Raw genomic sequence first — 57,161 nt, 5'->3', positions numbered from 1 at the left:
GGCGTCGAGCAGGTGGTCCCAGATCAGGCCGAGGGCGAAGGCGTGCCGGCCGAGTACGCCTTCGTGCCGCAGGGTGAAGCCGTCGGGGCCGGAGGTCAGTCGTACGGTGCTCGGCTCGTCGTCGGGCAGTGTGGTCAGCGGGCGAGGGAAGATCGGCTCGTCGGCGGTGGCCCACGACCAGGTAAGCGTCTCGCTGTCGACGCGCTCGAGCCGGATCTCCAGGTCGCCGGCGGGCAGTACTCCCTCGGGAACCTGGACCGGCGTGGGCCGGTGACGGATCACCGCCACCCGGGACGGGCCGCTGTCGTCCTGGTACGGGTCAGGTGCCATCAGCGCCAGGATGGCGGAACGGTTCGAGGGGCGCGGTACCAGGGACAGCATCGCCCACTCGGCGGCCTTCGCCGGTTTCTGATCCCGGTTCCGGCCTTCTGGGTCGACCTGCACGGTGCGCCACGGCGTCTCCTCGGCCACCGCCCAGACGTGCAACTCGTGCTGCTCGGGTGGGTCGTCGTCGGTGCGGACGGTCTCGTCCAGGCGGTCGCGTGCGTGCACCCGCACCCGGATCAGCCCACGCGGGACGGCGACGTCGGTGAGAGCCTCCGCGACTCCGCCCATCAGGCCGACGACTGACAGCCGGCCGCTGGGACTCCAGAGGGTCGCCTCACTGATCGCGTCCCAGCCGGTGTCGATCCCCGCCGAAGGCTCGGGCAGGACGCGGACGCGTGCCTCGACCCAGCCGGTGTGTAGGCCGCAGAAGCCGTTGGACTCGCTCGGCCCGCGGACGTGCAGCAGGTCGTCGCCGAGGGCGTAGATGCCCATGCCGGAGGCGCCCGGCCCGGCGGGCACGATGTACTGACAGTGACTGACGAACACTGGCGGCACGGTCCACTGCAGCGACTACTGCCGCCGGGTCGGCGCTGTCGGCCTGCACGGTGATCGCCCTCCGCCCCACCGCTAAGATCTGGTCCACCACGTCCTCGGCGCGTTGCTGATTCTGCTGGAACGTCAGTGCCACATCGGCGCCGTCCTTGGCCAGGCGCAGGGCCACCGCGGCGCCAATGCCACGACTACCACCTGTAACGAGAGCTACCTTGCCGTCAAGTGCGTTGTTCATAGAGGAAAGCCTGGTCGGCCAAAGGCCAGCCGTCTGGCGGTGATCAGACGACGCGTTCGCGTTTCCGGCACCCACGGCCCCATGCCCGGTGGCAACCGACCGCACCGCCGCATCCTCTTCTGGCTCCCCTCTGTGTCAGACACCGCCGGGAGGAGAGTTCTATCCTGGGTCTCGGTGGGTCCGGGAAGTGACTTCTCCGAAGAGCCGGCTGGGGGGATGGGAGTCGGTCACGCTGGAGTCAGTAGTCGTTCCCCGTTGTCCTCCCGGGCCCGCCGCCGTCGCCACCGCGTCGCTGATCATGCAGCTGGGACACCATCCGGGTGTGGTCCTCACCGAGCGAGCGGCGCCGGTCGACCAGAATCCGCAGCAGGGCCAACTGCTCATCGTTGACCACCGGGCGCAGCCCGGCCATGCGGGTGCCACCCAGCGCGATGGAGTGGGCGTCGGTGGCGTCGGTCTTGCGGCCCTGCCCGGTGGCGAACACCCGCGCCCTGGCGGACAGCTTCGGCGGGACGTCGACGGCCTGCTCGCCGTCGGCCAGTAGCCGGTTGGCGATGTGCCGACCGATGCCCTGGCAGCCCTCGATCGCCCAGACCCGGTTCGGCCATTGGGTGGCGTACTTCCTCATCGCCGTGTAGCCATCCCGGTCGGTGTCGAACCGGCCGCCGCCGACGACGGTCTCGTCGCCGGCCATGACCTCGATCGTTGCCGAACGCTTGTGCGGGTCCATCCCGATGACCACACGATCTGACGTGCCACTCACCGCGTCCTCCGATGCTCGATCCACCTGGGTTGTCGAGCCGGGAGGGCAACGCTACTTCGAGCCGAGCAAACCCCTCTTGAGCCTCTCCCCGCCCTGGGGCGACGCCCGGGTCGCGCAGGCCAAATGAGAGCCACACGACCAGCGTGGGCAGCCGCAATGAGAGCGACAACCCGGGCGCCTCGACCGAAGCCTGGCCGGGCAACGGTCGCAGGTCAATGAAACAAGTAGCCGCGATGAAGGTGCGCCGGCCGTTGATGTAGTCACGGCCGGGAAGGATTCTTTCTACCCTGGCCTCGGTGCTGTCCATGCCGTCGGCAGTCGGGAGAGCGGTGCCGACTATGGGAGCTGAGACAGGAATTCTTCGATCGCTGTACCGACCTCGCCGAGGGCTTGCGTGTAGGCCCGTAGCGGTCCGGGTGGCCGCAAGCCGTGATCGCCGCCGGTGATGGTGACGACCCTCTTGCTCGTTGCTGCGGCGATGTCAGGTAGCCAGCTGCGGTCGCGGGTCCCCCCGACAAGAAGTGCGGGCGCCGGGTTTCGGCCGATCGCCTCGGCGATGACCTCGATATGCAGAAGCGGCGTCAGCCAGATCGCTGGGAGTTGCTGTTCGGCCGCGAGCATGGCGGCGTGGGTGCCGAGCGACTTTGCGATGATCACGGGCTGCGCGGCGGGCGCCGCGCTGGCCAACCGGTGTAGTGCCGCAGAGACGTGCGCCCGAACGAATGGTTCCGGCCCGATGTCCAGCAGACCCTTCGGGACGGTCCAATTCACCGTCTCTACTGGTATGTCGCGGTCGGAGAGCGCCTCGCTGGCAAGGTCGAGCAGAGGGGCCTGCGGACCGTAACGGCCTCCGGGGACGATGACTCCAGCGATCACTCGATAACTGTAGCGACCGGAACGCAGCGCTTCACTGTCATGCCACGTCGGTGTCCTCATCGCCGGCCTGGTCGAACATCCGGCGTGCCTGGTCGATGGCCGACCGCGCCTGCTCGCTTGCCCCAACCCGGGCCAGAGCCCGCGCCCGGCCCGCCGCCGCCAGCGCACCCGACGGCGAGGCCGTCGGAGTTACCGCCAACGCCGCCAGGTCAGAGCCATTATTGCTGGTGCGCCGCCAGGGACTCGAACCCCGAACCCGCGGATTAAGAGATGAACATCTATCGACTCGATGGGTCCACCTCTGTCGCTTGAGTCCATCTACTCGCGGTCAATCCCCAGATTCGCCCGCACGACGTGCCGCTCAGTCCACCAACTGTTGGCTCGTCCATCGCGCTGGAGCACCCATGGAGCACCCGGTGACAGCGGGCGTCAGGCGCCGTGGACGTGTGTCCAGTCGCACGCCTTGGCGGACACGGTCGTCCGGTACGTGGCCGCAAACGAGCCGCTTTTTGGGGACAGGCAAGACTGGACCTCGTCACTGGACGGTTGTTTCGCGTTCGCGGCAGTAGCGACCGATTCAGGGTGAGGTCCTCGGTGGCGGAGTCCGCCTGGTGCGGGTACTATCCCGGTCGAGTCGACCGCATCCTGAGGGATGCCAGGGAACTCCGGTGAGATTCCGGGACTGGCGCGCAGCGGTACGGGCGACGGCGGCACGATTTCGCCACTGGAGAGTACTTCTCTGGGAAGGCCGTGCCGCCGGTTGACCCCAAGTCCGAAGACCTGTCGGCTCACATGCTCGTCGATGGACTCTCGCGATCAGGGTCTCCAGACTTGAGAGGCCGCATCATGCCCCGGCGTAGGCTGCCGTTCTGGCCGCTGTTATTCGTGCTGGCCGTCGCGTCGGTCCTGAGCGTGATCGCCTCGCTGGCCTTCGGTTCCGAGCGAATCCCGCTCACCGAGGTCGTCGCGGCGGTCACCGACCGCTTCTCCGGCGAGCCGGCCGGCCGCTGGGATGTCATCGTCTGGGAACTGCGCCTGCCCCGCGCGCTGCTGGCGCTGGTCGTGGGCGCGGGCCTGGCGATCGCCGGGGCCGGCATGCAGACCCTGGTACGCAACTCACTGGCCGACCCCTACCTGTTGGGTATCAGCTCGGGCGCCTCGGTGGGTGCCACCGCGGCCCTCACCACCGGCGCGCTTGCCGGGCTGGGCCTCTACGCAGTCTCGACCGGGGCGCTGCTGGGGGCGGTCGGATCCGCGCTGCTGATCTGGCTGATCGCCACCGCGCAGGGTGGACTGACCCCTATCCGGCTGGTGCTCTCCGGCGTCGTCCTGTCCTCCGGGTTCTCAGCGATCGCCTCGCTGCTGGTCTTCCTCAGCGACGATGCGCGCGCGGCGAACTCGGTGATGTTCTGGATGCTGGGTAGCGTCGGCGGAGCCACCTGGGAAAAGCTTGTGATACCCGCCGCGTTCGTCGTCGTTCTCGCGGCCGGCTTGCTGGTTGTGCATCGCTGGCTCGACGCGCTGGCCGCCGGGCCGGAGACGGCCGCGGCTCTCGGGATCAACGTGGCCGCGTTGCGTACGGCGCTGTTCGTGATCCTGTCCGTGGTCGTCGGTGTGCTGGTGGCGGTCAGCGGGGGAGTGGGGTTCGTCGGGCTGATCGTTCCGCACGCGGCCCGGCTGATGGTGGGCGCCCGGCACCGGGTCGTCCTGCCGGTCGCGGCGGTGGCGGGTGCGATGTTCCTCGTCTGGGTCGACGTGCTGGCCCGGGTGATGGTGCGACCGCAGGAGATTCCCCTGGGCGTGGTGACAGGCGTGCTCGGGGCGCCCCTGTTCCTGCTGCTCATGGGCCGAGGTTCGTACCGGTTCGGTGGTGACCGATGACCCCCGCCCTACGCCTGCACGACGTCTCCGCCCGGATGGGCGGCCGTACCGTGCTGCGTGGAGTCGACCTCGACGTCGCCGACGGCAGCCGGCTCGGCATCGTCGGGGTCAACGGCGCCGGGAAGACGACGCTGCTGCGGGTGCTGGCCGGAGTGCTGCGCCCCAGCTCCGGAACCGCGCTGATCGCCGACGGGCGGGGCGGACTGATCGATCTGCGGCGGCTCCCGAACCGGGAACGCGCCCGGCAGCTCGCCTACGTGCCTCAGGAGGACGTGACGACCTCCGAGCTGCGGGTCGGGGAGATGGTCACCCTCGGCCGGGTGCCGCAGACCCGTCCCTGGGCCCGCGGTGGCCGCGCCGAGCGCGATCTCGTGCTCGACGCCCTCGACGCCGTCGGACTGGCCGGCCGGATCGACACCGTCGCCGACCAGCTATCCGGCGGCGAGCGGCGCCGGGCCGTCCTGGCCCGCGGCCTGGCCCAGCAGTGCCCGACGGTGCTGCTCGACGAGCCGACCAACCACCTCGACGTCGCCTGGCAGCTCGACCTCCTGGAGGTCTTCGCCACACGCGCCCGAACCCTGGTGGCCACCGTGCACGACCTCGATCTCGCCCTGCGCTTCTTCGACCGGCTGGCCCTCGTCGGCTGGCGCGCGGGCAGCGACCGGACGTCGGAGCCAGCGGGCATCGTCGCCGTCGGCCCGCCCGCCGAGGTGCTCGGCGCCCACCACGTCGAGACGCACTTCGGCGTCGGCTCCGTTCAGGTGCCCCACCCCGACCTCCCGCAGCACCATCTGCTCATCCACCCCCGGAAGGACACCTCACCGGCATGACCGTCTTCCCACCCGGCCGTACCCGTGTCACCGCTCTTGTGCTCGGCTTGTTCACCCTCACCGCGTGCACCTCCGGCGAGGCCGGATCGAGCGCGGCCACCGGTGCCATCACCGTCCAGAACTGCGGGCAGGACGTGAGCGTCGACAAGCCCGTCACCCGGCTGTACGCGTACGACGGCGGCATCATCTCGATCGTGCTGTCCGTCGGCGCACGCGACCAACTGATCGCCGTCACCGGGATGGACCAGGACCGGGACGTGATCGAGCTCGCCTATCCCGAAGCCCGGATCGATCAGCTGAAGGAGGTCGGGGACGAGCACCCCACCCTGGAGAACGTCCTGGCGGTCAACCCGGAGATGATGTTCGCCGGCTACGGATACGGGTTCAGCGAGTCCCGCAACCTGATGCCTGAGGACCTGACGACCCACGGCATCAAGACCTACCTGCTCAGCGAGACCTGCAAGCAGGACAACGGCGCTCGCGGCACGATGGACGCGTGGACCGCGCTCACCACCGACCTGCGCAACGTCGGCACGCTGACCGGCCACCGCGAGACCGCGGACACCGTCGTCGCCGACATCGAGAAGCGGCGGACGGCGCTGGCCGCCGCACCCAGGGGCGGGAAGCCGACCGCGTTCCTCTTCGACTCCGGGACCGACGCCATCTTCACCTCCGGTTCGTACGGCGGCCCGCAGGCCATCTTCGACGCCGCAGGGGTCACCAACGCCACCGCCGACGTGAAGGACACCTGGACCGAGGTGGGCTGGGAGCGGCTCGCCGCATCGAATCCGGACGTCATCTTCTTCGTCGACTACCCGGGACAGTCGTACCAGCAGAAGGTCGACACCTTGAAGGCCAACCCAGCATCCCGCAACCTCAAGGCGGTCAAGGATGGGCGGTTCGTCAACCTGCCGTACGCCATGTGGGTCTCCGGCCCCCTCAACATCGACGCGGCCGAGTGGGTACGCGAAGCGATGGAGCATTTCGGCGTCGTCCCGAAGTCATCGGTCTCGCCGACGCTCGACATCCGGCAGCTCAGCAAACTGCCCGGCAACGACTGGCTCAAGTGACCGCCCGCAGCTTGAGTCCGGCGCGGGGAGCGCGCAACCTGCCGACAAGCACGCCAGGCCCGCGATGGTCCCCGTATACCCCCCGAAAACCCCTGCTGAGTGGTGACTAAAGGACGTCTCGTAACTCGGTGAACGCCTGGTCAGACAGCGAACCGGCGTTCAGCCAGCGAGGATGATGTTGTGGAGATGGGCGATGCCCGGACGCGGTGTCGGCGAGGGTGTGGGCGGCGCGGCGGTGGTCGCGCAGGACCTTGAAGCCCTTCATTCGGGCCAGGGCGTGTTCGACCTGCGCGCGGACGGTGCGGTGCTGCTTGTTCAGGTCCTTCTTCCAGTCGGGTAGCTCACTGCCGTCGGTGGGCTTGCGGTAAGGGATGATCACCTCGGGGTTGCCGCGCGGTAGGCGCCGTCGGCCATGACCGGCCGTCCGGCCAGCTTCTGGTCGATGCCGCTGGTGCGGCAGACGAGGGTGTCGTTGCGGTTGCCGGGCTGTGGGTCGCCGAGGGCCACAACCAGGCGGGTGTGGCGTCAATGGCGACCTGCAGCAGGTTCGTCGAGTAGCGGTAGTTCTTACTCGGGGCGGCCAGACGGCGGTCCCGGGTCGGGATCAGGGTGCCGTCGACGACGGTAATCTGGTCGACCCTGCGCCAGCGTCCCGGGGTCAGGGCGAGTAGCGGGCCGAGGGTGTCGATGACCCGGTGGGCGGCAGAGTGCGACACCCCGAACAGCGGGCCGATCGGGCTTGTCAAGTTTTCGGCCCTGTCTCACATTCGGTGGTGACGGAGAGTCGTGAGGGTCATTGACACTGGCGTGAGGGCTGTCGATGAGCTTGTGCGGCCGGTGTTTTCGGGTCTTCTTCCGCTGGTCGTAGAGGGTGTGACCGACGAGGGTGAGCGGATCGCGGGGGGCCCGGACGTCGCAGGACACCGCGGCCTGAACCACTCAACCCCGCGAGTCAACCAAACCCGGGGCAGTCCCACGTGTGGTGGTTCGGAGTGTCGAGGATCAGCAGGAATCGGGCCTTGGTGTCGGTGTCGGCGAGCGTGAGCGCTTCGTCGAGGGCCGCTTGTGTGGCCATCTTCGGTGGTGTGGGCGTGTGGTGGTGTTCCCAGCCGGAGACCGTCGCGGCGGCTACCCCGAGGTGCCGGGCGAAGTCGTGGACGGTCATCCGGAGCGCCTCGCGCAACGCGCGGGTTTCCCGTCCGGTCCACCGGCCGACGACCACCGTTCCACAAGAGCAGCCACCCGTCGCCGCGTGAGTGGCGAGAGTGGCGGGCCGGCCAGCGCGTCGCTGGCGTTCCTCGTCCCGTTCCCGCGCCTGCTGGGTGTGGAAGTCCCGGACCAGCGCGGCCACCTGGTCGAACGCGGCCAGCAACGCTCCTCGTGCGTCGACCGCCCGGTCGGCGTCCTGCCAGAACCGGCGGATACTGATGTCCCGGCCGATCTCAGCGTTCGCCAGCGTACTGCGGGAGTAGCAGATGGCCTTGGCGAGCTGCATCTGCGTCAATCCTGTGGCGGCGCGCCATGCGGCTAACTGCCGGCCGAGGTCCCTGCGCGCCTCAACCACCCGCTGCGAGGTGATCGGCCCCGGAAAGCATCGGGCCAACGGATACCGGGCACCTACAGCCGGGCCGGCGATCCGCACATTCGTCATCGGGACCGCCACCGATCAGCAAGCCAGTGCGCCTGGCGGTGCCCGACCACTGCGACGCCCTGTCGGGCAAGGCCGCGAGGCCCTCCAGCGCGACATCCGACGGTTCGATGAACACTTCGACGGGCTCCGCGAGGACAGCGACAGCGCCGGTCCTACTGTCGCGACGGACTACCGTGACGTCATCCGCGATGACGTTCGCGCGCACCGCCGCCACCCTGACCGAGATAACCGGACCGGCTGCCTTCGCTGCCGCTGCCGTGCGACCAAGGTCGTCGCCGGATGCGGTCGCGGGCACTTCGGCGACTGGTCCTGGCTCGTCCGGGCTTTCCTCAGGGTCTCTGGCGTGTCCCTGAATGATTAAGAACCCGAGGTCGGCGTTGGTCGCCTTGCCCAGGACCTCCCGCAACGCCGTACGGTACGGCTCAAACGGCCACCGATGCTCCCCACGTTCGAGCCTGCCGATGTAGCGGGCGTCCACCGCGCTACGGTGTCCCCCGTGAGCGTAAACATGGGCGCTGACCGCGTCGGCCAACTCCTGCCGAGACATCACCCGCCCCGACCCTGACGGAGACCTCAACGCCAACCGCGCCACGCGGAGCAGATCGTTCGGCCCCGGTTGGCCACGAAGCTTCCTCTCCTGGAGTATCTCGCCTGCTGCCACCATTGCACCCCGTGCAGAGGAACGGGCAGGTCTGCACAGGCGCAGGACAGGAACCTGCCCTGCGCATCAGACCTCGACCGGCGGGTCAGCGGGCTGTTTCTTGTTCCGGTTTGCCCAGCCGGCGGGTGCCGAGCACGACCGCCCCACCTTGCTGAAGCCGGCGACATTCCTGTACGGCCGAGACGGCTTGCTGCGTCCCTGGGGTTATCTTCGCTGCACCGTGAGGTTGAGCTCGGTGACGGCCAGGTGGGTGATGTCGGGTAGCTGGTCCTCGTTGAGGGTAATCCCGTGCAGGTTGCCGAGGCTGGTCTTCAGGTCGTGCAGCGAATTGCCCCGGAGGTCTGCGCCGTGGAGCTGGCAGGAGTCGAGTTCGAGTCGAGCGAGTTGGCAGGACCTGAAAACTATGTTGGGGAGTCGGCAGGAGGACCAGGTGGCGTCGGTGAGGATGCAGTCGACGAAGGCCACGGCTCCGGCGGCGGTGATCCGGGTGAGGGTGGCGTAGTCGAAGCGACATCCCTCAAACAGGACGTCCTTGACGCGGATGTCGGTGAGTCTGGTGCCCGTGAACCGCGAGCCGGTGACAGCGCAACGCTCGATGGTGACGCCGGACAGGGTGGCTCCGGAGAAGTCGGTGCGGGTGATCTCGCAACCGAAGAGGGTTCCCGGCTCCCAGGTGCTCTCGCTGAGGTCCGCTCCGGTGATCCGGCTGCTGCGGATCCTGACACCCTCGAGCTCAGCGCCGCGCCAGGAGGCGTTCTCCACGGTGGCGTCGCTGAGGTCGTCGGTCACTTCGCTGGTGCTGTCCAGGTCGTCGGGGTCGAGATCCGGGAGCAGGATCCGCAGGTCGCCGACTGTGGTGGTTCGCATATGTCCTCTACCTGTTTCTGGGGCGACGCGGGGCGGGCCAACCGCCCCGCGCACCGAGTGTCGGGTCCGCTGTCAGCGGATCACTTCTTCTTGTTCCAGTTGTCCCAGCCCAGGCGGCTGTCGAAGCTGCCCCGGTCGTCCCAGGTAGGCCGATTGTCGACTTCGCGGCGTCGACCGACGCTACCGCGCGGGACGGCTCGACACCGAGACGGTCGAGGCGTTGCGGCGCGGCGTTGATCAGAGCGGCGAGGGCGTTGGTCATGCTGCTCCTCCAGTCTGGGCGAGGTGGTCCGCGGTGGCGCGGACGAGGGCCTGCCGGGTGGTCCGGCAGAAGCTGGTCTCACGGGTGGTGAAGGTGCGGTGCTCGAATTAGCGGTTGCCGGCAGGGGCGGGCCGCCGGCGGACCGGGCGCGGCCGGTCTTCCTTCGGTAACGGGCTATGCGCCAAGGGCGAGCCCGTAGGGTCGGTCGCGTGGCCGAGACGCAGACCGAACCTGACATCTCCTACATCGCCAGCGTGACGCGGGTCCGCGCGGCGGCCGGCGTGATCTTCCGGGATCAGGCCGGCCGAGTGCTGGTGGTCCACCCGACGTACATGGACGTGTGGGAAGTTCCCGGCGGAACGGTGGAGCCGGACGAGTCTCCGGCGGACGCCTGCACGCGCGAGATCCGGGAAGAGCTGGGCCTGTCGGTGCCCGCAGGAGCGCTGCTGTGCGTCGACTGGGTGCCGGCGAGCCCGCCATGGGACGGCGGGCTCATGTTCGTGTTCGACGGCGGGGTGCTGACAGCGGACCAGATCGCGACGATGCGACTGTGCCCGGACGAGCTCGACCGATTCGAGTTCGTCGAGCCGGAGCGCTTGGGCGAGATGTTGATCCCTCGGTTGGCTCGGCGGGTTGTCGCGGCGCTCGCCGCAATCGGGCGTGGTGGTGTCTACCTTGAGGATGGAGTCGCTACCTCAAATAGATAGTCGGGCTGAGGGTGTGGACGCGGTGTGCGTAGCAGGTCAGGCGGCGGAGCTATCGGTTGCCGCCGAGGTCAGGACGGCCTCGCCGGCGGCGATGGTCGCGGCGGCCTGCCGCACGACCTCTCGGCCGAGGACGGCATCGCGGAGGACTTCGTGCTCGCTCAGCAAGCCTGTCGTCAGAACTCCTCGCGGGTAATGTCGGCACCGAGGGCGGTGAACCGGCTGGTCAGGTCCGCGTGGCCCCGGTCGACCATGGTGCCGTTGCCGATGACGGTTTCGCCGTCGGCGACAAGTCCGGCCAGCACGAGCCCGATGCCGGTCCGCAGGTCCCGGGCGATGACCTCGGCACCACGCAGCGGCTTGCCACCGTGCACCACGGCCTTCTCGCCGTCGACGATGAGGTCCGCGCCGAGCTTGGTCAGCTCACCAGCGAGGGCGTAGCGGGCGTCGTGAATGCGCTCACGGAAGTAGCTTGTTCCGGGCGCTTGGGTGGCGAGGGCCATCAGCGGGGGCTGCAGGTCGGTGGCGAACCCGGGGTGGGTGTCGGTGAGGACGTTGATCGGGTGCAGTTGACCGGGTCGGGTGACGTTGGTGACCGCCCCGACGGCGCCGAGGTCGATGCCCATCTGGTGGAGCTTGTGCGCGGCGACTCCGAAGTGATCCAGCACGTTGCCACCGACGAGGTTGATCGCACCACCGGTGATGGCAGCCGCGATGGCCAGCACGCCGGCATCCATGCGGTCCGGCATGATCGTGTATTCGACCGCGTTGAGCTCGTCGACCCCGTTCACGACGATGCGGCCGGTATCAGACGATCAGATTTGGACGTGCGATCTCGAAGGCACAGCCCCAGGAGAGAGTGAGGCCAGCCCCGCCATGGCCATAGTTGTGGACCACCTTCGCGTCACCAAGCTGCTCTTCTTCGACCCGGACGTACGGCCGGGTGGGGCGAAGTCCCACCCGGTGCTCGACGACCCGGGCGTTACGCAGGCGAGGCTCGACGTCGGCACAGCGGGCGACGATCGCTGCGGCGGTCTCCGGATCGGGTTCTCGGTTCCACTCACCGGGTTGGGCGGTGCCGCCGAGCACGAGAGTCTCGCCCTGAGGATAGAAGTGCAGCAGGTCCGGTGAGGGCCCGGTGTCTTCGGAGAAGAACTCGGTGATGCCGGGGTTCTCGACCACGACGAGCTGCCCGCGGATCGGGGTCAGTTCGGGGTCGGGTACGAGGTCACGGGCACCCATTCCGGAGCAGTTGACGATCACTGGGGCCACACCAACGGCCTCACCAAGCGAGTGAATCCGGCGGATCGCGATCTCGCCGCCGGCCGCCTCAAGCCGCCGGCGCAGGTAGCCGAGGTAGACCGGCATGTCGACCAACGGGGCGGTGTAGCGCCACCCGGTGGCGAAGCCGTCCGGCAGTTCACTCGGCTCGCACATCCGGAACCCGTCGAGCTGGCTGCCCCACTCGGGCGATTCGACAGGCGTGCGGGACGCCTCGATCCCGGAGACGAGCCGCACCCCGGTCGCCGGGTCGGTGGCGAGGTGCCGCAGCACGTCCAGCGTCTGAGCGCTCCACACCCGCACCCGGTCGACGGGCTCGACAAGGTACGGACCCCACATCGCCCCGGCGGCGTACGAGGTGGTCCGGTCGGGTGGCTCGGCTGCCCAGATCTTCACCCGCTGTCCGGCTTCGGCGAGGCAGACGGCGGTGGTGAGGCCGGATACGCCGGCCCCGATGACCAGGGCGTCGAGATCGGTACGGCTCATCGATTGACCGTAGTGTCAGGCCGGTTGGCGCGCGAGCGCGTTCTCAAGGTCGGGGAGCAGGTCGGCGACGCTCTGGTTCCGCTTCCGTCGCCGCAGTTCCTGGGCGAGCGTGCTCAGCAAGGCGGTACTGCGAGGCGATCGGACCTGTTCAAGCCGGGGCAGGGCCATCCGGGTCACGGCGCAGGCGTCGTCGAGTTTGCCGTGGGCGGTGTAGCCGAGGGCGAGCCAGGCGCCTTCGTAGAGGGCTCTCCGCTGGTAGGGGACGTCTGGTCGGCGGGCGTAGGCCCCGGTGCGTAGGAGTGCCTCGCCCTTGCGGAGCAGGGCCCGCCCGTCGGTGCCCCTGCCGTTGGCCACCACCTGGCGACCGGCGAGGATCATCGCGTAGCCGGCCTGGCAGTCGAGGTGGTTCGGGGTCAGGTAGTACATCCACTCCGGGTTGCGGTCGGGCTGCCGCTTCGCGAGCTGGTCGCGGGACTCTGCCCAGGTTTGTTCGCACTGCTCGACGTGTCCGGCGGCGGCGTGGGCGTACGCGAGGCGGGACAGCACGGAGGCTTGGACGCTCGCGGCGGACCGATCGGCGACCCTGCGGGCGGCGCTGCCGAGGCGTAGGCCGTCGTCGGCGTCGCCGAGTGAGGCGGCCTGGAAGGACAGGTCGGCGAGGATGTGGGCTTCCATGGCCCGGTATCCGGCGTCATGGGCGGCGCGCAGGCCGGTGAAGAAGTAGCGCTGGGCGAGACCTTGCTGTCCGGCGTCGAACGCCTTCCAGCCGGCGAGTTGGGCGAGGTCGGCGAGGGCGACCAGAAGTCGGCGGGTGGTGGCGTCGGTGTGGCCGCCGTCGCGGAGTACGAGCAGGACCGCACGGACCTGGGCGCCGACGTAGCCGAGGCCGGACGCGCCGCCGCGCTCGTCATCGAGCAGTTGCAGGCGCGGCACGCTGGCTTCGATCTGCTCGACGAGCGGGTCGTCGGATGTTGCGGTCGGGAGCGCTGCCCCGTCCGCCGGTAGGTGTATGCCGAGGTAGATGTTCACGGCCTGGGTGAGGGCGGCCCCGGAGACGGAGAGGAACATTCTCCGGTCCACCAGTCCTCCCAATAGCCAGTCCTCGGCGACCAGCATGGTGCTCGCGAGTGTCCACGGCCCGTCCATGCCGGTGCTGGCCGCCATGACCAGCGTGCCATCCGCGCTGTTGGGCTGCCCAGGCCAGAGGTCCCCTGCGCTCACGATGCGGCCGAGGCGGCGGGAGATGACGTACGCGGTCAGCGCCGGCAGCGGCGGGCGGGGGATGCCGCCCGCGTCGCGCCAGTGGTAGGGCGCGGTTTCGGCGAGCGTGCCAGCGCCGAAGAGGCGGTTGATCTCCCGCGCGAGGGTGCGCGGGGTGAGGCCCGCTTCGGTCATGTGCGCGGCGAGGGTCTGGTTGGTGCGGTCGGGTGGCAATCCCATCGGTTCCTCCGCAGGGGCAACCGACAGTACCGCGACAGTGCCGGATCGTGTTGACCGCTTCGGTCGACGGAATTGACGCTCTTGACGGTTCCATCCCCTGCCCGAGGGGTGCCGGTTCGCGGTCTGCTGAATGCGTCCCCGCCGGTGCACCGCCAGCAGGGCTGCGCCGGCGGGTGAATCCCCGACGGGCGAGCGGAGGACCTGATGCGTACTTCGGCGATGACCCAGACCAAACCTCCATGGGACTGGGAGTTTGACTGGCACCTCACGAACCGCTGCAACTTCTTCTGCGAGTACTGCCACCCGCAGATCCGCTACGTGCTCAACCGCAAGCACCTCGACGAGCCGACCCCTGAGCTGGTGGTCCGGCGCTTCGACGAGCTGGGCAAGGTCTGCCTGGTGCACATGTCCGGTGGCGAACCGTTCATGTTCCCCGGCTTCGTCGAGCTGTGCCGGGGCCTGGCCGCCAACCACTTCATCAGCATCAACACCAACCTCGCCTCGGACGACGTGGCGGAGTTCGCCGAGCGTGTCCCGGCCGACCGAGTGGCGAAGATCGTCGCCGCGATCCATCAGCCCGAACGCGAGCTACGCGGGCTGGAACTCGACGCCTACGCCCGCAACTACCTGATCCTGCGGCGCGGCGGGTTCGACGTGACCGCCCTGTACGTGCTCTACCCGCCGCTGCTCGGTCGGTTCGCCGCCGACCTGGACCGGCTGCGCGAACTGGGTGTGGACCACGTCCGGGCCAAGGTGTTCAAGGGCGTGTACGAGGGCGTCCGCTACCCGGAGAGCTACACCGACGAGCAGAAGGCCCTGGTGCTGGCGAACTCCGGCGAGTACGTCTTCAACCGGCCCTACCTCGACGGGATCCTCTCCTTCCGGGGACAGGCGTGCACCGCCGGTGTCACCTCGTTCAAGGTCACGGTCACCGGTGACGTACGCCGGTGCGCCTCCGTGCCCACCGGCTACGGAAACCTCTACGACGGCACCTTCCGGCCAGCAGACGTGAACGAGCCGTGCCCCGCCAAACGGGTGCTGGTCCTGTCGCAGTGCCTGTCCTACCTCGTCGATCCTCCGGTCCGCCCCGAACAGGGCGTCGACCCGGACGACCTCTGACCCGAAGGGCATCCCCGTGCAGATCTCGATCCGTCACGCCTGCGTCGACCCCGACGACCAGCCGTTCGACGTCGCCGAGCGTAAGGGAGTCGGCCATCCGGACAGTCTCGCCGACCTGGTCGCGGACGCCTTCTCCCAGCGCTACTCGTCCTGGTGCCTGCGCGAGTTCGGTGCCATCCCCAACCACTGGGTCGACAAGGTGAACCTCGTCGGTGCCGCCGCCGACGTGCGCTTCGGTGGCTTCGACATCCTCAAGCCCGCCGACTGCTACCTCTTCGGAAAGATCACCGACCAGGTCGGTGCCACGCAGGTGCCGATCGAGGAGATCTTCCGAGCGGTCGTTCTCGAGATCCTCCCGGCCGCGCTCAGCGATCGCCGCATCCTCGAACACCTCCGCCTGCACATCAACAACACGCGCGGCACCGCCGTCGACCACGACCGGAGGTTCTACTGCCCGGACGCAGCACCGGACATCAACACCGTGCTCGCGACCGAGTCCGTCGCCAACGACACCGTCGTCTGCGTCGGCACCAGCCGGCGCAGCCTCGCCGCCGATCTCGCGATACGACTGGAACGCCGGCTCACCGCCGAAGCGTTCCGGCAGGCCGTGCCGGCTGCCGGGACCGACGTGAAGGTCATGGTGGTCCGGATCGGCTCGGCGCTGGAGGTCACGGCCGCCGTACCGTTCCACCCCGAGCTGGTCGACTCCTGGCCGACATACCGGACCGCGCTCGCCGAGGCGCAGAGCGCCGTCTCCGCCGAGCTGAAGTCCCTGCTCGACCAGGAGCCCCGAGCCCGGCACGTCACCGGCCTGTCGCTGCATCTCAACACCAAGGACGTCCCCGGTCGCGGCTACCTGGCACCGTTCGGTACCTCTCTCGGCAAGGGTGACTGTGGCGCGGTCGGGCGCGGCAACCGGTACAGCGGCGTCATCGAGCCGCTCCGCCCGGCCAGCGGTGAAGCCCCGGCCGGCAAGAACCCGGTGCACCACGCCGGCAAGATCTACACCGCGCTCGCCGCCGAGACCGCCGAGCGGGTGCTGGCCGAAACCTCGGTGTACACCGAGGTCACGATCGCCGCCCGCAACGGCGGCCAGCTCGACGCTCCCGCCCACGTCCTGGTCTCGGTGGACCGCGATGTCGACGCGCTCACCGTGGCCGAGATCGAAGAGGTGGTGCGACGCGTCGTCGCCGGTGCCCCGACCTTCGCCGCCCGGTTCATCGCCACCGAGCCGCTGGCCCGGTTCCGGGACGGGGTGCCGCTGTGACGCGCAAGGTCCTGTCCACGGTGCACCAACGACACATCGACGCCCTCCTCGACCAGCCCGCGGTCATCGACGCGGAGGGTCTACGTATCGGCTCGCAGTACGTGATGTTCTTCGCCGAAGCCGACCTGATGGGCGAGCACGTAGCCCACCTCACCGAGGGTTTCAGCCGTCCCGACGTACTGGAGGTGGGACTCGGCCTGGGTGTGTTCGCCGCGCAGCTGTCAAAGCGTGAGATCGGCTCGTACACCGCGATCGAACCGCACCCGGCCGTGGCCCTGGCCGCTCGCACGCGGCTGGTCGAAGCCTTCGACACACCCATGCGGGTGCACGTCGACCCGTGGCAGCTCGTGAGGCTACCTACCAGTGCCTTCGACGCGATCATGTACGACACCTGGCCACCGGACGGACACGCCGACCTGGACTTCGCCGAATTCGTCGCCAACGTCGCGATTCCCTGCCTGCGCCCCGGTGGCCGGTTCAGCTTCTTCCACAGCGGCACCGCGATCAGCCCGGCCCGCCGCGCGGTCCTCGACCGGCACTTCGCGGAATGGACCGCCCACCCGCACACCATGCCGGTCGAGCAGACCCCACCGCACTGGACCAAACCCAGCCGCGACTTCCTGATCCCGATCGCCACGAAAGGCGGTGCCCGATGACTCCACCGATCGCGCCGGCGGTCACCGCGCAGCAGATCGACCGGTTCGCCTCGCACGGGTACCTCGTCCTGCCGGATCTGATTCCGCCCGCCACCATCCAGGACCTCCGCGTCGAGGCCGACGAGATTCTCGGTGGCCGGCTCGCCCGGATGGTGGCCTCCAGGACACTCGACCCGCGCGTCACCTGGTGGCGCCTCACCAGCGGCAAGCCGTACGTCCTCAAGGTCAAGCCCGTGGTCGACCTGTCCCCGACCGCCACGACGGTGGCCGACGACCACGCGCTGCGCGCAGTCGTCGCCGACCTGCTCGGTGCGCCCCCGGCGCTGATGGACAACAAGCTGATGTACAAGCAGACCGTCGACATCTCCGCAGGCTGGGCGACGCTGCCGGTGCTCGGTGAGGAGGTTCGCAAGCACACCGACGCCGCCTACTACGCGACACGCGGCTACCCACGGGTGCTCACCGTCGCCGTCTGCCTCGACCCCTGCACCGAGAAGGCCGGCGCGCTGCGGGTATGGCCCGGCAGCCACCGACGCACCATCGGGATGATCCCGACGGACAACCAGGGGCCCGTCGTACCGGACGCCGCCGCGCCCGACACGGCGGCCGTGACGCTGGTCGCCGCGCCCGGCACGGTACTGGTCTGGGACGCCGCCCTGGTTCACGCCAGCGGACCCAACACCTCCGGTCACCCACGCCGGCTGCTCGTGCTCGGGTACAGCCCCGCCCGGCCGGAACGCGGGGCACCGCGATGAAGATCCTCATGCTCGGTGGCACCCGGTTCGTGGGCCGGCACATCGTGGAGGAATGCCTCCGGCGCGGAGACGACGTCACCGTGCTCTACCGGGGCCGGTCACCGTCACCCTTCGCCGGGATCACCCGCCACGTCCTCACCGACCGACGCGCACCAACCGTCGAAGCAGCCGCCGTCCTCGCCGAACCCTGGGACGCGGTCATCGACACCAGCGCCCGCGACGTCGACGACCTGCGCCCGGTCCTGCCCCTGCTCGGTGGCGTCGGCCGGTACCTGTTCGTCTCCAGCTGCGGGGTCTACCGCAGGACACCCGGCCGGCACGGCCTGACCGAACGGGCACCCACCATCGCGGCTGACGTCTCCCACCCGGTACGTGCCTCCGCCACCCGCAAGCTCCGCTGCGAGCGGTACCTCCGGCGTCGTCTCGACCGGACCGACGTACCGCTGCTCACCGCCCGCCTCGGCCTGGTCATCGGCCGGTACGACGACAGCGAACGCCTCGCCTACTGGCTCGAACGCGCCCTGCGCGGCGGCGACGTTCTCGTCCCGATGGACGACCGCCAGGCCATCCAACTCGTCGATGCCGTCGATGTCGCCCGGTTTCTGCGCGACGCCATCGACCAGCGACGGACCGGCGTCCTCAACGTCGCCGGTGCCCGCACCACCGCCCGAACCCTGGTGGACACGGTCCTCACCAGCGCCGGCCGAGCCGTTGCCCCCTGTCGCGTCGGCGAGGAGTTCGCCCTCGCCCATCGCCTCCAACCGTGGACCGAGATCCCGCTGTGGCTGCCCGCCAGTAGCCCCGAACTGGCTCTCATGTCGGTCGACAACAGCCGTGCCACCGACGCCGGTCTCACCCTCCGCCCCCTTGCCGACAGCATCACCGACGCCCTCGGTTGGCAGGCGCTACGGCGCAGTTGGTCACAGCGATGGCTCGATCATGCCCGTGAGCAGGACCTGATCAAGCGGTGGAGGGGATGACGGCGATGCTGCCCTACACCCAACCCGCGCCGTACCACTCGCAGTGGGGCGAGGACCGCTGGCTCGCCGAGAACTACCACCTCCCGGTGCACGGAGTGTTCGTCGACGTCGGCGCTGGCGACGGCGTACGCGGCAGCAACAGCCTCTACTTCGAGAACCGGGGCTGGCGCGGACTCTGCGTGGACGCCGACCCCCGCAACCACCAACGCCTCCGGGACCGCTGCTGCGCCGTGGACACCTGCGCCGTGTCCGCCACCCCCGGACTCTGGCCGTTCGGCATGTACGCCCACAAGCCCTCGTGGTCCGGCCTGCAGCGGCGCGGCACCGACTACCAGGAGATCCTCGTCGCCTGCCGCCCCCTGGAAGACCTCCTCGGCCAGTGGTGCATCGAACAGATCGACCTGCTCAGCATCGACGTCGAAGGCACCGAACTCGACGTCTGGGACTCCTTCGACCACACCCGGCACCGGCCGACCATCGTCATCGTCGAGTTCGACGACGAGCACCCCGACCGGCACCGCCACACGATCCACCGCCACCTCGGCCCGGACACCTACGAACTCGTCCACGAGACACCAGCAAACCTGATCCTGCAGCGGACAGACCGACCCTGGCGGCGACGCCGATGACCCACCCCGGCATGTCGATCACCCAGCTGCTACCCGACGGCAAACTGATCGTCCTCTGCGGACGCGCCGACGACGCGTCAGCCTGGCAGGACCTGCTCGGCCCGGCCCGGTGCCTCGCCATCGCCCTGGACGACGCACCGTCCGAGGTCCGACCCCGGACACTGCGCGGCGCGTCCGACCACCTCGCGTGGCAGCACCACGCGATCGGCGGGCTCGACAGCTCCGGCTGGCTCGCCGAACCGGCGGACGCCTTCGACCCCGACCACACCGCGACACTCGTTCTGCCCGACCCGCTCGACCCGCCGAGGGCCGGGACCCGGCGACGGTTCGGCGTCAGGCAGCCCGCGTGGCGGCTGTTCGAGGACAAGACCGTGGTCGACACGCTGTGGGACGCCGCCGGGGTGCCACGCGCACCGTCGATCGTCGGTGACGGCACCGCTGACCTCGCCGTGCTGGGGACGATCGTGGACCAGGGCACCGGAGTCGTCTGCTCCTGCCAGCCCAGGGGTGCCGGTCCGTCCGCCGGCGGTGACGGCATCTGGTGGTGGCGCGACGGCCCACCACCGACGACCATCCCCACCGCCGGATCCGGAACCTGGCGGGTCCGGCTGATGCCGCTCCTCGAAGGCATCCCGGTACGCCTGCACGGGCTGGCCCTCACCACCAGGACCATCCCGTTCCCGCCCATGGAACTCGTGACGCTTCCCCGCCCCGGGCAGGGGACGTTCCTCTGTGCTGGTGCCGTTCCCCTGCTCGACGGTGCCGCCGATCTCGTCACCCACACCGCGCGGATCGGGGTTGGGCTACGCGAACGCCTCGGCTACCGCGGCGGCTTCTCCGTCGACGGCATCCTCACCTCCAACGGGTTCCAGCCCACCGACTTCAACGCTCGGCTCACGTCGGCCATGGAAGCGGCACCATCCGACCGTCGGGTCCTGCTGCACGCGGTCAACCTGCTCGCCCGGGAAGGAAACGAGCCCGACACCGGCGCGGTCGAGCAACTCGCGGAGGAGGTCTTTTCCATCGGCACCAGCTGCACGATCTTCGGCGCGGCCACGCACGCCGACGAGAGGGCCTCCCGGACGGCGTCGGTCCGCTGGGATGGTGACCAACTGGTCCCTGCCCCCAGCGGTGCGGCAGACGGAAGGCTCGTCATCACCCCGTCGCCGCGCGGCTGGCTGCTCACCGCGACCCTTGCCGCCGCCCGGCTCCCGGGCGGTGGCCGGGTCGGACCCCGGGCACCTGAGATCTTCCGGGTCAGCGACGAGGTCCTCGGCACCAACTTCGGCCACCTCGTAGCGCCGTTCGACACCAGGCCCAGCACCTGTCTGCCGGAAGCACAGCCCAGCCCCGAGCCAGCGGGTAGGTAGACGGGTCGTGAACGGGAGTGGTTGAGGGGACGATCGCTACATGCGGTCCGGGGTGGCGATGCCCAGCAGGTACAGACCTCGGTGCAGGACCCGGGCGGTGAGGTCGCACAGGGCCAGCCGGCTGTCGCGTACCTCGCCGGCGGCGCCAAGAACCGGGCAGCGCTCGTAGAACCCGCTGAAGGTGGCGGCGAGGGTGTGCAGGTATCCGGCGAGCCGGTGGAACTCCAGGGTGTGCTCGACGCCGGTGACGACGGTGCCGAAGTTGACCAGTTCGAGGGCGAGGGCGTGCTCTGCCGGGTGACCGATCGAGATCGGTCCTGCGGTGAACTGCTCGATGCCGGCGCGGCGGAAGATGGACCGGATCCGGGCGTGGGCGTACTGGAGGTACGGGGCGGTGTTGCCGTCGAGAGAGAGCATCCGCTGCCAGTCGAAGACGTAGTCCTTGATCCGGTCGGTGGACAGGTCGGCGTACTTGATGGCGCCGATGCCGACCGCGGGGGCGACGTCGGCGACGGCCGCCTCGGACAGGTCGGGGTTCTTCTGCCGGGCCAGTTCGGAGGCCCTGGTCACGGCCTCGTCGAGCAGTCCGACGAGCTTGATCGAGCCGCCGACCCGGCTGCGCAGCATCTTGCCGTTCGGGCCGAGGATCGAGCCGAAGCCGACGTGCTCGGCCCGCGCGGGCGGGCTCAGCCATCCGGCCTGCCGGGCGACCGCGTACACCATCTCGAAGTGCTGACGTTGCGGCAGGCCCACCACGTAGAGCAGCCGGGTCGCGCCGAGGTCCCGGGTCCGGTGCCGGATCGCCGCGAGGTCGGTGGCCGCGTAGCCGTACCCGCCGTCGCGCTTGCGCACGATGAGCGGCAGCGGCTGCCCGTCGCGGCCGGTGAAGCCCTCTGGGAAGACGCAGGCGGCGTCACCGCTGTCCCGCAGCAGCCCGAGCTGGTCCAGTTCCTCGGTGACCGGGGCGAGCATGTCGTTGTAGTAGCTCTCGCCGTGGAAGTCCTGCTCGGTGAGCAGGACGCCGAGCTGGTCGTAGACGGTCAGGAAGTACTTCTCCGACTCGGCGACCAGCAGCCGCCACAACCGCAGGGTCAGCTCGTCGCCGCCCTGCAGGGCGACCACCCGCTGCCGGGCCCGCTCCTTGAACGTGTCGTCGGCGTCGAACTTCGCCCTGGCGGCCTTGTAGAACGTGTCCAGGTCGCCGACGGACAGCTCGTGGGCGGCCTCCGCCTCGCCCAGGTCGAGCAGGTGCTCGATGAGCATCCCGAAGGGGGTGCCCCAGTCGCCCAGGTGGTTGGCCTTGATCACCCGGTGCCCGAGCCACTCCAGCAGCCGTACGGCGGCGTCGCCGATGACGGTGGACCGGAGGTGCCCGACGTGCATCTCCTTGGCCACGTTCGGCGCCGAGTAGTCGACGACCACCGTCTCGGAAGCGGCGCTCACCGCGACGCCGAGGCGGGCGTCGGCGGCCAACCTCGACAGTAGGGTGCCAAGAGCCGGGTCGGCGACCGTCAGGTTGATGAAACCCGGACCGGACACCTCCACAGCCGCACAGAGGTCCGCCAGCTCCACCCGGCCGAGGACCTCGGTGGCGATGTCCCGGGGCGGGCGGCCGAGCCGACGCGCCAGGGACAGGGCGGCGTCAGACTGGTAGTCGGCGTGCTGCGACCGCCGTACGACCGGGTCGACGGGCTCGCCGGCCACGGCCGAGAACGCCTGCGCCAGCCGGCCGGCCAACAGCTTTTCAAGATTCATGAAGTGCGCCAATCTCGCTCCGATCCGCCTCGCGCAGCGAGGCGGATCTGCCGGGGGAATGCTCGGGGAGCGGATCGATCGACGACCAGGTTGACCGGCGGATCGATCCGCCGGTGGCGAAGAGGTCAGCTCAGGCGGTCGAGTGCGGCTCGCAGGCGAGCCACGGTTCGCTCACGTCCGAGGATCTCGATCGACTCGAACAGCGGCAGCCCGACGGTACGGCCGGTCACCGCGACCCGTACCGGCGCCTGGGCCTTGCCGAGCTTGAGCCCGCGCTCCGCGCCGATCGCCTCCAGCGTCGACTTGAGGACCTCGGCCTGCCACTCGCACGTCTCATACGCCTCGACCACAGCGGCCAGCAGCACCGGGGCCTCGGCCTTCATGGCCTTCGTCCACGCTGCCTCATCGGTGACCGGCTCGTCGAGGAACAGGAAGTCGACCATCGGCACGATCTCGGAGAGCACCGCGATCCGGGTCTGCGCCAGTTCGGCCACCGCAGCGAACGCGTCGGCGTCGTACGCCTCCGGCCGCCAGGGCGCGGCCTCGGCACTCAGCCAGGGCTGACACGCCTCGATGAACGCCTCCACCGATAGCGCCCGGATGTAGTCCCCGTTGAAGGCCCGCAGCTTCTTCACGTCGAAGAACGCCGGAGAGGGGTTGACGTCCTCCAGGCGGAACTCCGCCACGATGTCGTCCCAGGGCAGGATCTCGCGGTCACCGGACGGTGCCCACCCGAGCAGCATCAGGTAGTTCCTCATCGCACCGGCGAGGTATCCCTCGGCGCGGAAGTCCTCCAGGGCCACCCGGTCCCGACGCTTGGACAGCTTCTGCCGCTTCTCGTTGACCAGGATCGGCGCGTGCACCCATACCGGGGGCTCAGCGCCCAGCGCCTCCCACAGCAGTTGCTGCTTGGGCGCGTTCGGCAGGTGCTCCTCAGCCCGGATCACGTGGGTGATGCCCATGACCATGTCGTCAACCACGTTGGCCAGCAGGAACACCGGCGACCCGTCGCCGCGGGCGATCACGAAATCCTCGATCAACTTGTTGTCGAAGGTCGGCTTTCCGCGTACCAGGTCGACGATCACCGTCGAGCCGTCGTCCGGCGTACGGAAGCGCAGCGCACGACCTTCCCCGTCGCTCTGGGCACGGTCCCGACAGAAACCGTCATAGCCCTTGTGCTCGCTGCCCGTACGCGCGATGACCTGGTCCCGGGTGCAGTCGCAGTAGTAGGCGCGACCGGCGGCGAGAAGCCGGTCGATGGCCTCGCGGTGCTGCGGGGCATAGTCGGACTGGAACAGCGGACCCTCGTACTCGCTCGGGCCGATGCCGAGCCACTCCATCGCATCGAGGATACCCTGCACCCACTCCGGGCGGTTCCGCGCCGCGTCCGTGTCCTCGATCCGCAGCACCATGGTTCCGCCCGACTGTCGGGCCAGCACCCAGTTGAACAGGACAGACCGGGCATTGCCCACGTGGAACATGCCTGTCGGGGAGGGCGCGAAGCGAACACGGAGATCGGAACTGGTCACGGATAGCAGGCTACCGAACATGCGGCGGTCAGCCTCACCGATATCCGGGCCGGAGCTTCCGAGGCGAGACGGGGCGCACCCGATCTGCGCAGACCTGCTGTGAACGGGGTGCTGGAAGCGACAGCCGCGTCTCTACGCGAAATGGCGCGCACCCGACTGCTTACTCGGCCTGAGCCCCGACGAGTACCCGAGCGAGTACCAAGCGTGGCGCAGCGAACGCCTTCGTGATCCGGATCGGGCTCTCCATGGTGGGGAGAGCCCGACCGCGCTACGACAACGCGCGATGGAAGCCGTATCGCGCGCCCACGAGGCCGCTCAGCAGGGCGTAGCCCTCATCGTGTCGCACCGCGTCTTCATCGGCGCCGTAGCCGCAAACCTGAACGGTGCCTGCAGCCCGCAAAACACTTTCCAGGCAGCCCGGGACTTCGGACTCGGACCGGCGATGGTCTGGCCAGCCTGCCCTTACACGGACAGTAGGGCCTCCTCGTTGGAGATGATGAACTCCTTCAGCGCATCCGGCTTAAGATCCACCGCAGGCAGCTTGTCGATCGTCACCCGGTCGAGGTGGTAGCCGCCACGCGACGGATCAACGAACTCCTCCCCGGTCCGGGCGTCCTCGTTCAGCTCACGTAGCCGACAGGCGAAGAAGTGCTGGACGGAAACGCCGTCACCAACGGGGGCGGTGAACAGGAACACCTGGGCGAACCGGTCCGCCTCGGCACCGAGTTCTTCGTGCAACTCGCGGCGAAGCGCCGCCTCCAGGGAGACATCCGTCGACTCCAGGCCACCACCCGGCGTTGTCCAGTACGGCGCTTGGCCGGGCTTGATCCGCTTGATCAGCACGAGGCGGTCGTCCTCATCCAGAAGAACGGCCCGCACCGACCTACGTACGATCTGACGCACGACTTGCCCCTATCCGCGCACGGGAATCGCTAACAGTAGGTACCTGTCGCATCTTTGGAGGAACAACGAGGTAGAGGTACCTGATCCAAGCCGCACCCGCCGACGCGGCGCGCCAGGCAGTCGACCCATCTCTCCACCATCACGCTACCCGTCCACCGGAAGCCTCAACAGTCCAACCGCTCCCGAGCACCCACCGAGCACCGGCCCACCGACGGGGCAACGAGAAAGACATCCCAGGAGCTTGAATGTCAAGCAGCAGCCTCGTTGAGGTGATGCGACCAGGCGGTTGCCTCGTCGTACGGGGTGCCGGTTTTGAGGCATCCGTGCAGGATGCCGACGAGTCGGTTGGCGAGCTGGCGCAGCGCGGCGTTGTAGCTGGCGCCGCGGGCGCGTTGCCGGTCGTAGTAGGCGCGGGCGCCCGGGGAGGCCTTCAACGCGGAGAACGCCTGGGTCATCAGCGCGTCGATGAGCCGGTCGTTGTGCACGAACCGGGCCGCGACGGTCCTCTTCTTCCCGGACGCGCGGGTGATCGGGCTGGTCGCGGCGTAGTTCTTGCGGGCCTTCGCCGAGACGTAGCGGGCGTGGTCGTCACCGAACTCAGCGAGCACCCGGGCACCGAGAACCGTGCCCAGTCCGGGCTGGGACAGGATGATCTCAGCGTCCGGGTGCCGGCCAAAATGGGCCTCCACCTGCCCCTGCAGGACCTTGACCTGCTCGTTGAGGGTGGACAGCAGCGCGATCAGCGCGCGGACCGAGGCCGCGTAGGCGGCGGTGACCACGGCGGGCTGGCCGAGGTGCTCGGCGCGCAGCGTGGTCTGGATCGCGGCCGCCTTGGCCGGAATGTCACGCCGGCGGGCCCGTTTGAGGGCCGCGCTGATCTGCGCCAGGCTCAACCGGGCGGCGCTGGCCGGGTCCGGCGCCTTCGCCAGGAGTTCCAGGGTGTCGGCGGCGTCGAGGTCCTCGAACGCGGCGAGGGCGGCCGGGAAGTACTCCCGCAGCGCATGCCGCAGCCGCTGGCCGGCGCGGGTACGTTCCCAGATCAGCGTCTTGTGCATCCGCGAGACGACCTTGACCGCCTCCGCATCAGCGCTGTCACCGGCCATCGGGCGCAGTTGGTGCGAGTCGGTACGCACCATGTCCGCCAGCATGTGCGCGTCCGCCGCGTCGCTCTTGGCCCCGGACACCGCCAGGCGCTCCCGGTAACGGGCCGCCTGCAACGGATTCACCGGATACACCGTGTATCCGGCGGCGACCAGCGCTTGTACCCACGGACCCCGATCGGTTTCGATACCGATCCTCACCCGCCCGGACACGTCCTCGGCATCGATGTCGTCACCGAGCGCCTGACCGATCATCGCGTGCAGCCTCGTCATGCCCGCCATGCCTTCCGGCAGTCGGGCCTTGGCCAGCCGGCGACCGGACGCGTCCATCACCTCGACGTCGTGGTGGTCCTCCGCCCAGTCATCTCCCACGAACAGCAACACGTCTCCCACCTTCCGAGCCGATCACCTTCGGTAGCCAGGAGGAGAACCATCAGCGACCTAATGAAGCAGTGCTCACGCCGCGACCGGGCGGGCACGACATCCCATCAGCGATCAACTCTCCACACCGACCGACAGCGGCACGCTCTTTCATCAGGACTCCACGTCCAGGCACCACGAGTGCTCGCCTGCCGGCGGCTACCTACCCACCAGGAGTTTGCCGGATGGCTCACTCCCAGAACTCATTAGGCTCCGACCCAGGGTGAAACCCCAGGTCAGCAACGCGGCGCCGTCTTCGAGGCGCACCATGGTGCGCGAAGATTCGGCGCCGGTTGCTGGTTGTGGTCCGGCTGTGTTCGGGCGGATGGTGGTGGGGTTCGTCGTGGTCGACCCCGAATGCTCTGTGGTGCTGATGAGCCTGTAGGTCAGCATGGTGGCGGAGGGCTTCCACGGGAACCGTGGATTGGTGCCAGTGAGCCCGTGCGTCAGACTTTCGAATCTCCCTGCCCTCCCCGCGACGGACGCTGTGGTCCGCGTGTGAGGAGGCTGGTCATGGAAGTCGTTCACGCCCGCTGTGCAGGGATGGACATCTCGAAGAAGGACGCCAAGGTGTGCGTCCGGATCGCTGGGGCTGGTCGTCGTAAGACGACCGAGACGGTCACGACCTGGGGGTCGATGACCAGCCAGATCCTCACGTTGCGTGAGCACCTGGTCGATCAGCAGGTGACGTGCGTGGTGATGGAGGCGACCAGCGACTACTGGAAGCCGTTCTACTACCTGCTCGAAGACGCCGGCTTCGAAGTCATGCTGGTCAACGCCCGGCATGTGAAGACGCTGCCAGGACGCAAGACCGATGTAGCGGACGCGACCTGGCTTGCCCAACTCGGTGCGCACGGCCTGGTGAGGGGCTCGTTCGTGCCGCCCGAGCCGATCCGCCAGTTGCGGGACCTGACCCGGACACGTGCGGCGATCACGAGGGAACGTGGCCGAGAGGTCCAGCGGCTGGAGAAACTGCTGGAGGACGCCGGGATCAAGCTGTCCGCGGTCGCGTCCGACATCCTCGGGGTGTCCGGGCGGGCGATGTTGGAGGCGTTGATCGGTGGTGACAGGGACCCGGCCGCGCTCGCGGATCTGGCCCGGCGTCGGCTCCGGTCAAAGATCCCGCAGCTGACCGAAGCGTTGAACGGCCGCTTCACCGAGCACCACGCGTTCCTCGCCCGTGTGCACCTGGACCTGATCGACCGGCATACGGCAGCGATCAACATGCTCACCGAGCGGATCGAGGTGATGATGGAGCCCTTTCACTCGTCGTCTCCTGGGTGCTCGACGTGGTGCCGCCAGCGGTGGCGGGTGTAGTCCGCTGGTGGCGGGGTCGTTGCATCCACGCTCGACACCCCGACGGGATCAAGTCGCCGGCCCTCGTGGTCGCGAGTCGGAGTGGGCTGGTCGAGGAGAAGAACTCGGAGGAGGCCGGCGACCGGGACAATGATGCGGGTGCCGGCCCGGATCAGCGGAGCGGGGAAGGTCTCGGTGGCGGCGAGGCGGTAGGCCTGGGATCGGCTGATACCAAGGACGGCCGCGGCGGTGGGCAGGGTGGTGGCGGCACCGAGCGCGCGGATCCGCTCAGCGGTCCACGGCACCTCGGTAGGCGGGTGTGGGCTGGTCGGTCGGGTGTCGCTGCTGGGAGTGGTGTCGGCGTTCATGGTTTGAGGTCTCCTGACTGCGATGCGAACGGTTGCGGGATAGACGAGCTGGTGGTCTTGGCTGTGGAGAGCTCCGGTGTTGCCGGTGACGTCCTGCCCTCGGCCAGATCAGGTGGTTGCCGGGCTGCGGTGGAGGACGTCGGATGCCGTTCGGCTTTGAGGATCTTCAGCAACTGGGAAGCTCTCTTGTTGGACACGGTGTGCCCGGCAGCGCGTAGTCCTGCGGCCAGGGCGGCCCGGGTCAACGGCTGCCCCTGCGCGGCGAGACGCTCCTGAGCGCGCCGCGCGGCGGGAAGCAACTCTTCGGCGTCGTTGGGGTGGGCGGACGGTCTGCGCCGCGACGACCGAGCTCGGCGGACCGGTCCACCGGAACGGGGACGCGGACCGTCCGGCCCGTTGTCGGGGTGGCGGTCTGTGGTGTCGGGGACGGTCCACGCGGGGAGAGACCGTTCTGCGGGTAGTGGCGTGGACGGGGCGTCGCTGTCCCCGCCGGACCGGACGGGGTCGATGGTGGTGGAGTGGTCCGCCGACTGGTCGGTGGGTACGGCGGTTCCGGAGTGGGTGGGAGTGGGTGTGGCATCGGTGTAGCCGAGGGCGATCTTGACCATGACCAGGAACCCGAGCGCCGGCACGGCCGCGGCGATCCAGCCGATCGGGGACTGCTCGGCCTCCACGACCTGCGCCGCTAGCGACAACGTCACCGCGCACGCCAACACCGCCGCCGGAAACACCACCGACACCCCAGCCCGCTTACGACGACGCAACTCCAGGCCGGAGGCGACCGACATCAACTCCAACACGATCGCGTCCGCCCACGCCAACCACCCCGGCTGACCATAAGCGGCAGCCACGTTGTGGACGTGGGTGAAGCTGGCCGCACCAGCCGCCCCACCGATAGCCAGCATGATCACGACCTGGAGGACACCCTCGGCCCGATTGCGTGCCGGACCCTCGTCCGGGTCAGCTGGTGGCGTCGTAGCGGACCACCTCCCCGGACCGGACCACACGCACACCCAGTCCACCAACATCTCGCCCGGACCTGACGAGCGGACGTGCGGTCCCGACATACCGGTCCGGGACCATGAGCGGACCGGTCCACACGAGGACCGGGGACCGACCGGACGGAGGACGGGACGATACCTCTGCCCGGTCCCGGTCAGGGCTGTCCGGGTCTGTCACCGATCTGTCAGCCGCCCACGGTGAGACGCTCACAGACCAGTGACAGGACCACCGAAGGTCGGTCTCGTACGCGGACCGCGCGGGGACGACGTCCGGCAATCTGTCGTCGATCACGCGGCCTCCCCGGTTAGGTCGCGATCGTCGATAACCCACGCCGCCAGGTCGACGAGCGTCTGCCGATGTCCGTTCCCGCCGACCACGGCCCACACCGCCTCAGCCGGGCACAGACCCGCCGTGGCGGCGTGGTCGCGGGCACCGGTGGCAACCGGAACCAACGGCGACGTCTCGGCCAACACCCGGCGCAGGTTGCGCTCCCGGGCCGCGGAGTGCAGCCAGAACAGCACCGGCCACACCCGCCCCACCGTGCCGAACCACTCCCGGTAGCCGACCAGCTTGCGGACCAGCACCGACAACGGCTCACCACCGGTGTCGAACTCCAGGAAGAACGGCACCACCGTGCTACCCGACGCCCACAGGCCGTAACCGTCGGGGCGTACCCGAGGCTGATACGCGCGCACCAGAGCCGGATCCCCCGGCCTGGTGAACAACCCCGACCGCTGACACGCCGTCTCCGACAACCAGTCCCCCAGCCGGGCATCAGGATGGGTGCGGGCGTAGCCGGCGAGAGCGGTGAAGAAGCCGTTCACCCCGAGCCGATGCTCCAACGTGCGGCTCGACGTCCACCGCCGCCGCTCCACCCGAGCGTGATCACGCCGAGGCGGCCTCTCGTCCCGGCCCGCGGCCACGACCTCCGCACCGAGCTGGTCGATAACGTAGTGATACGGGTACGAGCCGCCGTCGGCGCGCTGCGGCCGAAACCGCGCCACCAACCGCAACCGGTACAACGCCCGCAGCCGACGCTGACAGAAGTCGAGAGACGGGAACAGGGCGTGCGCGATCTGGAACGACGTCAACACCCCGTGGTCGTACAACCAGCCCAGCAGCACACGGTCACGGCCGGTCAGCTGGGACTGGACACGAAGGACCGGATCATCCACCGGCTACCACCTCCCTTTCCGGTACGGAATGCCAGCCCCAGGGGGAGAGACCCGAGACCAGGACGGGTCTGTCGCAGGACAAGCCGACCGCGTCGACAGCCGGACTGACCTGCGGGGTAAGACGGAACAGGGGGTCCGTTCCGGCGTCTGGTTGAAGACTGACCTCAACACGGACGCCAACCCGGACCCCGCAACGGGCACTGAGACGGGATCTGTCACCGCTATCGGCACCAAGCCGGAGCGCAGAGACGAGATGCACGAAGAACACAGCAACTCCTTGATCGAAGAAGATGAGAAAGCTCGAACGTCGGGACGCCGTAGGTGTAAGCCGCAGGCACCGAAAGACCGCGAACATGTGCACTGTGGAGTTAACAACGAACACGCCGACCGACGCACCAGCCGACCAGAGAACGGACGAGGACAGCAACGACCGACACGACCACCAGAAAGGCGGTCGCGGCAGCGGAAACAGCGGTAACAGGTGCGGCGAGCAGGGCGGCCTAGCGCCGTGCCGGCAGGGGATTGTCTCAGCCTGGGACAGATACTCCGGGAGCCGTCGACATCACGACCGTCCGTAGGGCGTCGACTCAACCCGCCGGAGAAGAATCCTTCATGGCGAACCCCCTGTCACCCAGAACCATCGACAGCCCGCCCACTCCCGAGCCTCGAACAACCGGCGACGCCCCCATAGGAGCATCACCACACCGATCGATCGGACCCAGCGGGCAGACCCGCCACTCGGCCGTCTGCCATACCAGTACGCCTCCGCCGGCAGCCCCTGTCAACCAGCATCACCAGCAGTCGATCATGACGTTTCCGGACCCAGCCGGACGCAGTAGCACCCGCTTACCTGTACTTGTCTCCAGTGGGACGGATTCCCGGCCGAAACAGGCAGAATAATCTTGGCCAGCCGGTCCAGATATCTCACATTACGAGACGACGCTCTCGCCGACAGGCCAGCCAAGGGCCACGTCGCCGTCTCCCAGCCGCCAGAATTGCATGTCGGGTTCGCCAGCGGCAGCAACGGCGGACCGCCGACGAGGCCAGCCTTGACGCCTTCCCACCTACCGCGCAAAGGCTTCTCAACCGATACGCCTTCGCCCTCGTCCTGGTCTGGACTACTTGCTCAACACGCCGCGACCCCACCCACGGACGGCGAGATCCACGATTAGGCGGTTCCACGCCCAAGCCCTCTCATGTCGATAAGCGGACGTCGATGACTTCGACTGGGAGCTTCTTGAGGCGCGGAACCGGATGAGGTTGCGTCGGGCTGACCACTTCTCAACGATCGCCCTGGCTCTCAGCCGAGCGGTCCTCCCGGCGGGCGTCTTCGCGGTAGGACCGGCTCAGCCCGTCGAGCAGCGTGCCCGATCGAGGCCACCGCCCGCGTACACGGTCCGCCGCCGCACTGTACTTCTCGGCGAGCGCGCGCTCCTGCGCTCCGCCGTCGTAGACACCGCGGCTTGTGACGCCGCGCTGGTTCATCCTCGCGACAGCGAGATGCTCATCGATGTCTGCGTCTCCGAGAATCTCGAGGACATCCCGGACTGGCTCGCTGGGCCACGTGCCGTCCTCGTCTGCAACGGCGCCGGACAGCGCATCGCCCAGAACGACGGGCAGCACCCGGGCGCGGCCGGACGCGGTGAGCATCTCGCGTACTGATTCCACCCATCGCAGCATGTCGTCGGTGGTCGGCAACTGCCCGTCAACGGAGCCCGGGAGCGGGGTGCGCCATTCCCGCAGGACCGTCCAGGCCGCGCTAAAGGCCTGTGACGACGCCGCGTCGTCCCTCGCCTCTTCGTCGGCTAAGTTCGCGCCGGTGTCCGGGTCCGGCCGGTGCATCAAGGACACGAGACCGACGAAGCGGGCGGGATTGCGGGCGAGTTCTCGGTGCAGGGCTCTCGGTATGCGGCTGTGGTCGAGAAGCGGCTGGTAGTACCACTCGAGGTCTGCGAGCAGCGTGTCGTCCGCGCCTGCTTCCTCGGCACGGTCGAGCAGACGTCCGACCGTGTACTGCGGCGATCGCACGCGCGAGATGTCTTCGGTCGCTGCGAGGGCCGGTGCCTTCAGTGCCTGAACGGCCAGGTCGAGGTCGGCGCCGAAGCCGGCGTGGCTGAGCAATTGGATCGCGGCCCAGGCCCGGCCGCGCTGGAGCAGGCGCCGCGCGACAGTTGGCGTCAGGTCGTCCGGAACTCCCAACGGTTGCATGTCGCGCCAGAACTCGTCTTGTGTGTCCGGCTGCAGGCCGTCCACGAGCGTCAGCAGAGCTTCGTCGATTGCCGCGGTCCTGCACAGCGCTGCGGCCTGCGCGGGCCTGGCGGCTGCCGTGGCAACGAGCCAGCCTGCGTCCTCCCGCTGCCGGTGCACCGCCAGGCCTGCGGCCATCGCGTGCAGGGGCTGCGACGAGCCCGCGAGATGCTTGAGGACCGCTGAATCGTGGTCGGTCGTTACCGAAGCCAGGGCGTCGCCCACGGCTGCCGGATGCTCGGACGCCTCGGCCAGGCGAAGGACCGCTGGAAGCCCTTCGCTGAGGCAACGTCGAACCGCTTCGGCCCTCGCGGACGCGAGCGCCTCCGGATCAGGGTCCTCGCGGTCGAGGTTGAGCCCGCGTCGAAAGGGCAGCCATGAGAACAGCTCGGCATCTTCGGGGTGGCTCCCCGGGAGGGCGTGGGTGTCTAGAAACGCCTCAAGGGGCTGGAGGGCTTGGTCGGGCAGCGCCCAGCCCACGTCCGGGTGCCGGCGGTGCATCGCGACCCTCTCCGCGAGGCTGGCGAGCACGGTGCGACGGCCCTCCTCCTGCAGATCGGGCCAGGCGGTCTCGGCCGCGTCGAGTAGCACGAGCCTGCCGGGCTCCCGAAAGCGGTCGACGAGAGCGAGGGCGGCGGCGAGCCGGTCCGGGTCGGCACCGGCATCATCGGCGATGCGTGGGGCCAGGGCGTCCAGTGCGTCGACGATGTCGTTGACGGTAGCGTGCGGCGGCCGCGACCAGTCCCGGAACTTCGGGCCGCTGACCAGGATCATCCCTCGGTTGGCGTGGCTGACGAGGTCGAGTTCGAGCCGCCAAGCCGCCATCGGCGCGACGGTCCGAACGGCGTCGACCGCAGCGATACGCGTCGCCGCATCGCCCGCGCCCTGCGGAATGCGCAGGTGCAGGGCGGTAGCGAGAGAGGCGCTGGGCCGGTTGGCGAGACGCCCGCCCGGGTCCCGGTCGGCGAGGCGGCCGAGCACGACAGCTACCCGAGACAGCAGTGCAGGGGACCAGGCGAGGCTCTCCAGCGCCCACAGCAGCGGGGAGTGGGCGCTGTGGCTGCCCAGCCCGAAGTCGTCGGCCGTCTCGGCGAACAGTGACATCACAGGCGGATCGGTTTCGTCGAGGGAATGCTCGACGCACGCGAGGAAGCCCTCGGGCGACGCCTCAGCCAGCAGCGGCAGCAGTTGAGCGACCGCATGCCACCGCGCGGCGTCGGCGCGATGGAGCAACTCGCGGACGACCCGAGACGCGCGCTGCTGACCGGTGAGACCACCGGGGAGTTCACGGTCGCCGACGACCGCGCCGAGGATCGCCGTAGTCGTGGCCATTCCGCGACGTAGCGTGTTGGAGTATCGCCGACGCGGCACGCCGGTCTCGCTGAGCGAGGCAGCGATGCGCTCTCGTGCGGTTAACCCTGAAGCGGGGTCGCTTTCGCCCAGCACACCCGGCGCCAGCGACTGGAACGCATCGAGATCCTCAGCCGTCAGCGCATGGTTCAGGGCGTCCCATGCATCCACCGGATCGGCGAACTCCCACCGGCGGTCTCTCAAGAGCAGCGGTGCGTCCTCGCCTGACGTCAGCGTACTCAGATCCCGAGCGGTCGCTCGCCAGCCGCGGTCGGTCAAGCTCTGCAGCGCTTCTAGGTCGCCCTGGACGTCGTCGACCCAGGCGCCGGCGAGCAGGAGCGGAGCGAGCAGGTTCGCCGTGGTGTCCGAGGCCCAAGGCGGCTGCCGGAGCCAGCCGGGCCGGCCGATGCGCCGACGCAGCGATGCCAGACTCCGTCTCGCCGCCCGTCCATACTCGCCGGCACGGTCATGGCCGAGCCCGGCGGCGATCCATGCCTCCCTAGCGAGGTGCCGGTGCAGCCGTGGAAGCAGGACATCAGAGCGCCGGCCGGCGCGCGGCAACACGACGTGGTGACCGGCGCGGAGGGCGTCGCCGATCTCAGGCTCGGCGAACACCGGCACAAGCACCATCCGGCGCTCATGAGCGACCACCCGCCGCCATGCCCGCACGTCCTCGACAACCAGAGCTCGTTCGAGAAGCGCTTCGAGCTCAGCCGGCGCGCCGCTGGCACGCGCGAGCCCCATCGCGGCGTCGCCCTCCTCCGCGGCGGACGATCCGACGGGCTCGCCCGGCTCCGCATCCGCAAAAGCACCGACGGATTCTTCTGTCCCGCCGGGCGCGGCCACCGGCGAACCTTCGGACGTCTGGCGCGGCGTCGTGGCCTCGTCCTGCGGCGGCTCTGCCATCAGACTGGCTGCAACGAACGCCACAGACTCGTCCCGGCTCGCCGAAGCCACCACCTGCTCGCCCGGCTCGGCGCGGAGCCGGTTCCGGAGGCGGCGAACTTGGTCGTCGCGGCCCGCCAGTAGCAGCGCTGCCGGGATGGCCGGCTGAGTGCGCTCGGCCCAGTTCCGATACCAGTCGCGAAGACCGATCACGCCGTGCGGTTCCCGCCCGAGCTGCTCGGACGCCAGCCACCGATGCACTCCAGGGCACAGCGCGAGCCACGCGGCAAGGTCTTCCGCGTCGAGCACCCGGATACCCGCCCAGCCATCGTCGTCCTTCGTGCGACGATCGACCCAGTCCTGCGAATCGGGCCACCGCCGGCTCGTCACGAATACGAAGACGACACCTGCACGCTCGTCCCGGGTGGACCCGTCGACCCGCTTCCGGTAGTCGCGCTGCGCCTTGTCCTGCGGGTCACGGCCCGTGCCCAGCTCCCAGACGGAACGGCCCGGCGGCACGAACGGTGGCGCGCCGGGGAGGCTCATGACCTCGCCATCGAGGCCAGGCAGCCCGACCGCTTCGGCGGCGGGCATGCGGAGTGCCTCCGGAGCGGTCACCGCGAAGATGAGGCGCCGAACCAGCGTCGGCAGGTGCTCGCGCGAGTCGTTACGCTCAGACCATTGTTCTAGATCGGTCGCGGTCAGCAACTCGGTCATCGGACCTCCCATGCCGCCTCAACATAGGACATCCGGACGACATGTGTCGCCGCCGCAGCCTGTGCCCGCGTCACAACTGCGGTCCCAGACCGTAACCCCGCTCGAGGCGACGCTGGCCGCGGCGTATCCGCTCATGCCGCTGACCGGGCGCGGCGGGGAAGCCTTGCCGTGGCACGCGGGGTCGCGCTCGTGCCAGGCAGGCCTCTCACCGCTTGTCCGGCAGACTTACGGGTGGGGGTTCGGGGTGTCGAGGATCAGCAGGAACCGGGCTTTGGCGTTGCTGTCGGTGAGCGTGAGCGTTTCGTCCAGGGCCGCTTGTGTGGCCATCGTCGGTGGCGGTGTGGACGTGTGGCAGTGTTCCCAGCCGGAAACCATCTCGGGCGCCACCCCGAGGTGCTGAGCGAAGTCGTGGACGGTCATCCGGAGGGCCTCCCGTAGCGCGCGAGTCTCCCGTCCGGTCCACCGGCCGACGACCACCGTCCCGCACGGGCAGTCACCCGTCGCCGCTTGAGAGGCCCAGGTGGCGGTCCGGCCAGCCCGGCGCTGGCGTTCCTCGTCCCGCGCCTGCGCCTGCTGGGTGTGGAAGTCCCGTACCAGCGCGGCCATCTGGTCGAACGCGGCCAGCAACGCCCCTCGCGCGTCGACCGCCCGGTCGGCGTCCTGCCAGAACCGGCGAACGCTGGCGTCCCGCCCGATCTCGGCGTTGGCAACCGAACTGCGGGAGTAACAGATGCTCTTGGCAAGCTGCATCTGCGTCAGCCCCCGCTCGGAACGCCACGCCGCCAACCGCCGCCCGAGGTCCCTACGCGCCTCGGCCACCTGCTGCTGACTGATCAGCCCCGGCAAGCGCAGACCGGACGGATACCGGCCGTCCACGGCCGGGCGCGTGACCCGAACATTCGTCATCGGGCCCACCGATCGGGAAGCCGGTACACCAGGCGAAGGCCGGCCCTGGTCGACGGCACACCGGGTCCAGCCGCGAGGCGGTCCCGCGCGACGTCCGACGGGGTGATGAGCACTTCGACGGGCCCAGCGAGGACCGCGACAGCGCCCGTCGTGTCATCGTGACGGACCAATGCCGTGACCGTTTCGACGTGAACGCTCACGGTCACCCGCACCGCCGCTCGGGCCGTGATGACCGGACCAGCCGCCGTCGCCACCGATACCGCCTGGCCCAGGTCGGGGCCGGGAGCCGGTGAGGTCCAGCCACTTGGTCCTGGTTCCTCCGGGCTCACCTCAGGGTCCTGGGCGTGTCCCTTGACGATGAAGAACCCGAGGTCGGCGTTGGTCGATTTACGCAAGATCTCCCGCAAGGCCGTGCGGTACGGCTCGAACGGCCACCGATGCTCCCCGCGTTCGAGCTTGCCGATGTAGCGGGCATCCACGGCACTGCGACATCCCGCGTGGGCGTGGGCATGGGCATTCACCGCGTCGGCCAGCTCCTGCCGGGACATCGGCCGACCCGACCCGGACGGAGACAGCAGCGCCAGCCGTGCCGCGCGAAGCAAGTTGTTAGGCCCCGGTTGATAGGCCACGAAGTTTCTCCCGGTTCAGTTCGCCTGCCGCCTCCATGGGCCTCCCGCAGAGCAAGAGAACAGCATGCTCAGGCACGGGACGACGGAAGCGGCCCCGCGACAGCCATGGATCGGTCGTGTCAGCGGACTGCTCCTGTTCCGCATGCTCAGCCGGCGGGTTCCGGACACGACGCCAACCGAAGCCACCGCCCGAGCAGGGACACCTTCGTCACGGCGCACCATCCGGCTGGCACGCTGCTCGAAGCTCCCGCCGCAGGACTGTGAGGCTTCAGACACGGACCTGTCGGTATGCCTTGATGGTTAAGGGACAGCAGAGCCCGCGAGTGCCCTCCTTCAGAGCACGTGATGATCGACGAAGGTTCAGTGGTCGCGGCCAAGAAGGATGTGCGGATACCCCTTGTTGACCTGCTGGCCGAGCGCGATGTCGAGGGAGGCGATGAACTCGTCCAGCCGTCGGGTGGCATCACCGACGTCGGCGGCCTCCCCCTTGAACTCGAACTCGACGAAGTCACCGGCGTCCACCACATGGTCGAGGACAACCTCGACGTCGGAGAGGGTCCACGCCTGGCGGGTCTTATCGACCGTCACCAGGGGTCGGAAGTCGAGGGCCGCCAGCAGCAGGCGAACGGCCTCGACGTCCCCGACGGAGGACTCGTACTCGTCGGCGTGGGTTTTGATGACGGCGTCCAGGGGGTGCCAACGCTTGAAGTTGATCGACGCTCCGTGGTCCTCGGTACGAACGCGGAGCCACTCCGAGATCGTGTCGGGGGCGAGGAAGTCGCGGTGCGGTGCGTTGTAGTAGGCGTCGACCTGCCGGGTGGGCTCAGCGGGCTTCGCGCCGAGCTCGGCGAGCCTGGCCTTGAGGGCCTCGGCGTCGGGCAGGCTGTACTTCTTCTCGACCTCGATGTAGCGCACGGTGTAGTTCCTATCAGTAGGTGTGCGGACTGGCGTGGAGCACAGCCCGGATCTGGGTGATGTCGTCGGCCTGGAGCGGGTGGTCGAGGCTGGCAATGATGGTGTCGATCTGACTCGCATTGCGAAAGCCGACGAGTACGGCGGCGTCCGGAGCGTGGTGCAGCGCGTACTGCACGCAGAGGCGCGCCATGGCGGTAGGGCTGGGTCCGTACCGGACGCGGAGGGGCGCGAGTCGGGCGTGTAGCTGCCGGCGGTTGTCCGGGGTGAAGGCCGGGTCGGTGCTGCGGTGGTCACCGGCGCTGTACTGCCGCTGGTTTGCACTTGTCTCGGCATGTAGCAGGAGGCCCTGTCCGAGGACCTGTTTGATCAGGACGCCGACACCGTGACGGTGGGCGAAGCGGAAGATGTCGGTTTCGTGGTCGGCGTACAGCGGGCTGAGCAGGTTGTAGCGGGCGGTGAGGACGTCGGGGCGTACCTGGTCGAACAGGTGCAGCCAGCGGCGCGTTTCGGCTGCCTGCGGTCCGTCGGTGACAGCCCACTCTTCGGCGAACCGGTGTGGTGCGCGCATGCCGACCGCACGGATGACCCCTTCGGTTCGCCAGGTCCGCATGAGGTCGACCGCGTCCGGCAGGTAACGGTCGTGCGGGCCGAAGTCGCTGCTGTGCAGGAAGTAGATGTCGAGGTGATCAGTGCCGAGGTTGTCGAGGGTGGTGGCGAGCTGGGCGCGCATCTGTAGGGGGTGGTAGGCGTGGCGGGCGGTGCCCGCGAAATAGCCGACCTTGCTGGAGATGGTCAGGTCGTGGCGTGCGGCAACGCGGAGAAGCTTGCCGAGCAGGCGTTCGGAGTGGCCGAGGCCGTAGACGTCTGCGGTGTCGTAGAGCGTGACGCCCCGTTCGATGGCACGTACGAGTCCGCCGAAGGCGGTGTCAGGATCGACGCCGTCCCAGCCGATCGGGGTGCCCCGGTTGGTGGCGGGGCCGCCGATGGTCCAGCAGCCGGCCCCGATCGCGGAGACCTGCGCTTTGAGGCCAGCGAGGTGGCGGTGTGGCATGGGGTTCATGGGCCGGGTCCGTTCAGGTGCCGCACGGGTCGGCTGCGTTGATCAGCTGCCAGCCGCGGGTGGCGGTCCATCGATGATGTTCGTGTCGAAGGATGTCCCGGCGGTCGGCTGGCAGGACTGCACCGACCGTGGCGACAACCGGCTCCAGGTCGCTGCGCAGTTGGGTCAGGAGCGCGTCGGCCGCCGCCTGGCATCGGGCGTCGAGGTCGCCGTGGTCCGCAACGGTCGGGTCGGTGCGGGCGAGTTCGTCGAGCATCGTGCCGAGGAGCTGGTAGGCGGCGTTCTTCAGCAGCCGGCGCAGGTCGCGGACCATGGCGTACGGCTGACCGGTGAGGATCTTCTCCAACGACTTGAGGGTGTAGTCGAGGGCGAAGTTCCGATCGATCCAGAGCTGGGAGCGGCGGGCGAGCACGCCGATGCGCCAGTCGGCGTAGCGGGCCTCGACTCGTCCCATTGACGGGTCCGCCGGGCCGGTGAGTCCGGCCGCCTCTGCGCGGCGGGTGTAGGCGGCACCGATCAGGCATTCCATGCCGACGAGCATGTAGCTGATGCCGGTGTAGAAGGGCCGGCCGGTGGTGTGGGCAGCGACCCACTGCTCGTCGCGCACCCCGTCGATGATCTCGGCGACGCTCAGGTCGGGCTGGGGCCGTAGTAGCAGGTCGGTGCGGCCCTGGAAGGCGTACGTCTGTCGTAGCTCGGCGGCGGTCATCAGCTGGTCGAAGGTGATGTAGGTGAACCGCGGTGGTACCCCCAGCGCGGTGAGGGTGCGGATGGCCAGGGCGTTCTGCTCGCTGGTGGTCTCCTTGTTGAAGCGGTCCAGGATCGAGGTCACCCCCGACTCGACGCCGAACAGGCAGCGGCGCAGGTTCTGGTCGACCAGGCCGCGCCACAGATGGCCGCGTTCGAGGTGCCAGCTGCGATCCCGGTCGGGACGGACGACCTGGTCGACCCGGCAGCTCGTCTCCCAGGTGAAGCCCGCCTGGGCGAGCGTGTCCGCGACCTGCAAGGCCCGGGTGGCCGCGTCGTCGCCACGTCCGATGAACTCCTCGTCGACCAGGTAGATCGTCCTGTTCAGGTTCGGGTGCCGGTCGAAGACCTCCCTCATCTCACGCAGGAGCCAGGGCAGCGCGTCGGGCTGCGCCCCGGACCATTGCCCCTTGTGCCCGCGTGGGCAGAACGAGCAGTAGTTGGTGCAGCCCCGCGACGACTCCAGCTGCGCGACGCCCCCGTGGGCGAAGGTGTGGTCGAGTAGATCGAGCTCCGGCCACATGTCGGTCTGCGACCGGTTCGCCACCGTCGCGGTCCGGCGGGAGCGGTTGATCGGCATCAAGGTGCGAGTCTGCGGGGTGCCCCGGAACCCGAGGCCCCGGATTTGCCCGACTTGCAGGTCACCGTGCCAGTGGGCCAGTACGTCGGCGATCGTCGGCTCTCCGGCGCCCCGGCAGATGAGCAGGTTCGGATACCGGTCCAGCAGGATCCGCTCGTTGCGCGCGGTCAGCGAACCTCCGGCGACCACCAGCGGCGGCCGGTCGAGAGCGGCGACGGCATCCAACAGCCGGGTGGCCAGGTCATGCTGACCGAAGGTCACCGACACACCGAGTACCTCCGCTCCCTCGCGGACCCGGTCGACGATGTCGTCCAATCCGGCGCCGAGCTGCATGTCCATCAGCTCGACCTGCCCGATCAGGGTGGACCGGGCTGCCCGGGCCAGGTCGGAGATCGCCAGCGGGAACCGAGGAAGCGGGAAGTGCTCCGGGTGGTACAGCGACGCGAGCAACAGCCGTGGCCGCAGCAACCGCCGCTGTCCTACGGCGGTGATCCGTGTGGTGGACAGCCAACTCTCCGGGTCGGCAATCTCCAGGTGACCGACGGTCCAGTCAGGCCACACTCGGCTGCGATGTGGCTGCCCGGAGAGGTCGGCCGCCGTCCACGATCCTGACGGTTGCTCGATGAGAACCAGCCGACGGTCGAGGGTTCCGGTCACCACCACCGTTCTTTCCTCGCCGACCGCCGAGGTCAGCGCGGCACGCACGGCGTTCGGATCCTCTAACGACACCGCCGTCAATAGCCCGCGACGTGCGGGGATTGAACCGGTGGCATGCGCGTATGCATACCGCAGCCGATCGTGAACGGACGGGGGCAGGTCACGCATCGAACACCTCCGTGACGAGCAGGAATTGCGGGCATGGGCGTGCGCCACCGCCCGCGCGACAGAGCAACGGGAAGAGAAGGGACGGCGAAAGGTGGAACTGGCCGGAAAAGGGGCTGCTCAGTGCGAGATGACGGGAACGAGTCCGGACGTCGCGCCGAGCGATCCCACCAGGTGCACTACCTCGACGTCGTTCAATTCGAGGGAAGGAGAAGCGCCCGGCGACCGGGACCGGTGGTCGTGCTACTGGTGCGCCCGCTCAACCGGCACCTCCGGACGTCGGATCCAGGCGATCATGCGGACGTACCAGGCGGCGAGGTCGACGCGAAGCCCGAGCCGGTACGCGTCCTGGACGGCCTCGTTGAGCATCACGACGAGGTAGAGCGCCAGGGACACCCGGCATCCTTCGTACTCCCGCAGCAGGCGGAGCCGGGCCGGCGAGCAGGGCCATTCGGCACCGCAGGCTCGGCACCGCCACAACGGGCGCATCGGCAGGTGCGGGCGGGGCGGTTCGGCAAGGGTCACCACCGACCGCCCCGCCCGCGCCACTCCTGCGCCAACGTTGGGCAGCCGGCCTGGCCCACCCTCGGCGAATCCGGAGTGGAGTCCTTCGTCCACCGATGGTTGCCCTCGGCCGCTGTGACAACCGGTCCCATCGCCTGGTCGTGAGGCGCGGATCCTGCCGCTGGCCGCTGAGCGGCCGGCACGCCGCCCTTGCCTCGGTTGGGGCGGGCAATCAGTCGGGTCGCGTCATGGGCGTAGTGGCGGCGATGCCGGCCGTTTGATCGTCCGACCTGCCTGGGTGCGGTTGCCTCGCGGCCGAGCAGAAGGCGCCAGGCCTTGCGCAGCCTCTGGGCGGCCGTCGACAGACCCTGCATTCGCCACGGCGAGTCGAGCGGAGCCGGGGCCGGCGTCGGAAACCGTCCGTCGGGCGGGGCGGTGTGGGAAGAGACGTACAGAGTCATGACCGGCTCTCCACAAACCCGGCCGGAGTCGTGATGGTCGAGGGCGGTGGCAGCGTGTGGATGGAGGGCACGCGCACCTGGGCGACGACACCGGTGCCGCCCAGAGCAGGGCCGATCTTGAACAAACTCGGATCGCCGCTTACGGGGCCTTCTCCGGACCCCGGGCCCTGTGTTCTTCGCGGAATCCTGCTGGAGGTTGCACTACGTGTAGGCATGCTCCTACCCCTGTTCCGACAGGCACCGAGAGGGTGAGCACGGTGTCGCGGATCTGGGAGCACATCCGCCCCGCGCCGCACCCGCCTCGGGCCGTTACGTCGACCGGTGTTGACTCCGGTCGGGACACGGGCGGCTCGTTCTGGCTACCCAGGTTTCAGGGGTTTGCCCGGACCGTTCCGCCTACGCGTTTCCTGGGGTCCACGATCGCTTCATAGCGGGAGGGGAGATAGACCCAGCGTGGCAGGTCACGGTGGACCTCATCGTGTCTGAGCTGGACCAATGCCCGCGAGCCGGCGAACGGCGGCTACTCGGCAGGCCGGGTTCAAAGAATCTGCCACCGACGGATCTCTGCGCCGTCGTCGACAAGACCCGCGATCCGATGACGCACCTCGTCGGCAGCGTCCGTTCCGGGACGGGACTTGCGGGCGTTGGTCGCGATCATCTGCAGCTCGCGGAGCTGGCACAGCTCGTCGAACCCTGGCCACAAGGTGGCATCCCAACCGTAGGCGGCGGTGAAGTCGGCGAAGGACGCCCAGCCGGGAGGGTCGAACCGGCGGCAGTGAACAGCGACCGTTGCGATGTCCCACTCCCGGGGCCCGAGCATGGCACCGTCCCAGTCAGCCAACACGGGCGTGCCATCGAAGCGCCGAAGCGCGTTGCGGATCTGCGGATCGGACTGGATCAGGCTCGGACCGTGGGGAAACTGCATCGCCTCCCAGCCGGCAGCCAGCACCTCGAGCCGGTCCATCAGCAGATCCTGCTCCTTGCCGTTTAGGATCTCCGAACGGGCGACGGACCGGGCGATGCCGTTGATCGGTTGCAGGACCGGCAGCGGCATCGGCGGGGCGGGCAGCGCATGCAGGGCACGGAGAAGTGCTCCGAGTTCGGCGACAGTGATCGGGTGGTGGTCGGCCGGGTCCAGTCGCTGCCAGACCGTGACGGCGTGGCCGCTCACCCGCAACGGCTGTGACAGGCCCGGATGCAACTCCACCGTGGGAAACCGCCGAGCAGCCAGCCAGTCCACCACGGCCACCACCGAACGCAGCCGGTCGACGCCAAGGTCACCAGGGGCAATCTTGATCACCACGTCACGGACGGCGTAGACGGCGTTGGTGTGGTGCCGGAGCAGGACCACATCCGAGTCCGAGTAACCCAGACGACGACACACCTCGGCGAGCACCGGTCGGGTGCGCGCCTCGACGAACATGGAGCTCCTAGGGACCGAGTGCAGCGGCTACGCTCCCCAGCCTACGGGCGCGCTCGCGGCACACCTGCACGTAGTCCGTCAACGCGGCCACCTCACCACACCGGCTGCTACCAGGGATCACCGACACCACATCGGCGGCCCTGGTCAGGACGATCTCCGTCCGCTGTATCTCGGGCAGGTCCCCGACGGCCTCGCGGGCGGTTATGGCCGCTTCGGCCGCCCGTCGGTCGCGGGCAAGGCACATCGACCGGTCCAGGGCAATGAGCGCCGCGTCGATCGGCACCGCTGGAGCCGCCCCGTACAGCCGCAACGCCTCCTCCTGGACCCGGTACGCCTCCGCCGTGTCACCGAGCCACGTGTACGTCCCGGAGAGGTACAGCAGCAGCCGCTTCGCCGGGAACCTGAACGCCACATCGGTGTCCTCGTCGCCCGCCTGATCGAACAGCCGGCGCGCCTGGTCGATGGCCGACCGCGCCTGCCCGGTGGCCCCAACCCGGGCCAGAGCCCGCGCCCGGCCCGCTGCCGCCAGGGCACCCGACGGCGAGGCGGTCGGCGTCACCGCCAGCGCCGCCTCAGCGACAGCGACGGTCTGGTGCGGATCTCCGAAGTAGTAGGGCAGCATCGCCGCCTGGGCCCGCACCAGCACCTTCAACCATGCCTGCCCACTGTCATCCGCCGCATGGATCGCCGTGCGATACCACCGCCGGGCCTCGGCCACGTCACCCAGCCGCATCAACGCATCGGCGCACATCGTCGCCAACAGCGCCGCAACCCCCGACAGCCGGGCCTGGACCGCCGCCGGCTGACGCCGACGTGACAGGACCTGAACCTCCTGGCAGTCAGCGGCCAGCCGCGACAACATCACCTGGGGCGAAGCAGACGGATACACCCGCATGTGCTCCCCGGCCGATTCCTCGATCAGCTCCAGATGCCGTGGAGCGACGCTTGCCGATGCCAAAGCCTCGTCCAGTTCCAGTCGGAGCCGAGCAAGACCGCTCACCTCCACGCTGGTTCCCGCACCGGCCAACGGCTGCTCCGCCCCGATGCCCGTACCGGACGCGCTGCTGGCATCCTGCGCCGCGCCCGCGTCCTCGGTTCGGCCGAGCCCCATCGCCGGACGCGGAATGCTCAGGCCGGCCGCGATCCGTTCCAGGACCTCGTAGGCCGTGACCTGCCGGACGCCCTTGGCGATCTCTGCGGCACGGTTGGGTGAGACGCCGACGAGAGCCGCGATCTTGCCATAGGACACACCGCGGGCATGGAGAAACCGGAAGACAGCGGTCACGTCCCGCCGCTGCAGGAACTCGCCGATCGGCCGACCGTTCCAGACTCCCGAACTCCACCACTCGGGATCCACCTGCACGCCCACGACCACCCCGTCCGGACGATCAATCCATCGATCAGCAGCTCAGCGCATCAGCCCCGTGACGGCAAGTCAACATGCAAGCCGGTGCCGACGAACATCCACCACAGGATCGAGGCGCGCCCCGCCACCCGGAACCCCCACGGTGAGCCCTCACGGTGGCCAGCCCACAGTGAGAGGACACCGCGATCCAGCTCAAGCGAGTTCGACGCGCACACCACCTCGACGTCGGGGCAGCTCAGCTTGCAGGCGAAGGCCCGACGCCGCTGACACGACCGACAGCCAGCCCGGCAGAATGACCCCGAGGTGCTGGAACATTGGGACTACCTGGAGTGCCCTGACCATGTTGGGGGATACACCCCTGAGATGGCGTCACCGGTGGCGAGATCCGATGAGCGCAAGCTCGGTGATCTTGGTTGCCATGGGGAAGCCCTCGTACAGAGGGCCCCGCCCATGGTCCTCGATGAGCTGGGACAGCTCCGCGACCAGCTCGGCCTGAAGCGCAGCGGGAGTGGCCTCCCAGCTGCCCTTGATCAGATTGAAGTACGCCTCGTAAGTACGAGAACCTCCGACAGCCGCGTTGTCGAAGACGGGGAAGATTCGGGGAAGCAGAAAGTGACAGAGCTTCGACGGGAACACCGGAGACTCCGACTTCGTCGGCTTGAGCTGGGCGATCACATCGGGAAACGCCCGCACCTGACCCCAGGTCACGCCAGTAATGTCCAGATCTCTCACCGGCGCGCACGACTGGTGCCAGGTTCGGACCAGGTCCTCCCGGTACACCGTGAACCAGCGGGTCACATCGGCTTGGGAGAACGGCCGCAAAGCCTTCCACCTGGTCAACCGGGGCAGCAGCCCCGCCCACCAGTCGTCCTGGAAATCTCCATCAGGATTCTGGGCGGCCAGCACCCTGTAGTCACTGTTGTGGAAGTCGTTCGGCCAATCCGTCTCCGTCTGCCACCACCGGACACCCGAAGCGAAATGCGCCCTGTCGATCGCCAACACGCGCGCATCCTACGACCGGACCGCAAGGCGTCGACCCCAGAAAATGACGCCGACTGCCGCTTCCACTCAACGCCCACCCTCGCCCACAGCCCTCCACGCCGACCCCTTTCACAGGTACACCGCGTGACAGCCGCCGTCCCCGGTGACCTCACCGCGTCCCAACGAGCGGCGACCCGTCCAACGGCTCCCGAGCACCCGCCGAGCACCGGACCATCGGCACGGAAACGAGAAAGGCTCCGACCCGGGTGAAACCCCAGGTCAGCAACGCGGCGCCGTCTTCGAGGCGCACCATGGTGCGCGAAGATTCGGCGCCGGTTGCTGGTTGTGGTCCGGCTGTGTTCGGGCGGATGGTGGTGGGGTTCGTCGTGGTCGACCCCGAATGCTCTGTGGTGCTGATGAGCCTGTAGGTCAGCATGGTGGCGGAGGGCTTCCACGGGAACCGTGGATTGGTGCCAGTGAGCCCGTGCGTCAGACTTTCGAATCTCCCTGCCCTCCCCGCGACGGACGCTGTGGTCCGCGTGTGAGGAGGCTGGTCATGGAAGTCGTTCACGCCCGCTGTGCAGGGATGGACATCTCGAAGAAGGACGCCAAGGTGTGCGTCCGGATCGCTGGGGCTGGTCGTCGTAAGACGACCGAGACGGTCACGACCTGGGGGTCGATGACCAGCCAGATCCTCACGTTGCGTGAGCATCTGGTCGATCAGCAGGTGACGTGCGTGGTGATGGAGGCGACCAGCGACTACTGGAAGCCGTTCTACTACCTGCTCGAAGACGCCGGCTTCGAAGTCATGCTGGTCAACGCCCGGCATGTGAAGACGCTGCCAGGACGCAAGACCGATGTAGCGGACGCGACCTGGCTTGCCCAACTCGGTGCGCACGGCCTGGTGAGGGGCTCGTTCGTGCCGCCCGAGCCGATCCGCCAGTTGCGGGACCTGACCCGGACACGTGCGGCGATCACGAGGGAACGTGGCCGAGAGGTCCAGCGGCTGGAGAAACTGCTGGAGGACGCCGGGATCAAGCTGTCCGCGGTCGCGTCCGACATCCTCGGGGTGTCCGGGCGGGCGATGTTGGAGGCGTTGATCGGTGGTGACAGGGACCCGGCCGCGCTCGCGGATCTGGCCCGGCGTCGGCTCCGGTCAAAGATCCCGCAGCTGACCGAAGCGTTGAACGGCCGCTTCACCGAGCACCACGCGTTCCTCGCCCGTGTGCACCTGGACCTGATCGACCGGCATACGGCAGCGATCAACATGCTCACCGAGCGGATCGAGGTGATGATGGAGCCCTAATGAGTTCTGGGAGTGAGCCATCCGGCAAACTCCTGGTGGGTAGGTAGCCGCCGGCAGGCGAGCACTCGTGGTGCCTGGACGTGGAGTCCTGATGAAAGAGCGTGCCGCTGTCGGTCGGTGTGGAGAGTTGATCGCTGATGGGATGTCGTGCCCGCCCGGTCGCGGCGTGAGCACTGCTTCATTAGGTCGCTGATGGTTCTCCTCCTGGCTACCGAAGGTGATCGGCTCGGAAGGTGGGAGACGTGTTGCTGTTCGTGGGAGATGACTGGGCGGAGGACCACCACGACGTCGAGGTGATGGACGCGTCCGGTCGCCGGCTGGCCAAGGCCCGACTGCCGGAAGGCATGGCGGGCATGACGAGGCTGCACGCGATGATCGGTCAGGCGCTCGGTGACGACATCGATGCCGAGGACGTGTCCGGGCGGGTGAGGATCGGTATCGAAACCGATCGGGGTCCGTGGGTACAAGCGCTGGTCGCCGCCGGATACACGGTGTATCCGGTGAATCCGTTGCAGGCGGCCCGTTACCGGGAGCGCCTGGCGGTGTCCGGGGCCAAGAGCGACGCGGCGGACGCGCACATGCTGGCGGACATGGTGCGTACCGACTCGCACCAACTGCGCCCGATGGCCGGTGACAGCGCTGATGCGGAGGCGGTCAAGGTCGTCTCGCGGATGCACAAGACGCTGATCTGGGAACGTACCCGCGCCGGCCAGCGGCTGCGGCATGCGCTGCGGGAGTACTTCCCGGCCGCCCTCGCCGCGTTCGAGGACCTCGACGCCGCCGACACCCTGGAACTCCTGGCGAAGGCGCCGGACCCGGCCAGCGCCGCCCGGTTGAGCCTGGCGCAGATCAGCGCGGCCCTCAAACGGGCCCGCCGGCGTGACATTCCGGCCAAGGCGGCCGCGATCCAGACCACGCTGCGCGCCGAGCACCTCGGCCAGCCCGCCGTGGTCACCGCCGCCTACGCGGCCTCGGTCCGCGCGCTGATCGCGCTGCTGTCCACCCTCAACGAGCAGGTCAAGGTCCTGCAGGGGCAGGTGGAGGCCCATTTTGGCCGGCACCCGGACGCTGAGATCATCCTGTCCCAGCCCGGACTGGGCACGGTTCTCGGTGCCCGGGTGCTCGCTGAGTTCGGTGACGACCACGCCCGCTACGTCTCGGCGAAGGCCCGCAAGAACTACGCCGCGACCAGCCCGATCACCCGCGCGTCCGGGAAGAAGAGGACCGTCGCGGCCCGGTTCGTGCACAACGACCGGCTCATCGACGCGCTGATGACCCAGGCGTTCTCCGCGTTGAAGGCCTCCCCGGGCGCCCGCGCCTACTACGACCGGCAACGCGCCCGCGGCGCCAGCTACAACGCCGCGCTGCGCCAGCTCGCCAACCGACTCGTCGGCATCCTGCACGGATGCCTCAAAACCGGCACCCCGTACGACGAGGCAACCGCCTGGTCGCATCACCTCAACGAGGCTGCTGCTTGACATTCAAGCTCCTGGGATGTCTTTCAGGGCTTCCGTGACCTGATCCGCTCCATCCCTGGCATCGGTGTCCTCACCGCCGACGTGATCATCGCCGAGACCGGCGCCGACATGACCCGCTTCCCGACCGCCAAGCACCTGGCCTCGTGGGCCGGCACGACACCAGGCAACAACGAATCGGCGGGCAAGGTGAAGTCCAGCCGAACCCGCCCCGGCAACCCCTACCTCCAGGGAGCGCTAGGAGCCGCGGCCATGGCGTGCTCCCAGAACCCCCGGACCTATCTCGGCGCCCGGTACCGGCGTATCGCCTCACGTCGCGGACCGCAGAAGGCCAACGTAGCCATCCAACACTCCATGCTCATCGCGATCTGGCACATGGGCACCACCGGCGCCTTCTACGACGACCCCGGCGCTGACTACTTCACCCGCCTGCACCCGGACCGATCCAAGAAGCGAGCCATCCATCAACTCGAAGCCATGGGGTACCACGTCACCCTGGAAAACGCATCATGAAACTACGCAACCACCTCTGACGCGAAGGGGAATCTTCGCGTCAGAGCCTTGCTGCTGGTGCGCCGCCAGGGACTCGAACCCCGAACCCGCGGATTAAGAGTCCGCTGCTCTGCCAGTTGAGCTAGCGGCGCTCGTTGGCAACGGAGAGAACCTTAGCACGCACCTTGATCCGGGTTCCAATCCGATCCCCTCCTCACCTCTTCGGACGAGATTAACGGCCAGAACCGGGCAAAAGCCCCGGGAATCCGGTCAGTGGGGATCAGTCCCGGGCGCCGATACGGCACGATGTGCGCCAGGCACGCGAGAAACCGAGGTGGGGATGGGCAGGTTCGCGCGGACCGGGGCGATGGTGTGCGCCCTGGCTGTGACAGCGTCGCTCGCACTGACGGGCTGCGGACCCGACCCGCAGAAGCCGGCATTCGTGGGCGGCGGTCCGTCGAGGTCCCCCGAGACGGGCGTGGCGGCCCCGGTGGGCGACCGGGAGGGGGCGCCGGGGTCGAGTGGACCGGCGCAGACGGTGACGATCAGTCCGGCGGACGGGGCGACGAACCGGCCGGTGAGCACGGAGATCGCCGCCGGCACCCCGGGCGTGAAGATCACCGACGTCGCGCTCACCACGGCCGACGGCAAGCGGGTCGCGGGCGCGCCCCGTACCGACGGCTCGTCCTGGGTGCCGGCCACCCCGCTGAAGTACGGCACGAAGTACACCGCCACGGTCACCGGCACCGGCGCCGCCGGCCAGGTGACCGGCACCAGCACCTTCACCACGATGAAGAAGCCGACGTCGACCATCGGCTCCGGGCTCTACCTCTTCGACGACAAGACCTACGGCGTGGCGATGCCGGTGGTCACCGAGTTCTCCCCGGGCATCCCGAAGAAGGACCGGGCGGCGGTGCAGAAGCGGATGTTCGTGCAGACCGACCCGCCGCAGCCGGGTGCCTGGCACTGGGTGTCCAACGGCACCCAGGCCTACTACCGGGGCGCCGAGTACTGGAAGCCGGGCACGAGGCTCACCGTCCGGATCGCCCTGGAGGGCATCCCGCTGAGCAACGGGAAGTACGGCAACGTCGACCGCCGGGCCAGCGCGAAGACCGGTCGGGCCTTCGAGATGAAGGTCGCGAACGCCACCAAGCAGATGACCGTGTACGAGAACGGCCAGGTGGTCAGGACCGTGCCGGTGAGCCTGGGCAAGAAGCAGACCCCCTCCTCCAGCGGCACCCTGGTGGTGATGGAGAAGAAGGAGGCGACGGTCTTCGACACCCGGGACGACCCGGACCCGGCGAACCGCTACGTCACCGAGATCGACCTCGCGCAGCGGCTCACCTGGGGCGGCGAGTACATCCACGCGGCCCCCTGGTCGGTGCAGCACCAGGGGCGGCGCAACGTCTCGCACGGCTGCGTGAACGTCTCCATGGACAACGCCCGCTGGCTGTTCCAGCGCACCCTGGTCGGCGACCCGATCACGATCACCGGCACGGAGCGCAAGCTCACCCCGGGTAACGGCTGGACGGCGTGGAGCCTGAGCTGGGCGGAGTTCGTCAAGGGCAGCGCGCTGCCGGTACCGCACGGCGGAGAGGGTGCCACGCTGGCACTCTGACGACCGGGTCGCGTGTTTTCCTTCACGCCCCGAAACGGGTACCGGGTTCTCTGCGTCTGGTGAGAGACGATGGTTTCCGGACCACGACTGTGAGGACGACATGCGAGCTGACCAGAACCAGCTGATCCGGAGCAGGGGCGCCCGGCGCGGCCGGCGACGCGGCGGGTTCGCGGCGGCGGGGGTGCTCGCCGTCGCGCTCGCGCTGACCTCGGGCTGCACCGGCGGCGACGACGGGCCGGCGGCTCCGCCGGGCGCCAGTGAGAAGGCACCCGAGGCGGCGGTGACGATCACCACTCCGCCGGCCGACGCGAAGGACGTGCCGGCCTCGACCGGGATCGCCTTCACCGCCGAGAAGGCCCAGGAGGCCGCCGTCGAGCTGAAGGACCCGGCCGGCGCGGTCGTCGAGGGCACGCTCGCCGCCGACGGGAGGAACTGGCTGCCGTCCAAGGCCCTGGAGTACGGCACGACGTACACGGCCACCGTGACGGCGACCGGCTCGGACGGGAAGACCGCGACCGCGTCGCACTCGTTCACCACGATGGCCAAGCCGGCCAACCAGGTGCGGGTGACCAGCTTCCTCGGCGACGGCCAGGTGGTCGGGGTCGGCATGCCGCTGATCGTCAAGTTCGGCCGGGCGATCCCGGAGGACCACCGCGACGACGTGCAGCGCCGGATGACCGTCCGCTCCGACCCGCCCCAGGAGGGCGTCTGGCACTGGGTCAGCCCCACCGAGGTCCGTTACCGGCCGAAGGAGTTCTGGCAGGCGGGCACCACGGTGTCGTACACGGTGCAGGCCGGCGGTCTGCCGCTGGGTGACGGCTGGTACGGGCGGTCCGACCTGACCGTGGACGTCAAGATCGGTGCGGCGACGGTGATGACCGTCGACAACAAGACCAAGCGGATGACGGTCACCCGCGACGGCAAGGTGATCAAGACCATTCCGGTCAGCCTCGGCAAGAAGAGCACCCCGTCGTCCAGCGGGACGATGGTGGTCATCGAGAAGCTGAAGGAGACGGTCTTCGACACCTTCGACGAGCTGGGGCCGGAGGACGGCTACCGCACCGACATCGACTTCGCGCAGCGGCTCACCTGGGGCGGGGAGTTCATCCACGCCGCGCCCTGGTCGGAGGGGCAGCAGGGCCGGGTGAACGTCTCGCACGGCTGCGTGAACGTCTCCATGGCCGACGGCGCGTGGCTGTTCAACCAGACCCGGATCGGTGACCCGGTCACCGTCAGGGGCACCGAGCGCAAGCTCCAGAACGGCAACGGCTGGACGGACTGGAACATGAGCTGGCAGGAGTACGTCAAGGGCAGCGCCCTGCCGTACGAGCCGGAGGCGACGCCGTCGACGACGCCGTGAGCTGACGGTCAGCGCGTGCCGGCCGGGGCGGCCCGCAGTGCGGGCGGGCCACTCCGGTCATGCCCGGTTGAACCACTGACGGGACTGCGGGAGCAGCAGGAGCACGAGCAGGACGATGCCGGTGGCGAAGGACAGCCAGTCCCCACTGAAGATGCTCAGTACGGCCAGCGCACCACCGATGACGACCAGGATCCAGGCGATCTTGTTGCCCTTCCAGAGCCCGTACGCGATGGCGAGGTAGATCACCGCCGCGATGAGGGCGACGATGATTCCGCCCGCGCCGCCGTCGAGCCCGTCGTACATGCGCAGGACAGCTTGGAGACCGGCGAGCAGGAACACCACGGCGGCCAGGATCACGGTTATCGGTGCCTGACGAGGCGCAACTGTAGTCATGCTACGTACGGTACCGGCAGGCACCGTGGAACGCGCCCCCTGACATCCATCAACTTCGACCCGTGATGGTGGAAGCCGCCACGGTCCGAACCGGAGCGGAAAAGCAGTGAGCCCCCTCCGTGGAGGGGGCTCACTGCTTACTGGGGTGACTGATGGGATTTGAACCCACGACACCCGGGACCACAACCCGGTGCTCTGCCAACTGAGCTACAGCCACCATGCCGTCGCGCCCGGATCACCGACCCGGGCGGGCGCGCCGACCAATGATAGCCACACCCCTCCCGTCCCCGTCGAGCGGGTTCCACCCCCGGGTTCGGAACGTCGCCCTACAGCTCCGCGGCGATCGCCTTGGCGGTCTCCACGTCCGGCCCGGGCAGCGGGACGAAGAGGGTACGCCGGTAGTACTCCAGCTCCCGGATGCTCTCCCGGATGTCGGCCAGCGCCCGGTGCGCCAACCCCTTGGCCGGCTGCCCGAAGTAGACCCGGGGATACCAGCGCCGGCAGAGTTCCTTGATCGAGGAGACGTCGATCATCCGGTAGTGCAGGTGACCGTCGAGGCGGGCCATGTCCCGGGCGAGGAAGCCCCGGTCGGTGGCGATGGAGTTGCCGCAGAGCGGGGCGGTACGCGGCTCCTTCACGAAACTGGCGACGTACTCCAGCACCATGTCCTCGGCCTCGGCGAGGGTTACCGTGGAGCGACGCACCTCCTCGGTGAGGCCGGACTTCTCGTGCATGGTCCGGACGATCTCCGGCATCCCGGCCAGCTTCTCCTCGTCGGCGTGGATCACCACGTCCACGCCGTCGCCGAGCACGTTGAGGTCGGGGTCGGTGACGAGCGCGGCGACCTCGATCAGCGCGTCCCGGCCGAGGTCCAACCCGGTCATCTCACAATCGATCCAGACGAGAAGATCAGCCACCGGACCAGACTACGCGCAGCACAGACGGCCCGCGCCTGCGCACCGTCGGCCGGACCGACCGTTAGGGTTTCCCCGTGCCAGCCGAACCTGCCGCTCCGTCCGCCCTGGTCGAGGAGGACCCGGGCGGTCGCAGGGTCCGTCGGCTCCTGACCGTCCTGGCCCTGGCCGCCGTGCTGCCCGCCCTCTACCTGCCGGGACTCGTGCACGACTTCTTCGACCTGAAGATCTACATGCGGGCGATGGAGTGGTGGGCGGCGGGCAACCCGCTCTACGACTACAGCCAGCCGGACCGGGTCCAGGGTGCGCTCTACTTCACGTACCCGCCGTTCAGCGCGCTGTTGCTGCGGCCGTTCGCGGCGCTCCCGCTCGGCGCGACCATCGCGGTCTTCACGGCGCTCACCGCGGTCGGCGTGGTGGTGACGACCCGGTGGCTGGTCGGCCCCGTCATCGCCCGGCACGACCTGCCCCGCCTGTTCACGCTGACCGTGGCGGTCCTGCTCGCCTTCGCGGTGGAGAGCACCCGGGAGACCATCACCTTCGGCCAGATCAACATGTTGCTGGTGGTGCTGATCCTGGCCGACCTGCTCTTCGCCGTACCCCGGGGAAGTCGCTGGGCCGGGGTGGCGGTGGGGCTGGCGACGGCGCTCAAGCTCTTCCCGGGCATCTTCATCGTCTACCTGCTGGTGACCCGGCGGTGGCGGGCGGCGGTCGTGGCGAGCGCGACCGCGGCGGCGGCGACACTGCTGGCGGCGGCGGTCGCACCACGCGACTCGTGGCGGTTCTGGACCCACGAGCTGTGGGCCACCGACCGGGTGGGACGGACCGACTACACCGGCAACCAGTCCCTGTTCGGGCTGCTGAGCCGCTTCACCGTGCCCGAGAAGCCGGACCGGCTGGTCTGGCTGCTGCTGGTGGCGGCGGTGACCGTCTACGGCCTGTGGCGGGCGTGGCGCGCGGCGCGCGCCGGTGACGCCCTCACCGGGCTGACCCTGACCGGCCTGGTCGGCGGGCTGGTCAGCCCGATCACCTGGACCCACCACATCTACTGGTTCATCCCGGCCGTGGTGATCATGCTCGACGCCGGACTCGGCCCGGACCGCACCCGCCCCGGGGCCGACGACACCGGCCCGGCCGCGGGTCGCTCCCGGATCTCGTGGTTGGTGGTGGCGAGCGTCACCACCTACCTGGTGGTCGCCTACGGCGTGGTCTCGTTCCAGGACTGGGGGGCCGGTCCGGCCCGCACCGACGACCCGCTCGACGTGCTGACCCGCAACACCTACGTCCTGCTCTCGCTCCTGCTGCTGGTGGTGCTGCCGGTTCGACCGGCCGCCGGGGACCGGGTGACCGAGGCGGGCCCGCACGTGCCCCGCGCGCGGCCGTCCCGGTGGACCCGCTGGCGCCCGAAGGCGAAACTTGCATCAAATGGACAGAACTGACGGGTAGCCTATTTTCTGGTTAATCTGGTACCACCTACCTCAGACGTTCTCTCAGGTAGCACCGATCCCCCGGTGAAGGTGGCCCTCCGCGTCGGCAGCGCGGAGGGCCACCCGCCGTGCGGGGCCCGGGTCAGTCCGGGTCCGCGCACTCCCGGGCCGCCCCGCCGTCGGGCGACAGCGGCGGCCAGAGCAGACCGGGCGGGACGACCGGGCGGGGTTCGCGCTCCGTCCCGCACGCACCGGCGGGCAGGTCCGCCAGGGTGGCCGGGCGACCGGCCGGCACCGGTCCGACCGCGGTACGGCCGCCCGACCCCACCGCAACCAGGGTCCGCTCGGCCGGTGACGCCGGAGGCGGGCCACCGGTCGACGAACCGAGCGCGCCGAGCGAGGTCACACCGAGCCGCTGGGCGAGGATCGGCACCTGGTCCGGTTCGACCACGAAGACCACCTCCCGGGGGCGGGGCGGGCGCAACAGGAGCAGCAGAGCCAGGGCGACCAGCAGCGCCCCGCCGACGGGCACCGCCCAGCGGGCCGGGGTGAGCCAGCCGGGCCGCAGTTCGGCCCGGACGTCGAGGGCCAGCCCCGCCCGGCCGTCCGGGTGCATCAACACCAGGCTCAGCGGCCGGTCGCCGAACTCGGCGGGGCTCCACTCCAGTACGCCGATGCCCTCCCGCAGCCAGAAGGGCCGGCCGACCGGCCCGGGGGCCGGGTCGACGGGTTCGGCACGGCTGGCCGGTTCCATCCGGGCCGGCAACGCGCCCCGGGCCACCACCACGCGGGTCAGGGTGGCCCGGGGCGCGTCGCCCAGCCAGCGGTCCACCTCGGCGGTCGGGGCCAGCCCCAGGAAGGCGGGCCCCTCGGCGGTACGGGCGGTCAGCCGGAGCCGGTTCGGTCCGGCGTGGACGAACGGCACGTCCCGGCGCAGCAGGCCGGACAGGTCGGTGACGACCACGGCGTGGCCGTCGACGGCCACCGGCTCGAACCGGGCGCGGAACCCGCCGTCGGGATCGGCGTGCCGGGCGACGACCCAGAGCGCGCCGCCGGCGACGAGCGCCGGGATCCCGATGACCAGCAACAGCATTCCGGCGAGCGCCCGCGCGAACCGCATCCGTGTCGTCCTCCTCCTGAGCCGGGTACCTGGACGACCTTACCCAGACAAGTGGCGCAATCCCCGGATATCGGAATCAAGCGGACAGTGGCTCCCACGCGCCGGCCCCGTCGGGCACCCGACGGGGCCGGTCAGGGACGTACGGGTCGCGGCTCAGGCGTCCCGCACCGGCCCCCGGCGGGTACGCGCGAACGCGGCGCCACCCAGCCCCAGGCCGGCGAGGCCGGCGACCAGACCGGCGACCCCGAGCCCGGTGGCCAGCCCGGTGTCGTCCGACACCTCGTCGGCGTCGTCGTCATCGGCGTCCCGGGCCGCCGGTGCGGCCGACGGTGCCGCCGCGGCGAGGGTCAGCACCGGAGCGGGGCTCTCCGGCTCCTCGCCGCCGGCGGTCGGCTCCTCGATCCAGCGCTGCACGTTGCCGTCGGAGTAGGTCTGGAGGGCCTTGAAGACCATCCGGTCGGTCTGCGGCAGCGGCCCCAGCGACACCGGGAACTCCTGGAACTCGCCCGGCCGCACCCCGCCACCCGCGGCGGCCGTCCAGGTGAGCTTCGATACCACCTCGGAGAGCTGGCTGCCGTGCACCTCCACCGGTGGGTCGACCTTGCGCTTCTCGACTGTCACCGTCCAACCGGGCACGGGCAGTGTGGAGACCGAGCCGACCGGCGCGTTCTCCGGCAGCACCACCTCCACCTTCACGGTCGAGGCGGTGTCGCTCTCGTTCGGCACCCGGAACGCGAACCGGCCGTAGCTGCCCTGGGTGGCCTCCTTCGGGTTGACCGTGACGTGCGCCGAGGCCGGCCCGGCGAAGCCGAGGACGGCGGTGGCGACGGCGCCGAGGACGACGGCGGCAGCGGCGGCTGCGGTACGCCGGTGACGGATCATGGGACGGAACCTTCCTAACGGACGGGCACGGTGGTACTCACCGTGGCCTGGTCGATCTCTGACGTGCGTACGGTGACCCGGAGCTGCCACTCGCCCGACGCCGGCAGGTTGATCTCCCCGGTGGCGTGGTTGTCGGTCAGCGGCAGCAGGGTGATCTCGATCGGCTCGATCCCGGCCGACGGCAGCGCGACGGTGGCCCGCCACTCCACCACCGGCTGCGGGCGGTTGTCCGGCGAGTACGCGTACAGGTGCATGGAGTTGTTGCCCGGCTCGGCCGGGTCCACCTCCACCTGGAGGGAGTAGAGCGAGCTGGCCAGGGTGGTGGTGAAGAGCGTGCTGCGAGTGCTGGCGACGTCGGCTCCGGCGGTGCG

General features: G+C 69.2%; 49 protein-coding genes, 2 tRNA genes, 7 pseudogenes and 1 riboswitch (2 of these 59 only partly in view). Of the genes and pseudogenes, 20 read left to right on the top strand and 38 right to left on the bottom strand.

Annotation, left to right across the window (positions count from 1 at the left end):
- The 4 genes and pseudogenes from GA0074694_RS13955 to GA0074694_RS13940 all read right to left on the bottom strand — a co-directional run.
- Nucleotides 1-873, bottom strand: partial view of a hypothetical protein gene (locus GA0074694_RS13955; protein ID WP_176737726.1) — the 5' portion only. The gene continues 612 nt to the left of window position 1, outside the view; 873 of the gene's 1,485 nt are visible here — the first part of the coding sequence; it begins with the start codon at nt 871-873; the stop codon falls past the left edge of the window.
- Nucleotides 872-1,114 (bottom strand): annotated as a pseudogene (locus GA0074694_RS13950) (SDR family NAD(P)-dependent oxidoreductase); the annotation flags it as partial. The gene GA0074694_RS13955 and the pseudogene GA0074694_RS13950, both read right to left, overlap by 2 nt.
- 238 nt (nt 1,115-1,352) lie before the next feature.
- The gene (locus tag GA0074694_RS13945; RefSeq protein ID WP_245714686.1) at nt 1,353-1,877 is read right to left on the bottom strand and encodes an IS110 family transposase; all 525 of its coding nucleotides are present in this window, start codon (nt 1,875-1,877) and stop codon (nt 1,353-1,355) included.
- Between the two features lie 336 nt (nt 1,878-2,213).
- The gene (locus GA0074694_RS13940) at nt 2,214-2,753 is read right to left on the bottom strand and encodes an alpha/beta hydrolase (protein ID WP_091458063.1); all 540 of its coding nucleotides are present in this window, start codon (nt 2,751-2,753) and stop codon (nt 2,214-2,216) included.
- 618 nt (nt 2,754-3,371) lie between these two features.
- Nucleotides 3,372-3,555: riboswitch (cobalamin riboswitch) on the top strand.
- 44 nt (nt 3,556-3,599) lie between these two features.
- On the opposite strand from GA0074694_RS13940, the gene GA0074694_RS13935 reads away from it, so the two are divergent.
- The 3 genes from GA0074694_RS13935 to GA0074694_RS13925 are packed head-to-tail and all read left to right on the top strand — an operon-like array spanning nt 3,600 to nt 6,534.
- The gene (locus tag GA0074694_RS13935; protein WP_091458061.1) at nt 3,600-4,634 is read left to right on the top strand and encodes a FecCD family ABC transporter permease; all 1,035 of its coding nucleotides are present in this window, start codon (nt 3,600-3,602) and stop codon (nt 4,632-4,634) included.
- Entirely contained in the window at nt 4,631-5,464 is an 834-nt protein-coding gene (locus tag GA0074694_RS13930) for an ABC transporter ATP-binding protein (RefSeq protein WP_091458058.1), read from the top strand. The genes GA0074694_RS13935 and GA0074694_RS13930 overlap by 4 nt, the downstream gene beginning before the upstream one ends.
- Nucleotides 5,461-6,534, top strand: a complete 1,074-nt coding sequence (locus GA0074694_RS13925; protein WP_091458056.1) for an ABC transporter substrate-binding protein — start codon at nt 5,461-5,463, stop codon at nt 6,532-6,534. The genes GA0074694_RS13930 and GA0074694_RS13925 overlap by 4 nt, the downstream gene beginning before the upstream one ends.
- Nucleotides 6,535-6,693: 159 nt before the next feature.
- Here the strand turns inward: GA0074694_RS13925 and GA0074694_RS13920 are convergent.
- The 6 genes and pseudogenes from GA0074694_RS13920 to GA0074694_RS32895 form a co-directional block, all read right to left on the bottom strand.
- A pseudogene (locus tag GA0074694_RS13920) lies at nt 6,694-7,283 on the bottom strand (transposase family protein); the annotation flags it as partial.
- A 203-nt stretch (nt 7,284-7,486) separates the two neighbouring features.
- The gene (locus GA0074694_RS13915) at nt 7,487-8,098 is read right to left on the bottom strand and encodes a helix-turn-helix domain-containing protein (RefSeq protein ID WP_281189946.1); all 612 of its coding nucleotides are present in this window, start codon (nt 8,096-8,098) and stop codon (nt 7,487-7,489) included.
- A complete protein-coding gene (locus tag GA0074694_RS30910) occupies nt 8,091-8,663 on the bottom strand; it encodes a hypothetical protein (protein ID WP_141714100.1) in 573 nt (190 codons plus the stop codon). Before GA0074694_RS30910 ends, GA0074694_RS13915 begins: the two co-directional genes overlap by 8 nt.
- A 387-nt stretch (nt 8,664-9,050) precedes the next feature.
- The gene (locus GA0074694_RS13910; RefSeq protein WP_091458054.1) at nt 9,051-9,713 is read right to left on the bottom strand and encodes a pentapeptide repeat-containing protein; all 663 of its coding nucleotides are present in this window, start codon (nt 9,711-9,713) and stop codon (nt 9,051-9,053) included.
- Nucleotides 9,714-9,793: 80 nt separating this feature from the next.
- Nucleotides 9,794-9,975, bottom strand: a pseudogene (gene amcA, locus GA0074694_RS34195) (multiple cyclophane-containing RiPP AmcA).
- Nucleotides 9,972-10,109: pseudogene (locus tag GA0074694_RS32895) on the bottom strand (cyclophane-forming radical SAM peptide maturase AmcB); the annotation flags it as partial. The pseudogenes amcA and GA0074694_RS32895, both read right to left, overlap by 4 nt.
- A gap of 75 nt (nt 10,110-10,184) precedes the next feature.
- On the opposite strand from GA0074694_RS32895, the gene GA0074694_RS13900 reads away from it, so the two are divergent.
- Entirely contained in the window at nt 10,185-10,682 is a 498-nt protein-coding gene (locus GA0074694_RS13900) for an NUDIX domain-containing protein (protein ID WP_245714684.1), read from the top strand.
- A gap of 36 nt (nt 10,683-10,718) precedes the next feature.
- On the opposite strand, the gene GA0074694_RS33650 is transcribed toward GA0074694_RS13900, so the two are convergent.
- The 4 genes from GA0074694_RS33650 to GA0074694_RS13885 are packed head-to-tail and all read right to left on the bottom strand — an operon-like array spanning nt 10,719 to nt 13,886.
- On the bottom strand, nt 10,719-10,847 hold the full coding sequence (locus tag GA0074694_RS33650; protein WP_281189945.1) for a hypothetical protein: 129 nt from the start codon (nt 10,845-10,847) through the stop codon (nt 10,719-10,721).
- An 8-nt stretch (nt 10,848-10,855) separates the two neighbouring features.
- Nucleotides 10,856-11,476 carry a hypothetical protein gene (locus GA0074694_RS13895; protein ID WP_342670936.1) on the bottom strand — a complete coding sequence of 207 codons (621 nt, stop codon included), beginning with the start codon at nt 11,474-11,476 and terminating at the stop codon, nt 10,856-10,858.
- Nucleotides 11,477-11,486: 10 nt separating this feature from the next.
- The gene (locus tag GA0074694_RS13890) at nt 11,487-12,446 is read right to left on the bottom strand and encodes an FAD-dependent oxidoreductase (protein ID WP_091458050.1); all 960 of its coding nucleotides are present in this window, start codon (nt 12,444-12,446) and stop codon (nt 11,487-11,489) included.
- Nucleotides 12,447-12,461: 15 nt separating this feature from the next.
- Complete coding sequence (locus GA0074694_RS13885) at nt 12,462-13,886, bottom strand: NsdA family TPR-like regulatory protein (RefSeq protein WP_091458047.1); 1,425 nt, start codon at nt 13,884-13,886, stop codon at nt 12,462-12,464.
- Nucleotides 13,887-14,105: 219 nt separating this feature from the next.
- Here GA0074694_RS13885 and GA0074694_RS13880 point away from each other — a divergent pair, with 219 nt between their 5' ends.
- The 7 genes from GA0074694_RS13880 to GA0074694_RS13850 are packed head-to-tail and all read left to right on the top strand — an operon-like array spanning nt 14,106 to nt 20,662.
- Nucleotides 14,106-15,005, top strand: coding sequence for a radical SAM protein (locus GA0074694_RS13880; RefSeq protein ID WP_091458045.1), 900 nt, complete (start codon nt 14,106-14,108; stop codon nt 15,003-15,005).
- A 16-nt stretch (nt 15,006-15,021) separates the two neighbouring features.
- Nucleotides 15,022-16,272: a methionine adenosyltransferase gene (locus tag GA0074694_RS13875; protein ID WP_091458043.1), complete on the top strand. Its 1,251-nt coding sequence runs from the start codon at nt 15,022-15,024 to the stop codon at nt 16,270-16,272.
- Complete coding sequence (locus GA0074694_RS13870) at nt 16,269-16,928, top strand: class I SAM-dependent methyltransferase (RefSeq protein WP_091458041.1); 660 nt, start codon at nt 16,269-16,271, stop codon at nt 16,926-16,928. The genes GA0074694_RS13875 and GA0074694_RS13870 overlap by 4 nt, the downstream gene beginning before the upstream one ends.
- Entirely contained in the window at nt 16,925-17,683 is a 759-nt protein-coding gene (locus tag GA0074694_RS13865) for a phytanoyl-CoA dioxygenase family protein (protein WP_091458039.1), read from the top strand. The genes GA0074694_RS13870 and GA0074694_RS13865 overlap by 4 nt, the downstream gene beginning before the upstream one ends.
- Before the next feature lie 8 nt (nt 17,684-17,691).
- The gene (locus GA0074694_RS13860) at nt 17,692-18,663 is read left to right on the top strand and encodes an NAD-dependent epimerase/dehydratase family protein (RefSeq protein ID WP_091459151.1); all 972 of its coding nucleotides are present in this window, start codon (nt 17,692-17,694) and stop codon (nt 18,661-18,663) included.
- Entirely contained in the window at nt 18,660-19,292 is a 633-nt protein-coding gene (locus GA0074694_RS13855; RefSeq protein ID WP_245714681.1) for an FkbM family methyltransferase, read from the top strand. Before GA0074694_RS13860 ends, GA0074694_RS13855 begins: the two co-directional genes overlap by 4 nt.
- 11 nt (nt 19,293-19,303) lie before the next feature.
- Nucleotides 19,304-20,662: a hypothetical protein gene (locus tag GA0074694_RS13850; protein ID WP_245714680.1), complete on the top strand. Its 1,359-nt coding sequence runs from the start codon at nt 19,304-19,306 to the stop codon at nt 20,660-20,662.
- Between the two features lie 36 nt (nt 20,663-20,698).
- Here GA0074694_RS13850 and argS read toward each other — a convergent pair whose 3' ends face one another.
- Nucleotides 20,699-22,417 (bottom strand): arginine--tRNA ligase, encoded by a 1,719-nt coding sequence (gene argS, locus GA0074694_RS13845; RefSeq protein ID WP_091458037.1) that lies wholly within the window; start codon nt 22,415-22,417, stop codon nt 20,699-20,701.
- 125 nt (nt 22,418-22,542) lie between these two features.
- On the bottom strand, nt 22,543-23,967 hold the full coding sequence (gene gltX / locus GA0074694_RS13840; RefSeq protein WP_218105682.1) for a glutamate--tRNA ligase: 1,425 nt from the start codon (nt 23,965-23,967) through the stop codon (nt 22,543-22,545).
- Between the two features lie 148 nt (nt 23,968-24,115).
- Here gltX and GA0074694_RS34190 point away from each other — a divergent pair, with 148 nt between their 5' ends.
- Complete coding sequence (locus tag GA0074694_RS34190; protein ID WP_141714135.1) at nt 24,116-24,517, top strand: histidine phosphatase family protein; 402 nt, start codon at nt 24,116-24,118, stop codon at nt 24,515-24,517.
- Here the strand turns inward: GA0074694_RS34190 and GA0074694_RS13830 are convergent.
- Both GA0074694_RS13830 and GA0074694_RS13825 read right to left on the bottom strand, forming a co-directional pair.
- Nucleotides 24,409-24,849, bottom strand: coding sequence for an NUDIX hydrolase (locus GA0074694_RS13830; protein WP_091458029.1), 441 nt, complete (start codon nt 24,847-24,849; stop codon nt 24,409-24,411). The two genes, GA0074694_RS34190 and GA0074694_RS13830, sit on opposite strands and share 109 nt — an antisense overlap.
- A gap of 248 nt (nt 24,850-25,097) precedes the next feature.
- Entirely contained in the window at nt 25,098-26,330 is a 1,233-nt protein-coding gene (locus tag GA0074694_RS13825) for an IS110 family RNA-guided transposase (protein WP_091458445.1), read from the bottom strand.
- A gap of 262 nt (nt 26,331-26,592) precedes the next feature.
- Here GA0074694_RS13825 and GA0074694_RS31620 point away from each other — a divergent pair, with 262 nt between their 5' ends.
- Nucleotides 26,593-26,754, top strand: coding sequence for a hypothetical protein (locus GA0074694_RS31620; protein WP_176737899.1), 162 nt, complete (start codon nt 26,593-26,595; stop codon nt 26,752-26,754).
- A 128-nt stretch (nt 26,755-26,882) separates the two neighbouring features.
- A pseudogene (locus tag GA0074694_RS13820) lies at nt 26,883-27,659 on the top strand (IS110 family RNA-guided transposase); the annotation flags it as partial.
- On the opposite strand, the gene GA0074694_RS13815 reads toward GA0074694_RS13820, so the two are convergent.
- From GA0074694_RS13815 to GA0074694_RS13755, 13 genes are all read right to left on the bottom strand, one after another.
- Nucleotides 27,632-28,033 carry a hypothetical protein gene (locus tag GA0074694_RS13815; RefSeq protein ID WP_091458026.1) on the bottom strand — a complete coding sequence of 134 codons (402 nt, stop codon included), beginning with the start codon at nt 28,031-28,033 and terminating at the stop codon, nt 27,632-27,634. The pseudogene GA0074694_RS13820 and the gene GA0074694_RS13815 sit on opposite strands and share 28 nt — an antisense overlap.
- Nucleotides 28,030-28,938 (bottom strand): DUF2637 domain-containing protein, encoded by a 909-nt coding sequence (locus GA0074694_RS13810; RefSeq protein ID WP_091459142.1) that lies wholly within the window; start codon nt 28,936-28,938, stop codon nt 28,030-28,032. The genes GA0074694_RS13815 and GA0074694_RS13810 overlap by 4 nt, the downstream gene beginning before the upstream one ends.
- 384 nt (nt 28,939-29,322) lie before the next feature.
- Complete coding sequence (locus tag GA0074694_RS13805; protein ID WP_091458024.1) at nt 29,323-30,210, bottom strand: replication-relaxation family protein; 888 nt, start codon at nt 30,208-30,210, stop codon at nt 29,323-29,325.
- A gap of 1,281 nt (nt 30,211-31,491) precedes the next feature.
- Complete coding sequence (locus GA0074694_RS13800) at nt 31,492-35,409, bottom strand: hypothetical protein (RefSeq protein ID WP_091458022.1); 3,918 nt, start codon at nt 35,407-35,409, stop codon at nt 31,492-31,494.
- A gap of 225 nt (nt 35,410-35,634) precedes the next feature.
- Nucleotides 35,635-36,315 carry a transcriptional regulator gene (locus tag GA0074694_RS13795; RefSeq protein ID WP_091459139.1) on the bottom strand — a complete coding sequence of 227 codons (681 nt, stop codon included), beginning with the start codon at nt 36,313-36,315 and terminating at the stop codon, nt 35,635-35,637.
- The gene (locus GA0074694_RS13790; RefSeq protein ID WP_141714098.1) at nt 36,312-36,863 is read right to left on the bottom strand and encodes a hypothetical protein; all 552 of its coding nucleotides are present in this window, start codon (nt 36,861-36,863) and stop codon (nt 36,312-36,314) included. The genes GA0074694_RS13795 and GA0074694_RS13790 overlap by 4 nt, the downstream gene beginning before the upstream one ends.
- A 441-nt stretch (nt 36,864-37,304) precedes the next feature.
- On the bottom strand, nt 37,305-37,859 hold the full coding sequence (gene cyaB, locus GA0074694_RS13785) for a class IV adenylate cyclase (protein ID WP_176737898.1): 555 nt from the start codon (nt 37,857-37,859) through the stop codon (nt 37,305-37,307).
- Between the two features lie 13 nt (nt 37,860-37,872).
- Complete coding sequence (locus GA0074694_RS13780) at nt 37,873-38,919, bottom strand: aldo/keto reductase (RefSeq protein WP_091458014.1); 1,047 nt, start codon at nt 38,917-38,919, stop codon at nt 37,873-37,875.
- 13 nt (nt 38,920-38,932) lie between these two features.
- Nucleotides 38,933-40,579, bottom strand: coding sequence for a B12-binding domain-containing radical SAM protein (locus GA0074694_RS13775; RefSeq protein ID WP_245714751.1), 1,647 nt, complete (start codon nt 40,577-40,579; stop codon nt 38,933-38,935).
- Between the two features lie 732 nt (nt 40,580-41,311).
- Nucleotides 41,312-41,593 (bottom strand): hypothetical protein, encoded by a 282-nt coding sequence (locus GA0074694_RS13770; RefSeq protein ID WP_245714679.1) that lies wholly within the window; start codon nt 41,591-41,593, stop codon nt 41,312-41,314.
- Between the two features lie 978 nt (nt 41,594-42,571).
- Entirely contained in the window at nt 42,572-43,456 is an 885-nt protein-coding gene (locus GA0074694_RS13765) for a phosphotransferase (RefSeq protein WP_091458011.1), read from the bottom strand.
- A 7-nt stretch (nt 43,457-43,463) separates the two neighbouring features.
- Nucleotides 43,464-44,831 carry an NsdA family TPR-like regulatory protein gene (locus tag GA0074694_RS13760; protein ID WP_091458007.1) on the bottom strand — a complete coding sequence of 456 codons (1,368 nt, stop codon included), beginning with the start codon at nt 44,829-44,831 and terminating at the stop codon, nt 43,464-43,466.
- A 360-nt stretch (nt 44,832-45,191) separates the two neighbouring features.
- Nucleotides 45,192-45,824 (bottom strand): hypothetical protein, encoded by a 633-nt coding sequence (locus GA0074694_RS13755; protein WP_091458004.1) that lies wholly within the window; start codon nt 45,822-45,824, stop codon nt 45,192-45,194.
- Between the two features lie 535 nt (nt 45,825-46,359).
- On the opposite strand from GA0074694_RS13755, the pseudogene GA0074694_RS13750 reads away from it, so the two are divergent.
- The 3 genes and pseudogenes from GA0074694_RS13750 to GA0074694_RS32885 form a co-directional block, all read left to right on the top strand.
- Nucleotides 46,360-47,106, top strand: a pseudogene (locus GA0074694_RS13750) (IS110 family RNA-guided transposase); the annotation flags it as partial.
- Nucleotides 47,107-47,354: 248 nt separating this feature from the next.
- On the top strand, nt 47,355-48,587 hold the full coding sequence (locus tag GA0074694_RS13745; RefSeq protein WP_091458445.1) for an IS110 family RNA-guided transposase: 1,233 nt from the start codon (nt 47,355-47,357) through the stop codon (nt 48,585-48,587).
- A gap of 6 nt (nt 48,588-48,593) precedes the next feature.
- Nucleotides 48,594-49,097: pseudogene (locus tag GA0074694_RS32885) on the top strand (transposase); the annotation flags it as partial.
- Between the two features lie 55 nt (nt 49,098-49,152).
- Here the strand turns inward: GA0074694_RS32885 and GA0074694_RS13735 are convergent.
- Nucleotides 49,153-49,228 (bottom strand) — tRNA-Lys (locus GA0074694_RS13735).
- 188 nt (nt 49,229-49,416) lie between these two features.
- On the opposite strand from GA0074694_RS13735, the gene GA0074694_RS13730 reads away from it, so the two are divergent.
- Together GA0074694_RS13730 and GA0074694_RS13725 are read left to right on the top strand one after the other, a co-directional pair.
- Nucleotides 49,417-50,694, top strand: a complete 1,278-nt coding sequence (locus GA0074694_RS13730) for a L,D-transpeptidase (protein WP_091458001.1) — start codon at nt 49,417-49,419, stop codon at nt 50,692-50,694.
- A 100-nt stretch (nt 50,695-50,794) separates the two neighbouring features.
- A complete protein-coding gene (locus tag GA0074694_RS13725; RefSeq protein WP_091457998.1) occupies nt 50,795-52,054 on the top strand; it encodes a L,D-transpeptidase in 1,260 nt (419 codons plus the stop codon).
- Between the two features lie 57 nt (nt 52,055-52,111).
- Here GA0074694_RS13725 and GA0074694_RS13720 read toward each other — a convergent pair whose 3' ends face one another.
- The 3 genes from GA0074694_RS13720 to orn form a co-directional block, all read right to left on the bottom strand.
- On the bottom strand, nt 52,112-52,447 hold the full coding sequence (locus GA0074694_RS13720; RefSeq protein WP_141714097.1) for a hypothetical protein: 336 nt from the start codon (nt 52,445-52,447) through the stop codon (nt 52,112-52,114).
- A gap of 141 nt (nt 52,448-52,588) precedes the next feature.
- A tRNA-His gene (locus GA0074694_RS13715) sits at nt 52,589-52,664 on the bottom strand.
- A 109-nt stretch (nt 52,665-52,773) separates the two neighbouring features.
- The gene (gene orn, locus GA0074694_RS13710) at nt 52,774-53,364 is read right to left on the bottom strand and encodes an oligoribonuclease (RefSeq protein ID WP_091457990.1); all 591 of its coding nucleotides are present in this window, start codon (nt 53,362-53,364) and stop codon (nt 52,774-52,776) included.
- Between the two features lie 74 nt (nt 53,365-53,438).
- Between orn and GA0074694_RS13705 the strand changes: the two genes are divergently transcribed.
- The gene (locus GA0074694_RS13705; protein ID WP_091457987.1) at nt 53,439-54,800 is read left to right on the top strand and encodes a glycosyltransferase family 87 protein; all 1,362 of its coding nucleotides are present in this window, start codon (nt 53,439-53,441) and stop codon (nt 54,798-54,800) included.
- Between the two features lie 130 nt (nt 54,801-54,930).
- Here the strand turns inward: GA0074694_RS13705 and GA0074694_RS34185 are convergent, their stop codons facing one another.
- From GA0074694_RS34185 to GA0074694_RS13690, 3 genes are all read right to left on the bottom strand, one after another.
- A complete protein-coding gene (locus GA0074694_RS34185; RefSeq protein ID WP_425413596.1) occupies nt 54,931-55,908 on the bottom strand; it encodes a hypothetical protein in 978 nt (325 codons plus the stop codon).
- A gap of 153 nt (nt 55,909-56,061) precedes the next feature.
- Nucleotides 56,062-56,790, bottom strand: coding sequence for a YcnI family copper-binding membrane protein (locus GA0074694_RS13695; protein ID WP_091457984.1), 729 nt, complete (start codon nt 56,788-56,790; stop codon nt 56,062-56,064).
- 14 nt (nt 56,791-56,804) lie between these two features.
- Nucleotides 56,805-57,161: the 3' end of a copper resistance CopC/CopD family protein gene (locus GA0074694_RS13690; protein ID WP_091457980.1), read on the bottom strand. Its footprint extends 1,320 nt past the window's final position; 357 of the gene's 1,677 nt are visible here — the last part of the coding sequence; its start codon lies beyond the right edge, outside the window; it ends in the stop codon at nt 56,805-56,807.

It is taken from the genome of Micromonospora inyonensis (assembly GCF_900091415.1).
Classification (GTDB): domain Bacteria; phylum Actinomycetota; class Actinomycetes; order Mycobacteriales; family Micromonosporaceae; genus Micromonospora; species Micromonospora inyonensis.
This window is presented reverse-complemented; position numbering and strand designations above follow the sequence as displayed.

What these genes read in the sequence shown, in the direction of transcription:
- GA0074694_RS13935 (WP_091458061.1), top strand. Translation starts at nt 3,600, where the DNA reads ATGCCCCGGCGTAGGCTGCCGTTCTGGCCGCTGTTATTCGTGCTGGCC.
- GA0074694_RS13930 (WP_091458058.1), top strand. Translation starts at nt 4,631, where the DNA reads ATGACCCCCGCCCTACGCCTGCACGACGTCTCCGCCCGGATGGGCGGC.
- GA0074694_RS13925 (WP_091458056.1), top strand. Translation starts at nt 5,461, where the DNA reads ATGACCGTCTTCCCACCCGGCCGTACCCGTGTCACCGCTCTTGTGCTC.
- GA0074694_RS13910 (WP_091458054.1), bottom strand. Translation starts at nt 9,713, where the DNA reads ATGCGAACCACCACAGTCGGCGACCTGCGGATCCTGCTCCCGGATCTC.
- GA0074694_RS13890 (WP_091458050.1), bottom strand. Translation starts at nt 12,446, where the DNA reads ATGAGCCGTACCGATCTCGACGCCCTGGTCATCGGGGCCGGCGTATCC.
- GA0074694_RS13885 (WP_091458047.1), bottom strand. Translation starts at nt 13,886, where the DNA reads ATGGGATTGCCACCCGACCGCACCAACCAGACCCTCGCCGCGCACATG.
- GA0074694_RS13880 (WP_091458045.1), top strand. Translation starts at nt 14,106, where the DNA reads ATGACCCAGACCAAACCTCCATGGGACTGGGAGTTTGACTGGCACCTC.
- GA0074694_RS13865 (WP_091458039.1), top strand. Translation starts at nt 16,925, where the DNA reads ATGACTCCACCGATCGCGCCGGCGGTCACCGCGCAGCAGATCGACCGG.
- GA0074694_RS13860 (WP_091459151.1), top strand. Translation starts at nt 17,692, where the DNA reads ATGCTCGGTGGCACCCGGTTCGTGGGCCGGCACATCGTGGAGGAATGC.
- GA0074694_RS13855 (WP_245714681.1), top strand. Translation starts at nt 18,660, where the DNA reads ATGACGGCGATGCTGCCCTACACCCAACCCGCGCCGTACCACTCGCAG.
- GA0074694_RS13850 (WP_245714680.1), top strand. Translation starts at nt 19,304, where the DNA reads ATGTCGATCACCCAGCTGCTACCCGACGGCAAACTGATCGTCCTCTGC.
- argS (WP_091458037.1), bottom strand. Translation starts at nt 22,417, where the DNA reads ATGAATCTTGAAAAGCTGTTGGCCGGCCGGCTGGCGCAGGCGTTCTCG.
- gltX (WP_218105682.1), bottom strand. Translation starts at nt 23,967, where the DNA reads ATGTTCGGTAGCCTGCTATCCGTGACCAGTTCCGATCTCCGTGTTCGC.
- GA0074694_RS13815 (WP_091458026.1), bottom strand. Translation starts at nt 28,033, where the DNA reads ATGAACGCCGACACCACTCCCAGCAGCGACACCCGACCGACCAGCCCA.
- GA0074694_RS13810 (WP_091459142.1), bottom strand. Translation starts at nt 28,938, where the DNA reads ATGCTGGCTATCGGTGGGGCGGCTGGTGCGGCCAGCTTCACCCACGTC.
- GA0074694_RS13800 (WP_091458022.1), bottom strand. Translation starts at nt 35,409, where the DNA reads ATGACCGAGTTGCTGACCGCGACCGATCTAGAACAATGGTCTGAGCGT.
- GA0074694_RS13795 (WP_091459139.1), bottom strand. Translation starts at nt 36,315, where the DNA reads ATGACGAATGTTCGGGTCACGCGCCCGGCCGTGGACGGCCGGTATCCG.
- GA0074694_RS13790 (WP_141714098.1), bottom strand. Translation starts at nt 36,863, where the DNA reads ATGTCCCGGCAGGAGCTGGCCGACGCGGTGAATGCCCATGCCCACGCC.
- GA0074694_RS13780 (WP_091458014.1), bottom strand. Translation starts at nt 38,919, where the DNA reads ATGAACCCCATGCCACACCGCCACCTCGCTGGCCTCAAAGCGCAGGTC.
- GA0074694_RS13775 (WP_245714751.1), bottom strand. Translation starts at nt 40,579, where the DNA reads ATGCAGCTCGGCGCCGGATTGGACGACATCGTCGACCGGGTCCGCGAG.
- GA0074694_RS13765 (WP_091458011.1), bottom strand. Translation starts at nt 43,456, where the DNA reads ATGTTCGTCGAGGCGCGCACCCGACCGGTGCTCGCCGAGGTGTGTCGT.
- GA0074694_RS13730 (WP_091458001.1), top strand. Translation starts at nt 49,417, where the DNA reads ATGGGCAGGTTCGCGCGGACCGGGGCGATGGTGTGCGCCCTGGCTGTG.
- GA0074694_RS13725 (WP_091457998.1), top strand. Translation starts at nt 50,795, where the DNA reads ATGCGAGCTGACCAGAACCAGCTGATCCGGAGCAGGGGCGCCCGGCGC.
- GA0074694_RS13720 (WP_141714097.1), bottom strand. Translation starts at nt 52,447, where the DNA reads ATGACTACAGTTGCGCCTCGTCAGGCACCGATAACCGTGATCCTGGCC.
- GA0074694_RS34185 (WP_425413596.1), bottom strand. Translation starts at nt 55,908, where the DNA reads ATGCGGTTCGCGCGGGCGCTCGCCGGAATGCTGTTGCTGGTCATCGGG.
- GA0074694_RS13695 (WP_091457984.1), bottom strand. Translation starts at nt 56,790, where the DNA reads ATGATCCGTCACCGGCGTACCGCAGCCGCCGCTGCCGCCGTCGTCCTC.